Origin of the sequence: Congregibacter sp. (assembly GCF_965660375.1) — a bacterium.
Taxonomy (GTDB): Bacteria; Pseudomonadota; Gammaproteobacteria; order Pseudomonadales; family Halieaceae; genus Congregibacter.
In genome coordinates, this window is record NZ_CBFHZO010000087.1 from 1 (window position 1) to 57,230 (window position 57,230).

Sequence of the window (57,230 nt, forward strand, 5' to 3'; positions counted from 1 at the left end):
GGCTCTGCACTCTGGGCGATGCTTCGGAACATCGCATCCACCGGCGGAATAATGCGCGCCGGGAAGGGGTTGGTGCGCACCAACTCCAGCGCCTTAACGACACGGGTCACCGAAGAGGTCGGGTAGGGCATGGATCCATGACCCGGCTTGTCGATGGCTGTCAGTCGCAACCAGACTGGCACCTTCTGGGTCAGCTCAACGGAGAAAATCGTTTCGCCCTTGGCAGTGGAGCGCCCAAGACCTCCTTCATTTAGGAGCAATCCTGCACCGTCAAAAATTTCCGGGTGGTTTTTGAGCAGCCAACCCGCACCGTAAAGTCCACCGGCCTCTTCATCAGCCGTCGCTACAAACACCACGTCGCGATTGAGAGGCTTGCCTGCACGATGCAGGCTCAAAAACGTCGCCAGCTGGGTAATGCCCGTGCCCTTCATGTCGATGGCGCCACGACCCCAGATAAAGCCGTCGCGAATTTCCCCCGACAGGGGATCGGTGGTCCAGTACTTGGGATCGGCTGGGACTACATCGGTGTGCTGCAAAAGAATCAACGCGGGCTCATCGCCGCCCTCTATGCGCGCCCAGATGTTGCCGCGACCGGGCGCGCTCTCTGCCGAGTTCCAGGAGATGCCTTCGGCGTCCAGAATTTCAGAATAAAAATCGACGGCGCGGGATTCGTTTCCGGGTGGATTGATAGTGTCTATCTTCAAGAACGCCTGCAGCCAGGCTACCGCTTCGTCGTCCAGAGTCTGGGCTGCTGCGGGCAGGGTCGCAGCCATCAGCACTGCGAGAAAGGCGCGCTGAACAAAGCGAATTCCCGCTTTGAGGTACACCGTCGTGAAATTTTGCTTTGTTCGTCTACTCACCTGAATCTCCCGGCTATTGGGTGCTTAACATATAAAAGTCGAAAGTAGCCTATCACCGCAGCTTTGGCGAACCCTTTTATGACTTGGTACTTCCATACCGCGCCTGCCAGTTTCCGGAATTCTCCCTTGCACAAGCCTCTTCCGTATCGAATTGAATCTGACGCCCCCTGGGACTGATCGAAACGCCCACACTTTTAAGGCCCTCAATGACTCTGGCAGACAAACGGGCATCTTTTTGTGCCGCGCGGACAGCTTCAAGCTGCTCATCGGTTTCGAACACGCAAACGATCCGTAAGGATTCAGGAAAATTGTTGTAGTCCACAAAATGCGTTAACCATGCAAAACCCGGAATCTCCTCCAGGGCTTCATCGCAAATGCGGGTAAGCGTGTTTACCAGCCCCCGCTCAAGCTTCTTGTCAGTTTTTCTCACGACTTACGATCTTCGAGCATACGCTGCAGATTGTTTACCGTGTTGAGGTTACGTCCCGTTCCAGACACACCGAGGCAGGCGTCAATATTTGCAACAAGCTTTGATCGACCGATGCCATCGGGTGCGTGCAAATAAAAAATCCGGCCAAGGACTTCGTAGCGCTCGGACGGAGCGCGCCACTTTTCTATCTTGATCAAATCCAGTTTTGGCGCCTGTGGGCAAAAGTAGAAATGCACCGTGTTGCCCGCTACATCAGAAAAAGGACTCTGCGTTGCAGCTGCCTCGAATTCATTCTCGGTTAGGCACACGACGTCCGGACTAAAATCAAACTCCTTCTCAATGAGAGCTGCCACATTTGCCGAAGGATCACCGTCAGCATCCAGAATGATATTGCCACTTTGGATGTAGGTCTGAACACTCCCATGGCCAGCCCGCTCCAGGCAGGCTCGCAGATCTTTCATGGGGAGAACATTTTTACCACCGACATTTACGCCGCGAAGCAAAACAATGTATGTGCTCACCTGTCCTCCACCTCGCTTCCTGACAATGTTTGCTCGATGACAAGCATTAGCGAAATCCACAAACGTTATCTATCAAATAATACTACGCGAGGGGATACGCCGCCTTCCGGGAAACAAGGCGCCAGGGCGTCGGGGACTTTTGGGAATTGCGATCACCCTTCGCGGCGATACTCATCAGATAATTTTTGTACTATTGTTGGTTACGATGTGACGCCTGATGCTGGTCGAGACACTCGCTAACATGATGGTGGGTAGCCTGGTACGGAAGCATCGCCCCATGAAAAATAAACTGAAGAAAGGTGAAGCAAATGATCTATGCACAGCCCGGCGAAGTTGGCGCGATTGCGTCATTTAAAACCCGCTACGAGAACTTTATTGGTGGCGACTGGGTCGCACCGGTGGATGGCCAGTACTTTGAAAACGTATCTCCGGTGAATGGACAGGTTTTCACGGAAATTCCCCGGTCATCTGCAGCGGACATCGAATTGGCGCTGGACGCGGCCCACAAAGCGGAAGCCGCCTGGGGAGCCACCTCGGTCGCTGAACGCTCGAATATACTTCTGAAGATTGCAGACCGTATCGAGGCTAACCTCGAAGTTCTCGCCGTGTGCGAAACCTGGGATAACGGCAAGGCTGTCCGGGAAACTCTCAATGCGGATATTCCTTTGGCTGCGGACCACTTCCGCTACTTTGCAGGCTGTCTGCGCGCTCAGGAAGGCAGCATGGCTGAGATAGACGCAAAAACAGTGTCCTATCACGTACATGAGCCGCTGGGTGTTGTCGGCCAGATTATTCCCTGGAATTTCCCCATTCTCATGGCCGCATGGAAGCTGGGGCCGGCTCTGGCCGCCGGAAACTGCGTCATTCTCAAGCCTGCGGAACAGACTCCGGCCTCCATTCTGGTACTCATGGAGATGATCGCTGACCTACTGCCACCGGGAGTTCTGAATATCGTCAACGGCTACGGCGCAGAAGCGGGTCAGGCGCTGGCGACCAGCAAGCGCATCGCCAAGATTGCCTTCACCGGCTCCACTCCCGTGGGCCAGCACATCCTGCGCTGTGCGGCAGAAACGCTCATACCCAGTACCGTAGAGCTGGGCGGAAAATCACCCAACATCTATTTCAATGACGTGATGCAGCAGGAAGATGAATTTATCAGCAAAGCGGTGGAGGGCCTGGTACTGGCCTTCTTCAACCAGGGTGAGGTTTGCACCTGCCCCTCTCGGGCGTTGATTCAGGAGGATATGTACGACGACTTCATGGCGCGCGTCATAGATAGAGCCAACGCTATCAAACGGGGAAGCCCTCTTGACCCCGAGTGCATGGTCGGCGCTCAGGCGTCCAAGGAGCAGTACGACAAAATCCTCGGCTACATCGATATCGGTCGCTCCGAGGGCGCTGAGGTACTCATCGGCGGGGGCGCTGCAAAGCTAGAGGGTGATCTGGGCACGGGATACTACGTGCAACCGACGCTGCTCAAGGGCACAAATGACATGCGCGTATTTCAGGAAGAGATTTTCGGTCCCGTGGTCGGTGTCACCACCTTTAAAGATGAAGCGGAGGCGCTGGCCATTGCCAACAACACGGACTTTGGACTTGGCTCAGGCGTTTGGACACGGGACATGAACAGAGCCTACCGCATGGGCCGCGGAATAAAAGCGGGTCGTGTATGGACTAACTGCTATCACGCATATCCTGCCCATGCCGCCTTTGGGGGTTACAAAAAATCCGGCATTGGCCGGGAAACGCATAAGGTGGCGCTTGACCATTATCAGCAGACTAAAAACCTGCTGGTCAGCTACGACACGAATCCCCTCGGATTCTTTTAAAGTCTTTGACCTTGAAGGTCGCGCCCCTTCGGCCAGAGCCGACGGGGCGTCGTCAGGGACACAACGCAGAAGCAGGGGCAAAACCTTCCCGGATACACGACTGAGCAGGTTTTCTCAGCGCGAAAAGACTAAAGGACTTCCGCCAGATCACCCTTGGTCTCAAGCCAGGACTTACGGTCTCCCGCGCGCTTTTTCGCGAGCAACATATCCAGCATTTCACTGGTGCCATCGCCGGCATCGAGGCGTAGCTGCACCAGACGCCGCGTATCTGCACTCATGGTCGTTTCGCGCAGCTGCAAAGGGTTCATCTCACCCAGACCTTTAAAGCGCTGCACGTTTACTTTGCCGCGTTTTTTCTCAGCCTCGATACGATCAAGAATGCCCTGCTTTTCGGCTTCGTCCAGCGCGTAAAAAACCTCTTTACCGATATCGATGCGATACAGCGGCGGCATCGCTACGTAAACATGTCCCGCAGAAACCAGCGATCGGAAATGACGCACAAAAAGCGCGCAGATCAATGTTGCGATGTGCAGGCCATCGGAATCCGCATCGGCAAGAATGCACACCTTGCCATAGCGCAGGCCTGCGAGGTCGTCATCCGCCGGGTCGATGCCCAGCGCTATGGAAATATTGTGCACCTCTTGAGAGGCGAGAATTTCCTGGGAATCCACCTCCCAGGTATTCAGAATCTTCCCTCGCAGAGGCAGGATCGCCTGGGTTTCGCGATCGCGGGCCTGCTTGGCGCTACCGCCGGCGGAGTCACCCTCCACCAAAAACAGCTCCGTGCGAGAAGGATCCTCACCGGAACAATCGGCGAGCTTACCGGGGAGCGCAGGGCCGGCACTGACCTTTTTGCGCACCACTTTTTTAGCGCTGCGCAGGCGCCGCTGAGCCGTGTTGATGCACAGCTCTGCCAATGCCTCGGCATCGCCGGTGTGCTGGTTAAGCCAGAGGCTAAAGGCGTCTTTAGCCACACCCGATACAAAGGCAGCCGCTTCCCGGGAGCTTAAACGCTCCTTGGTCTGACCAGAGAATTGCGGATCTTCCAGCTTGGAAGAGAGCACATAGCTACAGCGCTCCCAGATATCGTCCGGTGCGAGTTTGACGCCCCGCGGCAATAATGAGCGCAGCTCACAGAACTCGCGCATGGCATCCAGCAAGCCGGTACGCAGTCCGTTGACGTGGGTGCCGCCCTGGGCCGTAGGAATAAGATTCACGTAGGACTCGGTAATCAGCTCACCGCCTTCCGGAAGCCATTGCACGGCCCAGTCCACAGCCTCGGTGGTACCACTGAAACTGCCGGTAAAAGGCTCCGTGGGCACGGTGGGGAAGCCTTCGGTGGCAGATAGCAGATAATCGGTGAGACCATCTTCATAAAACCACTCTTCTTTCTCGTTTTTCTTTTCGTCGAGAAAAGTGACCCGCAGGCCCGGGCACAACACCGCTTTTGCTCGCAGCACATGCATGAGTCGGGGCACGGAAAAGTTGATGGAGTCGAAATACTGGGGATCGGGTGTGAATCGCACCGTGGTGCCGGTGTTGCGCTTGCCACAGCTATCAATCACCTTGAGCTCCGAGGTTTTCTCACCGCCGGCGAAACTCATTTCGTGGACCTGAGCGTCGCGGCGGATGGTGACGATGAGCTCTTTTGACAGTGCATTCACCACCGAGACGCCCACGCCATGAAGTCCGCCGCTGAACTGGTAATTTTTGCTGGAGAACTTACCGCCGGCATGGAGGGTGCAAAGGATCACCTCGACTCCCGGTTTTTTTTGCTCAGGATGCATATCCACCGGCATGCCCCGGCCGTCGTCGCTGGCGGATAGCGAGCCGTCGGCATGCAGGATAACGTCTATTTGCCGGGCAAAACCCGCCAGAGCCTCATCGACACTGTTGTCGATAATCTCCTGGGCAAGATGGTTGGGACGCGTGGTGTCGGTGTACATTCCCGGTCGCTTGCGCACCGGTTCCAGGCCCGTGAGGACCTCGATAGAGTCAGAAGAATAATCGCTCACTGCGGTAATAATCGCCTGAAGAAAAAGATCGCGGCATTGTACACGGCAAGATCACAAACACCGAGGTTTGCGCTGTCAGCCGCGTAATTCAAGCGTCGCGCCCCCGCCTTAGCGTCCCGGCGGCGTGGCGCGGCGTTGTTCCCAATCGTCCACAAGCTTGGCGGCGACATTGCTGCCAACCCGCCAGAGATTCTCGACGGCGGGCAGCATACCGCCGAAGCCTTCGGTCTCCCGGGTGAGGCTTTCTACGGCGGTCATGCCCGGCGGCTGCATGGAAAAGTTGCTCGCCGTGCGCAAAAGCATGATGCGATCAAAGTCCACGCGACCACCCTTGTCGAGAAAACGCAGAGCCTCAAGAATGCCGCTGTCTTCGACGGCGGTGGTGACAAACTCACCATCACCCTCGGTCCAGTATGCGACCCAGTCGTTGGCCCATTCGTTAAGATAACTGCCGTGCCAGAAGGTGCTGGCGGAAAGACTGTCACCGCGCATGATCGTCGGTGGAGCAAGCGCCTTGGGGTAGCCTTGATATTCGGCCCGCAAAGCCTGCGCTGCCGCGTTATCGAAAAGCTCGACCCCTGCGCTCTGCTCATAGGCCCATTCCGCCAGATCCTGAGTGAGACCGGTAAAGGTGACCAGCAGACCTCTGTCGCGATCCACGCAGGCTTCATGGGTGCTGAAAGGAAGGTCGAAGCATTCATCCAGGGTGGTCGTTCAGCCCACGCTCGTGCCAGGCCTGAAACTCACCGGGGGCGTCCCCCGTATCCTGGCCGACCTCGAAGTTCACCAGGACTGCGACGCGTATCTCTATGGGTGCGTCAGCTGCGTCGGATACATCGGCGGCATGGGCGAGGGGCCCGTTCAATACACCGGCCAGAGCCCAAAACCCCAGGAGGGCGAATTGAAAACTAAAAAAGGCTGCGTTAGCCATAGTGGGGAGCCCTTTTTAACATTCAGCGAGCGTTTGGGCCTTCAGGTTTAGAGGGTGGCCGCCATCGCGGGTTACAAATAGCCGGAGGCTTCTTTGTCGACGGGAAAGATCTGCGACTCCGCGCGGGAGACATCTGTGCGGATAGTGCCGTCGGGCTCCAGTTCCAGCCAGCGGAATCCCGGAGCCTGGCTGTCGACGGCAAAATCCGTTTGCTGGGGCAGGAACTGCACGCAGGTAGACGGGGTGCACAGGAGACGGAGGTCTTCACAGCGCTGATCCAGCGCCTGATGCACATGACCCCACAGCACTCCGCGCACATGGGGGTAACGATCCAAAATCTCGAAAAAGGAGTCCGCGTCAGACACCATTTGCTCGTCCAACCAGCCACAACCCACGGGCACCGGCTGATGATGCATGCAAATCAGCGTATACAAATCCGAGTCTGCGCTTGCCGCAAGACACTCCTCAAGGCGTTGCAGTTCCCCACGGCCCAGGTGCCCGCCGACTTCACCGGGCAATTGGGAGTCGAGCATGACGATCTGCCAGGCTCCCACACGTATTTCTCCCGGGAGACGTCGGGCACCGCCAACGTCTGCCATCACTTCACGAAGATCGTGGTTACCCGGCAGCCAGAAATGCTCCGTGCTCACCTGGTCGAAATAGCCGATAAGTCGAGTGTAGGCACCGCCGGCACCGGAATCCGCAAGATCGCCAGTGCCCAGGACAAAGTCAGGGTCAGGGTACTCCCGGTTCACCAGATCGATAACAGCCTGAAGAGAGTAGTCGGTGTCCAGGCCCAGCAGCTTGCCCCCATCGTGTGCCTTCAGATGTGTATCTGTAAGTTGCACGACGCGGACGGTCTCGCTGCGCACACTCAGTTGACAAACACTGTTGGGATTATCACTCATGCAATAATTGCCCCTAGGCGTGCTCCGCCCCGGGTTTTAATAACCCGGCGACGTCAGCCTGCCCGTAATGGAGGCAGTGGGACAGCCAGTCAGCGAGAAAACTGTTTTGTTGGTTCTTTTCGTCCTGCTGATGCATGGACGGATTCGGATAGGCATAGCGACCCTGGGTTTTGCCGCTTGTTTGAAAGCGCACCACTTCGATCATTCCCGCATCGTGGTATGCCCGGACCTCCATAACCAGGGGGTTCAGCCAGCTTAATTCTGACCCCTGCGTATTATCTTTGGCGCTTTTCTGAGCAGTCTCCGGCGCATTACTGCGAAAACTCTTGAGGCAGAAAAGCGTGGTATAGCGACTGCGCTCGAGCACTTCTATGTGTACCTGGGCCCCGTCCACCGAGAAACGCTTGCTATTAGAGCTCTCATAGTCAGAAAAGAGACGCAGCAAACGCGCATAGTTCGCCTCACACAAGGCATGCAATGCGCGCAAATCGACTTTGTAGGAGCCTTTTATCACTGCCTGTCTCATTCCCCGGTAATAACGTGAGTCCCAAGGTGAATCGTAGCCCGAGTCACGGCTTTCGTCGCCGTTTGTTACAAATTTACCCCGGCTTCCTGAACCAATAGCCAAGGATTGCACGTATTTACTCCCTGTGCGTCCCATGTTGATCAGTAAAATCGATCAATTGCATCTAAAATGCGACAGGGCGCGTGTGTATCAGTGGCAATGAAATCAGTGTACCACCTAAGATTGGAACCCTGGTTAGCTTAGCTTTAGTGACTATTCAGCACTGCGAAGCAGTCGACATTACTGGTAAGATTTGCACGGCTTTATTCCGCATACCCAAGGATTTCATTATGAACGTCCCCGGCAAGGTTTTCCTCGCCTCTCTGACTCTGGCTGCGACCGTCGTCGCCTCTGCCTCTGCAAACGCCGAGTCATTGCGTGATATTTACGAACTGGCATTGGAAAACGATGCGACCCTCAAGGCGCAGCAAGCACAGTACATGGCGGGCCTGGAGGATGAAAACGCTGCGTTGTCAGTATTGTTGCCTCAGGTAACTGCGAGCGCGCGAACCCAGAATTCGGATACGGACACCACCAGCCCGGGAATTATTGGCTTCGACCCCTCGGGTGCACCCGTTATCGGTGACACCTTCGATAACACCGATATCGACACTGACACCTACCAGGTGTCTCTTCAGCAGGCCATTTTTAACCTTCCCGCGTGGTTCTCCTTCCAATCCGGGAAGGAACTCTCCAAACAGGTAGAGGCGACCTTCGCTGCGAATCAACAGAACCTGATTGTTCGCGTGGTACAGGCTTATCTTGCCGTGCTGCGGGCCCAGGACAACCTCCGGGCCTCCGTGGCCAGAGAAGAAGCCTTTGGTCGGCAGCTGGAGCAGAACCAGCAGCGTTTTGAAGTCGGTCTTATTGCCATTACCGACGTTTATGAGTCGCAGGCGGCCTACGACCTGTCACAGGTTGATCGTATCTCCGATGAGAACGCCGTCGCGGTGGCACTGGAGAATCTCAGCGTTCTCACCGGCAAGCGCCACGACACCCTGGATGTGCTGGTGGAGTCCTTTGAAGTCAACAAGCCCGAGCCCGCTGATCGCAGCGCCTGGGTGGAGTTTGCTCTGGCAAACAACTTCAACCTCAAAGCATCACAGTATGCAGAAGAAGCGGCCCGTCAGAACGCCAAGGCCCGGCGTCTGGCCCACGCGCCGACCATCAATGGTAATGCCCAGTACCTGGATTCCACTACCGACGGCACGCGTTTTCAGGATCCGGCGGGTATTTTTAACTTTCCGCCCAATTCGGAGCGGCAGCAGACGGTATGGGGCGTAGAACTCTCCATGCCCCTGTACACCGGCGGAGCCATTAGTGCCGAGCGTCGTCGCGCTGCGCAGCTGTTTAATCAGGCCCGGGAGCAGCGTATCAATCTGACCCGTCAGACAGTCACCGATGCCCGCTCGCTCCATATGACCGTCGTCAACGACGTCGCCCGCGTTGCGGCACGCAAGCAGAGCATTCTCTCGTCAAAGAGTGCCCTTGACGCCACTCAGGCGGGTTATGAGGTGGGAACACGAAATATCGTCGATGTGCTGAATGCGCAGAACACGCTGTTCGGCGCGCTTCGCGACTACGCCAACAGTCGCTATGACTACATCGTCAACACCTTGCTCCTGAAGGAGCAGGCGGGACTTCTCAGCCCCGAGGACATCATCACTCTAAATAGCTTTCTGGAAGCCGCTGCGGCACCAACCAGCTCAGGCATGGCGCCCGAGTAACTCCTCCAGGCCATCACACAGGGCGTCCAGAGCGCCCCGGTTGCTCTCTAAAACCTGAAGCCCAGCCGCACCCCGGCGGTGCGCCTCCTTGCTATCGGAGGCCAGTACTTCGAACTGGGCGAGTAGCTCCTGCTCATCGGCACAGCGCTGCAGAGCACCCGCATGCGAAAGCCGGAAGGTTATATCCTCGAAGTTGAACATCGACGGACCGCAGAGCACGGGGATACCCCAGGCCGCGGCCTCCAGGGGGTTATGACCGCCGCGGTCGATAAAACTACCGCCAATAACCGCAAGGTCAGCGACGCCAAACAGCCCCGACAGCTCCCCCAGGGAATCCAGCAGAAGCAGCTCTGTACCGTCGTCCACAGGGTCGGTCTGCGATCGACGAGCAACCTTAAAAGAGCCCTGAGTACACAGCTCGTACACAGACTGGAACCGTTCCGGGTGGCGCGGCGCAAGGAGCAACAGCGCGTTTTCATGCTGCCGGCGAAAGGCGGAAAACGTGGAGAGTGCCAACTCGTCTTCCCCCTCATGGGTACTCGCAAAGATGATCACAAAACGCTCCTCAAGAGACCACTGCTCAGAGAGCTCACGAATATGACTGCGGGTTGCGTTATTGACGGAGACATCGAATTTCACGCTACCCGTGACCTTCAAACGCCGGGGATCCAGACCCAGCTGCAAAAACCGTTCTCCGTCGGTGGTGTTTTGTACGCCCACCCAGTCGAGGGCGCTGAGCATTTCCCGCGTTAGCGGTTTCACCCTGGCATAGCCCGCGGCAGAACGCGCCGACAGTCGGGCGTTGGCAAGAAGCACATCACAGCCCGAGCGCTTTGCGTAATGGAGGAGGTTTGGCCATAGCTCCGTCTCCATGAGTACCAGCAGCTTTGGCCGGGTGCGACTCAGGAAACGCTTCACCGCGCCAGGCGTATCCCAGGGCGCATACACATGGAACACCCGATCCCCGAACAAACGCTTTACCTGGTCAGACCCCGTGGGCGTCGTGGTAGTCACCATTACCCGGTGACCCGGGTGCTCCTTCAGTATCCGCTCCACCAGGGGCCCAGCTGCGAGCGTCTCTCCCAGGGAGACAGCGTGGACCCAGATGCAGGGCCGGTCATCATCCTCTGCCGGCTTAAAAAAACCGAAACGCTCGCCCAGGCGCTGCCGGTAGGCCGGTGCCCGGCGGGAGCGAAGAAGCATGCGCAGCACGATAAACGGCTGCAGCACGATAAACAGCAGGCTGAAAGCAATACGAACCACAACGAACGCCCGAACGCAGAGAAGGTTTTGCAGCATAACGGTGAAAATCAGCGCCGACCACAGCTTGCCAGTGGCAGCGGCCATCGGTAGTGTCAGCGCCCCGGCAAACTTGAGCTAAAAACCGTGCCTGAACAACCCAAAGTATCGATGCCTATCGATATCAACAACGTAAAAGGCTTCCTCTCCCCGGCAGAGGGAGATGCTCTTTTTCAGTGTGCCCGGGAGACGCCCCCCGGGTCCGTGGCACTGGAGATAGGCAGCTACTGCGGTAAATCGACGGTCTATTTGGGACTTGGCTGTAAAGCAGCGAAAAGCACGCTTTTTGCCGTCGACCACCATCGCGGATCCGAAGAACATCAGCCCGGCGAACTGTTCCATGACCCGGAACTGGTTGATGAGACGGGCGCCTTCAGCACCCTGTCCTACTTCAGAAACACGCTACGGTCGGCCGGACTTGATGACACGGTGATTCCCGTTCTCAGCAGTTCCACCCAATTCGCCCGGGTCTGGCAGGGCCCGCTGGACCTGGTGTTTATTGACGGTGGGCACAGTCTGGATGCGGCTTTGCTGGATTACCGAAACTGGGTGGGATTAATCGCTGCCCGGGGTCGTCTGGCTATTCACGATGTCTATCCCGGGTCTGAAGCGGGAGGGCAGGCACCGATAACAATTTATCGCCTCGCCCTGGCTTCAGGGCTGTTTCGGGAAATCACGGCAGTAGACAGTCTCAGAGTGCTGGAGCGCCTTTAGGTTGCTTTGGCGCGCCGGGAAAGGGGTGCAGCACCCGTATCAAGAAGCTCAACCCGGGTGAAAATCTGGGCAGCGGCCGTATGCTGAGTCAGGGCATCGGCAGCAAGTAATACCGCGCCCGCGGTCCAGGTGGGCCGCTCGTCCGGCCACAGCAGGTCCTCTGCAAACTGATAGCCCGTCCAGTAATCACCCTCCTCGCTGCGCCACTGGTGGAGCCAGCTGTAGAGCTCCGCTGCTCGTGCCCGATCTCCGGCCGCCAACAGTGCCATAACCAGCTCACAGGATTCGGCGACGGTTACCCAGGGCTCTTCAACAACGCAGCGACAGCCCATGTCTTTCTCGACAAACTCATCCCAGCGGGAAGCCAGGCGGGCCCTGGCCGCAGCGCCGGTAACAACACCGGTGAGCACGGGATAGAACCAGTCCATGGAGTAGCGGGACTTGCTCTCCCAGGTGCGATCAAAGCGCTGGGGCCGATGACGCAGGGCTTCACCGAGCGCATTCCGGCTTTGCAAAAAGCCAGGACGCTCCTCACCGAGAGTTACGGCTATATTGTGTGCGCACTCAAGGCTTTTATAGATAGAGCTGCAGCCGGTAATCAGGGCATCCGGCCGGGGAGTACCGTCTTCATCCACGGCCCAATCAATGTCTCCATCCTCCGACTGCAACGACATCACAAAACTCATGGCGGCATCAACAACCGGCCAAAGCTCGGCAAGAAAATCACCATCTTTGCTGATGAGATAGTGGTGCCAGACACCGGTGGCGACGTAGGCGACAAAGTTGGTTTCCCGCCGCTCGCGATTGTCCGGCACGCCGTTGCGGTAGGCCGCCCACCAGCTGCCATCGCTCAGCTGCTGCTCTGCCAGCCAGCGGTAAGCCCGCTTTGCCGCCTCCCACTCACCGCCAATGGAGAGCCCCATGGCCGCTTCTACGTGATCCCAGGGGTCGGCATAGTTACCGGGTGACCAGGGAATTTCGCCATTGGACAGCTGGGCATCGCGTATCGATGCGATGGTCGGCGCGAGAAAATCCCGGGGAAACAGCCCGGTGGTGAAATAGGGGCCGCTCACTCGCTGCCCTTGCGAAAATACATGACGACGCTTTTACCGAGAACGGGATTTAATGCGCGCTCAAGCACGCGTGTGAATGCTGGTTGACTCATCATATCCCAGACCAGCAGGCGATGATATTGCCGCACCAGCCAGTTGTGCTCCCGCGATTTCCAGAACAGGCACTGCAACCACCAGTAAACACTGTGCAGCGCGTGGGCGCCGTGCTCGTAGTACACCGTAAAGCCGTGCTTCTCAATCTCGCCGCGCAATCGCAAACTGTCAAAAATGCGCAAATGCCCGCCCAATACCTGATGGTAGTCCCGGGACAACGACCAGCAGATTCGCTCGCACCAGGCGCGGGGCACGCTGGCGCAAAAGCGCCCCCCGGGTTTCAGCACGCGGGCAATCTCGGCCAGTGCGCTGCGGTAATCGGGAATATGCTCCAGCACTTCGCTGCAAATCACCGTATCAAAGCTGGCATCGGCGAAGGGGAGTTTCAGGGCGTCGCCGGCGAGGAGCAGAAATTCGGTTGAGTCCTCTGAGTCCCCGCCACTCTCATCACCAATAAACTCCTGCATCCGTCCCCGTGCCGTTGCCAGGTCGTCGAGGGACAGATCCACGCCCACCGCATCCACGCCATCGAGGGCGCAGGCCGCAATCACATGACGGCCCTCGCCACAGCCCAGATCCAGCACCCGCTGCCCGGGGCGCAGGGGAAGGTAGTTGCGATCAACGGTCTGCATCGGCAATCACCCCCCGGTAATAGCGCACCATCTGCTCACCGCAGACGCTCCAGCTGAAGGTATCCAGAATGCGCTCCCGGCCCGCGTGAGCCAGGCGTTCCCGTTGAGCAGGATCCTCAAGAAGCGCCGCTATCGCCCCCGCCAGGGCCTCGGCGTTCGCGCTGGGGACAATGACGCCCGCGTCGGCCACTATCTCCGGAAGAGCCCCGCCATCGGTAGACACCACGGGCACTCCGCAGGCCATGGCCTCTCCGGCGGGCAAACCAAAGCCCTCGTAAATCGATGGTATGACCGCCAGGGTCGCCTCGGCGTAATGACGCACCATCTCGCCAGTACTGATGCCGGAAATAAAGCGCACGCGATCGCGAAGTTTCAGGCGATCCAGCAACTGTTCGGTTTTACCACCGGGCTGAGGCCTGCCCACCACCAAAAGCTCCAGATCGGGATAATCATCAAGAAGGGACGCATAGGCTTTGAGCAGATAGCGCAGGCCCTTGAGGGGCGCGTCGGCTGAAGCGGTGGCCATGAGACGGTTGGGGCGGCGGGCTATCTCGCTGTGGGGGCGAAACACCGCGGTGTCGATGCCGTTGTACACAAGATCAATGCAGTCGACGGGCAGACCAAAATCCGTAGCGATATCCTGGCGGGACTGCTCTGACACGGTAATCACGTGACGCAGCTTACGAATGACGTTGCCCTGCATGGTGAGAAAGGAGTGCCAGCGCCGCACGAGCAGGCGCTCGTACCAGCTCCGCGCCGCGCGCAGGGCAATTCGCAGATCGTGAGTGATGGGATGATGCACCGTGGTGACCACAGAAAAGCCCTCGCTCTGCAGTTTCAGCACGCCGTAGCTCAGACTCTGGTTATCGTGGATAAGATCGTAGTGACGCCCCTCACGGTGTAGGTACTTTCTCACCCGCCGTCCAAAGGTGTAGGGCTCGGCAAAGCCCCCGGTGAGCTTGCTGCACCACTCGATCATATCGCTGAGAGACAAAAGGTGTCGCGGCCGTAAAGAACCCAGACCGTGGGTGAACAGATCCAGGCTCGGAATATGGATAAGCTGCACCCGGGGGTCGAGCTCCGGATAAGGAGGACCGGAGATAACATCCACCTTATGACCCGCTTCCACCAGCGCTTTGCTCAGGTAATGCAGATAGATGCCCTGGCCGCCGCCGTGGGGCTGGCTGCGATAACCGAGCAGGGCAATGTGCAAAGGACCCGACATGGTGCTCCGAGGGGGTGATGTTAAAAGAGAGCCGCGCATTGTATACACCGGGGGCAGCGGTACAAGCTGTGATCTCCGTCCCAGGCTGCAGGAAAGCCGGGACGCCCATGGCATAGTGACGGGACAGGATCCAAAGACGACCGATATACTAAGCCTCTTTCTTCCATGGACATAACGGAATGAGCGACAAGGCCTACAAGGGCATCATTCTTGCCGGGGGCTCGGGCACACGACTGCACCCCCTCACGAGCACTGTGAGCAAGCAACTAATGCCGGTCTATGACAAGCCAATGATCTATTACCCCCTGGCGACTCTCATGGAAGCGGGTATCCGTGACGTGCTGATTATCACGACGCCCCGGGACCAGAGAGCCTTTGCTGACCTTCTCGGGGGTGGTGAACAGTGGGGCGTCAATATCACCTATGCCGTGCAGCCCAGCCCTGACGGCCTGGCCCAGGCTTTTATCCTTGGCGCCGACTTTGTGGGCGACAGCCCCGTGAGCCTGGTGCTCGGCGACAATATTTTCTACGGGGACGGCTTTTCCAAAAGCCTGCGCCACGCCGCCGAGCGCAAAAAGGGCGCCTCGGTCTTTGCCTATTATGTCAACGACCCGGAGCGTTACGGCGTGGTGGATTTTGACGGTAAGGGTGTTGCCAGCAACATCGAGGAAAAACCCGCCAATCCCCGCTCTCACTATGCAGTTACCGGACTCTACTTTTACGACAACGATGTTGTGGATATCGCTAAAAACATCAAGCCATCTCCCCGCGGTGAACTGGAAATTACCGATGTAAACCTTGCCTATCTCAAACGCGGTGACCTTCACGTAGAAGTCATGAGTCGCGGCACCGCCTGGCTGGATACGGGGACCCATAATTCCCTCCTCGACGCCGCCAACTTTATTCGCGTCGTAGAGGAGCGTCAGGGTCTCAAAATTGCCTGCCCCGAAGAAGTGGCCTATCGCATGGGTTACATTGCCGCGGCGGACCTGCAGGCACTTGCAACACCGCTTATCAAGAGCGGCTACGGGGAATACCTCATGGGACTGCTTCGCGAGGAAGGGGCCGTGCGCAATGCAATTTGAAGCCACCCCTCTGCCCGGTGTTTACCTGCTCACGCCCAAGGTTTTCGGTGACGAGCGCGGATTCTTTGTAGAAAGCTGGAACGCCGAGGTCTTTAAGGAAGCGGGCTTTGATCTCCACTTTGTACAGGACAACCACAGCCGCTCTGCCCAGGGTATTCTCCGCGGGCTTCACTATCAGACCACCCATACCCAGGGAAAACTGGTGCGCGTCACCGCGGGCACTGTCTACGACGTTGCAGTGGATCTGCGCAGGGATTCACCCTCGCTGGGCCAGTGGTATGGCGTCACTCTGGATGCAAAAACCCAGCAGATGCTATGGGTACCGCCGGGCTTTGCCCATGGCTTTTATGTGACCTCGGAGTACGCGGACTTTCAATATAAATGTACGGATAAGTACGATCCCGGCAGTGAAGTCAGTATTGCCTGGGATGACCCTGACCTTGCCATTGACTGGCCCCTGGTGGACGGCAAAGCGCCGTCGCTATCGGGTAAAGATCAGACAGGAATGGCCTTTCGGGACGCGCCGCGACTGGCCTAAGTTGGAAGAGGCCCCCGAACCCAAGGGACTCTGTCACACCGAGCACTCAGGTCTGGACCAGGGGTCGCCACCAGGCTTCGTTAGCGAGATACCAGTCGATGGTGCGTTCAATACCGGTCTCAAAGGTCTCTGCGGGTGCATAACCCAGCTCGTTCATGATCCGGCTCGCATCGATGGCGTAGCGCCAGTCATGCCCCGCCCGGTCCGTAACAAAACGAACCAGACTGTCCGCGGACTCACCGCGGCTTTGGGGCGCGTCGGGGTAGCTTTCCCGCAGGCTCGGATCTGCAGCGAACCTCGCGTCCAGGCGTTCGCATAACAGCTTCACAATCGCGAGGTTGTTCCACTCATTGTTGCCGCCGATGTTGTAGCACTCACCTACTTCCCCTTTATTGAGCACCAGTTCGATGCCACGGCAGTGATCCTCCACGTAAAGCCAGTCACGAATATTGCTGCCATCACCGTATACCGGCAGCTCCCTTCCCCGCAGAATATTGGTCAGACACAGGGGAATCAGCTTCTCGGGAAAATGAAAGGGCCCGTAGTTGTTCGAACAGTTGCTGGTGCTGACCTGCAAACCATAGGTGTGATGATAGGCGCGCACGAGGTGGTCCGACGCGGCTTTACTGGCCGAATAGGGTGAATTTGGCTGATATTGCTGCGCCTCAAAGAATCCGGGCGCATCGGGTGCCAGGGAGCCATAGACCTCATCGGTAGACACATGATGGAAGCGGTGTGCCTTGCCGGCGCCGTCTAACCAGACGGTTCGGGCTGCCTTTAACAGGCTGTGAGTTCCGATAACATTGGTCTCAATAAACGCGTCGGGTCCGCTGATAGAGCGGTCTACGTGACTCTCCGCAGCGAAATGCACCACGGTATCCACCGTTTCATCACGCATGAGCTTTGTTACGCCGGCTTCATCGCAGATATCAGCGTGCACAAACGCAAAGTTGGCGTTGCCCTCCACCGAAGCAAGATTCGCCCGGTTACCCGCATAGGTGAGGGCATCGTAGGCGATCACGCGATCTTCCGGATGGGTGCCAAGCCAATAGTGCACAAAGTTGGCGCCAATAAACCCCGCGGCACCGGTCACCAATAGGGTCTTAGCCATAAGCTGTCTCCTTGAGCCTTGTAAGAACAGCGCGGAGTTGACTGCGCCAGTGCGTGGGTGGCAGCTCAAAATCCCGCCAACTCAAGCTTTTATCCAGCACGCTGTAGGCGGGCCGCAGCGCCGGTGTGGGGTAGTCCTCAGTGCGAATGGGCTTCACGTTCGCGACCCGCTGCAGCAGGCCCAGAGCATGCGCCTCCTCACCGATGGCCAGCGCAAAGTCGTACCAGCTGCAAACACCCGCATCGCTCCAGTGATAGGTCCCGCTCAGGGCAGGCCGCGCCGCCGCGGCCCATAAAGCCTGGGCCAGGGAGTAGGCATCAGTGGGCGTACCTACCTGGTCGGACACAACGCTGATTTCCTCACGGGAGTCGTGGAGGCGCAGCATCGTGCGCATGAAATTCTGCCCACTGTGGGAATACACCCACCCCGTGCGAACAACAAGGGCATCGGCGCCGGAATCCAACACCGATTGTTCGCCCGCCTCCTTGCTGCGGCCGTAGACGCCGAGGGGTGCGGTGGCCGCATTTGTCGGGTAGGGGGAACTACGTGTTCCGTCAAAAACAAAATCTGTGGATACGTGAAAAAGCCGGATGCCCCGTGTCGCGCAAGCCTCTGCAAGCACCCGGGGGGCCTCGGCATTGGCCGCAAAGGCCGCATCGGCGTCCTCTTCTGCACGATCCACGGCGGTGTAGGCAGCAGCATTGAGCAGGAGCTGAGGCTCCTCAGCATCCAGAGCCGCATCGACGGCAGCGGGGTTAGAAATATCGCAGTCAGCGCGACCCAGGGCCCGCAGACTTACAGCCGGCGGAACGGTCGCAGCCAGTGCAGAGCCAAGCTGACCTCCGGCACCAGTGACCACTACCTTGCATGGTGTTCCCTCAGACATGGCGCACGCCAACAACGGTAGGGAGCGTCATAACTTAGCCCCGAATATGGGCATCCAGCCAGTCACCCAGCTCACCCAGGACCTGATCCTTTTCAGGCTCGTTGAAAATCTCGTGGTAGAGCCCTGGATAGAGGCGAAGGGTTTTATCCGTGCTGCCTACACCGTCAAAGAAATGCTGAGAGCCGCTGACGGCGGCCATTACATCTCCCTCCCCATGCATGACGAGTACCGGAAGGCTAAGGTCACCGCGGCGTTTTTGTAAATTGTCCATCGCAGCGAAAAGTTCCACGAGCAGACGCGCCGTAATTTTGCCGCTGTGCACCAGGGGATCCTCCTCGTAGCGACGAACGACCTCCGCATCGCGGCTCACCTCACTGGCGTCAAGCTGCAGCGCACCCAGCTTCGGCACAATGGACGCCAGCAGCTTGTTAGTAAAAATCGCAAAGCCACTGGGGGGTTCCGGCACCTCAAAGGCGGCGCCGGAAAAAGCCGCGCCGGCAAACTGGCCCTGCCGATCCAGAAGATAGTTACCGATAATCAGGCCACCCATGCTGTGGCCAATGATGAAACAGGGAATACCGGCGTAATCCGCGGCGACCTGCTCTCGCAGTGCATCCAGCGCAGAATAAAAGTCCTCAAAGCTGTTGATGAAGCAACGATGACCCGGCGTGTGCCCGTGACCCGGATGATCCGGTGCAAAGCTTGCGATATTACGCGCCGCCAGGGCCTCCGCCACGTGCTGATAACGACCGCTGTGTTCGCCGAGGCCATGCACAATGAGAGCGACCGCCCGGGGCGACTCCACATCCCAGCGACGATAAAACACGCCACCGGCGGCACCGCTCTCAAGAGTTAGTTCCTTTGGGATCAGCGCTGCGTTATCACTCATGGTTTTTTCTCTTGTCAGTAATGAGCCGGGAACCGAGAAATCAAAAGGACGCGCGAACACGCGCCTGGCGTCAGTGCATCATGCGACGGGAGTGAGCCACTGTGCATTCTGGGGCCGATTGCCACGCACCGCATCAAAATACATGGACTGCATCTGCTCGGTGATGGGCCCCCGGCTGCCGCTGCCGATTTCCCGTCCGTCGAGCATCCGGATAGGCACGACCTCGGCCGCAGTTCCCGTGAAGAAGGCTTCATCCGCAACATACACCTCATCGCGGGTAATGCGTCGCTCGATGATTTCCAGTCCCAGTTCTTCGGCAAAGGCAAAAATCGTTGCCCGGGTTATACCGTCCAGACAGGACGTGAGCTCCGGTGTGTGGATCTTGCCCCGGCGTACGATAAAGACGTTCTCACCGCTGCCTTCCGCGACGTAACCTTCGTTGTCCAGAAGGAGCGCTTCCTCGGCACCGGAATCCAGAGCCTCGCGAAGCGCCAGCATGGAATTAATGTAGTTGCCGTTAGCCTTGGCTTTACACATGGTGATGTTCACATGATGCCGGGTATAGGAAGAGGTTCGTACCTTGATGCCGCGGGCAACGGCCTCGGGATCCATGTAGGAGGGCCATTCCCAGGCGGCGACCATGACATGGGTTTTCAGGCCGTCGGCACGCAGTCCCATGCCTTCGGAGCCATAGAAACACATGGGTCGCAGGTAGGCTTCTTCGAGGTTATTGGCTTTCACCACGGCACGCTGTGCTTCATTAAGCGTTTCACGGTCATAGGGCATACCCATGGTGAGAATCTTCGCGGAATTAAAAAGACGCTCGGTATGTTCTTTAAGCTTGAAGATGCAGGTGCCGCGATCCGGTGTTTTGTAAGCGCGCACCCCCTCAAAGACGCCTAGCCCGTAATGCAGCGTATGCGTCAGCACGTGCACCTTGGCTTCACCCCAGGGAACCATTTCCCCATCGAGCCAGATGGTGCCCTCGCGTTCCGCAAAATTCATGATGTTCTCCTGCCTACTCTTTGTTGTGATGGTCTGATCTGAAAGTGTTTTCGGCTGACCCTGGTGCTTCTTTCCCGTGCGTCTCGACCGTTCCAAAATGGGCAACATCCACAAAAATTGAATCCCAGACGAGCTGCACCGTACTCCTCTCGGTCGCAAATTGCGCTACCGGCAGTTTCGCTGGTTGCTGCTGGAGGGCCAGCTGGTGCGTCACACTGCGCAACTGAAGATAGGCCTGGATCAACGCCTGGCACTGTTCCCTCTGCAAATATCCGCTGACTGCCAGAGCCTCGAGAATCCGGACGTTGTCCGACCAGTCGGCAAGGATGGGCTCCTGCGACGCCCAGGCGAGGACGGCGTATTGCACCACAAATTCGATATCCACGATACCGCCGAAGCCCTGCTTAAGGTCCATTTCAGCGTCTTCAAGCCTGACTTTGGCGTGACCGCGCATCTTTTCGCGCATGCTGGCTACTTCCCGGGCCAGGGCACTGACATCCCGGGGATTACAGAGAATGTCCCGGCGCAACGCGTCAACCTGTTGGGCAAGCCCCCCGTCTCCCGCAACGGTTCGGGCACGGACGAGCGCCTGATGCTCCCAGGTCCAGGCCTCTTTGCGCTGATAATGTTCGAAGCCACTCAGGGTGGAAACCAGCATTCCTGAGTCTCCGGAAGGGCGCAGGCGCATATCAATCTCGTAGAGCTGCCCGAGACCCATACGGGTCTCGAGGATATGAATCATCTTCTGACCCAGACGCATGTAAAAGGTGGCGTTGTCGATGGAGCGATCGCCGTCGGTATAGCCTCCACGCCTGGCGTTGTAGATAAAGACCAGATCCAGGTCCGAGGCATAGCTCAGTTCGATGCCGCCCAGCTTGCCGTAGGCAAGAACAACAAACCCGGTTCCCGTGCCCTCCCTCGCGGGTTCACCGTAGCGAAGCGCAAGCTGTGCCCATGCCAGAGCCAGCACCTGCTCCAAACACACCTCGGCAATGAAACTGAGCTTGTCGCTGACTTTCATCAGCGGCAGGCGTCCAGACAGCTCACTCGCCGCCACGCGCAGCACCTGGGACGCCTTGAAGTAGCGCAGGGCATCCATGTGCCCTTCGAGGTCGTCAACGGTGAGGCGTGCCGTTTGCTGACGGAGCTCCGACTGCAGAGCTTCCCGCTCCGGCGCGGTGTACAGACTGGCACGATCCAGGAGCTCGTCCAGCAATGCGGGGCGGGTGGCCAGCTGCTCGGCTATCCAGGGGCTGGCGCCACACAGGGCTGCAAGGTCCGCGAGGGCCGGTGGATTCTCGATGAGCAGGAGGAGGTAGGCGCTGCGTCGCGCCACAGCGCTAACCAGTGGCAGAGACCGCTCCAGAGCCAGATCCGGGTGCTCTGATTCGGCGCAGGCCTCCACCAGCAATGGCATAAAGCGATCGAGACGTTCGCGGCCCTCGGCCTGCAGGCTTTGGATGCGCCGGGAGTCGAAGAGGGCACGGAGCGACTGGGCAAGTCCCTCGGCGTCGCTAAAGCCAAGATCCGCCAGCTGCTGTGGATCACAATCAGCACTCCACAGGTCTGCACTTTCGGGCGCGGGGGTCGAGTCCTCGTCCTCGGCGATGAGGGCGGCAAAGTGTGTTGCTACCGCGTCGCGATGCCCTGCCAGCGCCTGGGAGAAAGTGTCGTAGTCTCCAAAACCCATGCAATGGCCAAGGGCAGCCTGAGCGATGGGGTCCGCGGGCAACTCCTGTGTCTGGCGGTCTTCCCAGGCCTGGATTCCGTGCTCCACATCGCGCAGAAACAGATAAGCACCCTGAAGCTCCTGGACCACCGACTCCGGAAGGCAACCCAGGCCTGCGCACTCGGCCAGCACCGCACAGAGCTCCCGGCGCTGCAGCGTGACATCCCTTCCCCCACGGATAAGCTGAAAACACTGGGCGATAAATTCAATTTCGCGAATACCACCGCTGCCCAGCTTCACGTTCTCCTGCAAGCCCCGACGCCGCACCTCTGCGACAATCAGCTGCTTCATGGATCGCAGGCTCTCAATGGCGCTGTAGTCCACGTAGCGGCGATAAACAAAGGGCTGGAGACACTCCATAAGCGCACGGCGATGTTGCTGGCTACCAGTAACAGGCCGCGCTTTGATGAGCGCATAGCGCTCCCAGTCCCGCCCCTGCTCCTGGTAATAAGCCTCCAGTGCCGCGAAGCTCTGGACCAGAGAGCCGCTTTCGCCGTAGGGCCGCAGGCGCATGTCCACGCGAAACACAAATCCCTCGGCAGTAACCGGGTCTAGCAGCGCGATGAGGGCGCGCCCCACACGGGTAAAAAACTCCTCATTGCTCATCGAGCGACGGGCCCCCTCGGTATTGCCACTTTCGGGGTAGGTGAATATCAGGTCGATATCAGAGGACAGATTGAGTTCATGTGCGCCGAGCTTACCCATGGCCAGCACAACCAGTTCCTGATGCTCACCGCTTCGCTTGCCCCGGGGTTGCCCGTACTTTGCTTCGAGCTCCGCCGAACAAAGCTCAAGGCCCAGAGTTATGCAGGCGTCTGCCAGCCAGGACACGTCCCGGGTGGTCTCCAGGGTCGGTGCCAGACGATTGAGATCCCGCCAGATGATCCGAAGCATGTGGCGTTGCCTGAAACGTCTGAGCACCACCCCCGGATCGTCATCACTGCGGGCCAGTAATTCCGCCAATTCAGCTTCAAGAGCCCCCTGTCTTAATGGGGTCTCCAGCTGGCCCGTGGTCGCCAACTGCACGAGGAGCCAGGGTCTGCGCCTCAGGGTCTCCCCGACGTATCGGGAGCCGGCAAGTACCCTGGCCAGCTGCTGCGCAAAACCGCTGCGCTGAAGGAGTCCCTCAAGGGCAGAGCCCTCGGTGGGGCCCGAGGCCTCGAGAATGGCCGCCCATGCCCGGGTGACCGGTCCCTGGAGAGTCTCCGGTAAGTTTTCCTGCAAACTCATGAGCTTACTGACTTATGGCGGGGGCGACCCGCAGCACCTCTTCCACGGTGGTCTCACCGCGGGCAACACGGGCAGCGCCGCTGACACGGAGAGACTGCATCCCTTCACTGAAGGCGATGTTGCGAAGCCGCGCGGTATTGATATCCGTGACAATCTCCTCCTGCACCGCGGGGCTGTTCACCAGCACCTCATAGATGCCCCGCCGTCCGCGGTAGCCGGTATCGCGGCAGGTTTTGCAGCCTACGGCATCGTAGATATGCTCCGGCGCGGGAATATCAAAAGGTTGCACCAGTTGCCGCCAACCATCCTTATCCGCAGGTCTCGGGCGCTTGCAGTCGTCACAGAGGATACGCACCAGACGCTGGGACATTATGCCGCGCAAGGTAGCTTTGACCAGGTAGGCTGGAGCACCAAGCTCCAGCATGCGGGACACGGAGCTTGGAGAATCGTTGGTGTGCAGGGTTGAGAGCACGAGGTGGCCGGTTAGCGCTGCCTGAATGGCCATATTGGCGGTTTCGAGGTCCCGTATCTCGCCAATCATGATGATATCGGGATCCTGACGCATGAGCGTTCGCACCCCTGTGGAAAAATCCAGATCAATGCCGTGGTTAACCTGCATCTGGTTGAAGGCGCCCTCCACCATCTCGATGGGATCCTCAATGGTGCAGACGTTCACGGAGGATGTGGCGAGCTGGCGCAGCGTGGAGTAGAGCGTGGTGGTCTTACCCGACCCCGTGGGCCCGGTGACAAGAACAATACCGTTCCCCGTGCCGGTCATGGCATGCCATCGGGCGAGATCTTCATCAGCAAGGCCCAGTGCCTCAAAGCTTTTATGCAGCACTTCGGGGTCGAAAATACGCATGACCAGTTTTTCGCCGAAAGCTGTAGGAAGGGTCGAAAGGCGCAACTCTACCTCGGCACCTCCGGGGCTGCGGGTTTTGAGTCGCCCATCCTGGGGGCGGCGTTTTTCAGCGACATCCATGCGGCCAAGAATTTTGATGCGGCTGGTTACCGCGGCGCAGACCTGCTCGGGGAGCTCGTACACCGTATTAAGGACACCGTCGATACGGAAACGCACGTTGCCCACGTTGCGGCGGGGTTCGATGTGAATGTCACTGGCGCGCTGCTCAAACGCGTATTGCAACAACCAGTCCACGATACTGACAATGTGCTGGTCGTTGGCATCGGGCTCACGCATGGAGCCCAGCTCCAGCATCTGCTCCAGGTTACCAATGTTCCCTGAGGTGCCGCCTTTTCCCGCGGCCCGGGCGCCGCGCACAGACCCGGCCATGGTGTAAAACTCGGCGGTGTAACGCAGTAGATCCCGGGGATCGGCCAGTACACGGCGAATCTGTTTGCGCACCACCTGCTCGAGGTTTCCCTGCCAGGCGCGCTCAAAAGGCTCAGCGCTGGCAATCACCACCTCCTCGTCGGTAACCTCCACCGCGAGGATCCGGTGCCGTTCCGCAAAAGCTCGCGACATCACCTCGGAGACTTCAGCGACGTTCACCTTCAGGGGGTCAATGTCGACCACCGCCTGGCCACAACGATTGCTCAGCCAGTTAAGGAGAGCTGTCATATCGAGGGTTTGACCCGGGTTTTCCAGGTCCTGCATTTTTTGTTCGGCCAGAAAGACCAGAGGATGAATCGCGCCGGGGGAGAGGCCCTGCAAACGACGCAGATCGCCCGCAGCAATACGACCGTCCGTAAGCAGCCCTTCGAGTAAAGCCTTCAGCGTCAGCTTGCCCTCTGCAGGCTCACTGTTTTGCGGCTTAAGCATGGGAAAAACCCCTGTTTTCACGGCTATTAGCGCAGACGCATGTTATCACAGCATGGGGACGACACCCTCGACCTGGCCCACATAAAGCCCTACAGATAATAGGGTTATATTTCATAATTCGAGACAAGACAGATGGCGCAAACAGGCTCTATACTCCGCGACTTCCCGAGACTAGAGATGGCGCTTGCATGACAAGTCCTTTGGGCAAGCTATTTGGCAGGTCTCCGATCCGGCCGATCCAGGAGCATATGCAACTCGCGCAGGAGACCGTGCAGCTGCTTTGTGAGCTCCTCGCGGCGAGCGGCGACCAAGACTGGACGCGCGTTGCGGAGATTCACAGCGTGATTGACAGTACCACCGCCGACGCGCGCAAACTCCGACGGGAAATTCGCCAGCATCTCCCCCGGGGGCTGCTTCTGGCCATGCCCCGTCCAGACCTTCTTGAACTCCTGGATATCCAGAACCGCATTACGGTCTGTGTCCGTGAAATCGCCCGACCCGTGGCTTTACGGGGTATGCAGTTTCCCAAGCCGCTCCAGACTATTCTGGATAAGCACTGCAGCCTGCTTGCGGCAACTGTAGGCGAGGCGCTCACCGCAATCCGGGAACTTGATGAGCTGATTACCGAAGGCTTTGGCAAGCGGGAGCGCAAGATCATGGAGAAAATGCTGGCCTCCCTGGAGCGGCAGGTACGGCGCTGCGACGCGCAACAACAACGCCTGGTTCGCCAGCTGGGCAAAAGCGAAGACAGCTTTCCGGTCCTGGATGCGGTTTTTTATTACCAGATCGCCACAGCGCTTGCGCAATTGGCAGACGCCTGTGGAGAAGTAGGCGAGCAACTTGAACTGCTTTTGGCACGCTAGCCTGAATTAACGCAACGGATATTCGACCTTGGAAATTATTGCTGCCTACGGCCCCCAGTTCCTGGGTCTTGCCTGTATCGCCGGGTTCTTCATGGCCTGGGGCATTGGTGCCAATGATGTAGCCAATGCCATGGGGACCTCCGTCGGCTCCGGGGCGCTTACCATCCGTCAGGCGATAATGATCGCTATTATCTTCGAGTTCCTCGGCGCCTATCTCGCCGGTGGGGAGGTCACAGAAACCATTCGCAAGGGCATTATCGATCCCGGTCTCCTTGAGGGATCTCCCGAACTCTTGGTCTACGGCATGATGTCGGCGCTTTTCGCCGCCGGCACCTGGCTGCTCATTGCCAGCGTCCGGGGCTGGCCGGTCTCCACCACCCACTCTATTGTGGGTGCCATTGTGGGCTTTGCCGCGGTGGGCATCTCCGTAGAGTCCGTGAACTGGAGCCAGGTGGGCACTATTGCCATGAGCTGGGTGATTTCCCCGGTACTGGCCGGCAGCATTTCCTTCGCGCTGTTTATGAGCGTCAAAGTCCTGATTCTCGATAACGACGATCCTTTCCTGCGCGCCAAGCGGCTTATCCCGTTCTACATGTGGATCGTGGGATTCATGATCACCATGGTGACGCTGTTAAAGGGTCTGAAGCATCTCGGTCTGGAGCTGGACTTCGGTCTGGGATCAAAATTTGCCAATGCCATGCCCCTTTCTTTCGGCATCGGTCTGATTGTGGCGATGTTTGGTGCCATGCTTATGCGAAGAATCAAGTTTGAAGCCAATGAGGACAACCGCTTTGCCAGCGTGGAGCGGGTCTTTGGTGTCCTGATGATGTTCACGGCCTGCGCCATGGCCTTTGCCCATGGCTCCAACGACGTGGCGAATGCCATCGGCCCGTTGGCAGCGGTCACCAGCATCGTCCAGTCCGGGGGCGCGGTAAACGCCACCTCGGTGATGCCCGGGTGGATCCTCCTCATTGGAGCCCTGGGTATCGTGGCCGGCCTGACCACCTACGGCTGGAAGGTCATCGCCACCGTCGGCAATAAAATCACCGAGCTGACGCCCTCGCGGGGCTTTGCGGCCACGCTTGCCGCCGCGTCCACGGTGGTTTTTGCCTCGGCAACGGGCCTGCCCATTTCCACTACCCATACCCTTGTGGGCGCAGTGCTAGGAGTGGGTCTGGCACGGGGTATTGCAGCAATTGACCTGCGGGTTATCGGTTCTATTTTCCTGAGCTGGCTCATCACACTCCCTGCCGGGGCAATATTGGCTATCATCTTTTTCTTTACCCTGCGCGGTATCTTTGGCTGAGCCTCTTTCTGCTACACCTGTCTCCGCTAAACCTGGCCCCCCTACACCTCTGGCGCTCAGGCGCTGTAAGCTACCGTCATGACTGACTCACTGAATTCACCGATTGCCTGGTTTCGCAACACCGCGCCTTACATCAACAGGCACCGCGGTTCGACCTTCGTCATTGTTATTCCCGGAGCGGTACAGGAAAGAGGAGCCTTGCCCCGCATCCTCCAGGACCTTGCGCTGCTAAACAGCCTGGGTGTGCGCCTGGTGCTGGTGTTTGGCAGCCGACCGCAGATTAATCGCAGGCTCAAGGAACGCGGCATAGAAACCCGGCTGCACCGCGGCCAGCGGATCACCGATGCCGAGACCTTGCCCCATGTGCTTCAGGTCGTCGGTGCACAGCGCATTGAGCTGGAAGCCCTACTGTCACTCAGCCTGCCCAACTCCCCCATGCAGGACGCGAAGCTTCGCGCCGTATCGGGAAACTTTGTGACGGCCCAGCCCCTGGGCGTAGTTGATGGTGTCGATCATCATCTGACGGGGCGAGTGCGGCGCATTGATAGCGAGGGCATGGAATCGCTGCTGCAAAACGGCAGTCTGGTCCTGCTCTCATCTGTGGGCTATTCGCCCACGGGCGAGGCATTCAACCTGTCCCTGGGTGACGTAGCGATCAGCACCGCACGGGATCTGGCCGCCGACAAGCTCATCATTCTTGGGAGCACCTCGGGCGTGCATGACAGTGGCGGCGCACTCATCAAACAGATTGCCGTGGATCAGCAGGCGGTGGCCGACCCCGACAATGAAGAAGAGGCACGGCTGCTGCGCATCGCCTGCGATGCCTGTCGGGCCGGCGTTCCCCGAAGCCATATTGTGAGTTTTCAGGACCCGGAGGCCTTGCTGGGTGAACTTTTCACGACAGACGGCAGCGGCACCCTGGTCGCCCGCCGCCCCTATGAGCAGTCGCGCTGGGCAAGCATTCAGGATGTAGGAGGCGTACTGGATCTCATCACACCGCTGGAGGCTTCGGGCGTATTACTGAAACGCTCCCGGGACCTCCTGGAAGCGGAGATCGGACGCTTTCGCATACTCGAGCGCGACGGTCGCACCATCGCCTGTGCAGCACTTTATCCCTTTGCAGAACAACAGAGTGCCGAGCTGGCCTGCATCGTCGCCCATCCCGACTACCGCGGTGAGCAGAGAGCACGCAGGCTTTTACAGGAACTGAAAGAAGAAGCACTTTCTCAGGGACTGAAGGAAGTGTTTGTTTTAACGACCCAGACCGCGCACTGGTTTCTGGAGCAGGGCTTTGAAGAGGGTTCTCTGGACAGTTTGCCCCCCACGCGAAAGGCCCTCTATAACCTGCAGCGCAACTCCAAGGTGTTTTTCAAGACGCTCTCAACACACGTCTAGAGCATGCAGTCTTCAAGCGGAACAGGCACCAGCGGAACTGTCAGTCCTGACTTTTCGCCTGGCTGACAAGCAGTTCAAAGTCTTCAATGAAGTCAGCGATCTTCTTACGCAAACGCTCATCCTGTTTGTCGCTCCTACTGTTAACCACATCGACAATCGCCAGCTGCACAATGCTTCTGTTGTGGTCATAGAGCGCCTGAACATCGGGATCCAGGCTGTCTTCCCAAGTCCGAACAATAGTAGTCACGCGCTGTTGCCAGCCGGGCTCCCGTTCAAGCTCCCGTGCCAGCGCAGCCATCCAGGCTTCACGCTCACCGAGCCAGACCTCGTCTGAGCGCAACAGCTCATCGGCTGCGAACCGGAGCCGGTCTGATTGGGCATCATTTAACCGCCCCAGGTAATCTTCAAGGGTCTCTTCCAGATTCTCAAAAGCATCCTCGCGCATTTCCTCATCATCACGATCGAGGTATTTACGCTCGTATTTTTCCTGCTTCTTCTCCATGGCCTCCATGAATTCGCCGATTTGCTCGTCACTGAGACTCGCACCCAGTGCAAGCAGCTGTTCCAGCGCCGGATCCCGGAGTCGAAACCAGGCTTCCTCAGCTCGATCCGAATAGCTCTCCAGGGTTGCCACCGTGACCGTCGAGTCCAAATCCCGGTCAACGGTGTCCAGAAACTCCACGTAGCGCGGCAGTTCCTCCCGCCGATGCCAGTCCAGGAACGCCTCAAGCTGACCATCAAACTCCCGGGACTGGCTGCGCGTGAGGTCCACGTAGCGTCCCAAATACCAGGACAAAGCGATGTCGAGGCGGTTGTACACAAAGGTGGTGCTACTACAGGCTGTGACCAGCAACAGGCAGGCTCCCAGCAGAAGCCGGCGCAACGCAGAACGCTGTGCTTTACGTGCCACGCTTTGCCTACTCGTAGTCAAAGCCTTCGGTCGCAAAAAGCATCTCAGGATTGCGAAAGCATTTGAACTCCAGATGATTGCCCGCGGGATCGCGAACAAAGCAGGTGCGCTGCTCCCCCTGACGACCGGCAAAGCGGGTAGTGGGTGCGATGGCGTAGTCCACGCCGGCGGACTTCAGGCGACTTTGGAGGGCGTCCCAGTCATCCCAGTCCAGCACCACGCCAAAATGACTGGCCGGCACGGCTTCGCCGTCGACAGGGTTACGCGCCACCGGCGGCATCTCCTCGCTGGCTACCTTATGAACAACGAGCTGATGACCGTAAAAGTCATAGTCGATCCAGCGGGGCGAGGAACGGCCCCGAGGACAACTTAAAACGCCACCATAAAAGGTTTCGGCGGCATCCAGGTCGTCCACGGGAAGCGCCAGATGGAATGCTGTGCTTGGCATAGTACCTCCAGAATAAGAACGATTATCTAAAGTTTATGGCAGAAAGAATCATAGCGGACCTTTTGGCGAGGGGAAGCGGCAACTTGCATTTGGCCTGTGCTAATGTGCTGCGTTTGCTGACATTGGCCACAACATGCCCGCTCTAGAAGAAATCTCCCAGCGATTCGTCGATGCGGTGTGGGGTACCCCTCTCGTCGCACTGCTCCTTGGGGGCGGCATTTTCTTTCTTTTTTACTCCCGGGCGCTGCCCTATCGGCATTTCGGTCACGCCATCGGCATCATGCTGGGTCGCCATGACACCCCCGGCGAAGCAGGGGAGCTCTCCCACGGTCAGGCGCTGGCCGCCGCACTGTCCGGCACCATGGGCCTTGGCAACATAGCCGGTGTGTCTCTGGCGATCGTCGCAGGAGGCCCCGGCGCCGTTTTCTGGATGTGGATTTCGGCGCTGGTCGGCGTCGCCACCAAGTTCTTTACCTGCTCACTCGGCGTGATGTACCGCGGCGAAGACAGCATGGGCAAACTCCAGGGCGGTCCCATGTACATTATTCGGGAGGCACTGCCCAAACAGTTTTATCCCCTGGCGATTTTGTTTGCCGTAGCAGGGCTCGTGGGAACGCTGCCACTTTTCCAGGCCAACCAGCTCACGGCGCTGGTGGGAGACACGGTGTTCAGCGGCAATATGCCTGGCTGGGGTGGTCCCACCATTGGTATCTGCATTGCCTGTTTGGTGGCCGGGGTTATCTTTGGGGGGCTTCCCCGCGTTGCGAAAGTCGCGGTCGCCGTACTTCCCAGCATGGTGGTGGTCTACATGTTGATGACCTTCTACGTGATCATCAGCAACGCCGGCCAGGTGCCCGCGGTGTTTGCCAGCATTGTCACCGAAGCGTTTACACCGCAGGCGGCGGGGGGCGGATTTATCGGCACCCTCTTGATCGGCATCAGCAGGGGCGCGTTCTCTAACGAAGCGGGTGTGGGCACAGAGGTCATGGCTCACGGTGCGGCCCGCACCAACGAACCGATTCGCGAAGGCCTGGTGGCAATGCTCGGGCCAGTGATCGATACGCTGCTGGTGTGCACGTGCACGGCGCTGGTCATTCTGCTCACGGGTCAGTGGCAGGTACCGGGAGAGCTCTCCGGTATTACCCTGACTGCTAACGCCTTTGTGGGTGAGATGGGGCATTTTGGTTTGATACCCCTGGCATTTGTCACGCTGATTCTCAGCACCACCACCATGTTTACCGGCTGGTACTACGGCGCAAAATGCTTCGGGTTTTTATTCGGTGCAGAGCTTCAGCATCATTTTCGCTGGGTATTCGTAGGGACGGTGATCGTCGGGGCCAGTGTCAGCATCGACATGGTTTTTAATATTATTTCCGGCGCCTACGGGCTTATGGCCATACCCACCATGGTGAGCACGCTGGTACTTGCCCCGAGGGTAATGGCCGCAGCCCGGGAGTACTTCGCTCGTCATCCCTACTGATGCGAGCGCTTACTTACCTCCCTTCGCTACTAAAGCTGGCCGCGGTTTAGATTAAGCGGCTGCGCTGCTCATATCTGTCAGGGCGGGAGAACGGCTCAAGGCACCCAGGATAGCGAGTAGAGACGCCTGGACGATGTCGTGGCTGCGTCCCACACCGCAGCTGCGATCCCCTTCGATGTTGAGCTGGATGTAGCACACCGCTTCTGCATCGGCGCTCTGGGACAGGGCGTGTTCGCTGTACTCCACCAGCACAATGGACTTGCCTACGAAACGCTCCAGCGCATCCACAAAGGCCGCCACCACGCCGTTGCCAGTGCCCGTTAGCTGACGCGATTGCGCGCCGTCCTGAATGGTGAGTTCCAGATTATCAACGCCGTCGGCGCGACGAAGCTGATAGTCGTTAAGACGCCAGCGTGGTGCATCGGGAAGATAGGTCTCCTGGAACAAGCTGTAGATTGCCCCGGAGCCCACCTCTCCCTCGGTGTCTTCGGCGTAGGCCTGTACCGTGGCACTGAAGTCGATCTGCAACCACCGTGGCATGTCATAGCCGTGATCCGCGTGCATGACATAAGCCACACCACCCTTACCGGACTGACTGTTGATACGGATGACTTCCTGATAAGAGCGACCGATGTCAGCGGGGTCGATGGGCAGATAGGCCACTTCCCAGGGTCGGCTTTCATCGCCTTCCCGTTGCGCCAGACATTTTTTGATGGCGTCCTGATGGCTCCCGGAGAAGGCCGTGAACACCAGTTCTCCCGCGTAGGGGTGACGGGGATGCACCGGCAACTGTGTGCAGGCTTTTACCGTCTCAATAATCTCATCCATACCCGCCAGGTTCAGTTCCGGGTCCACTCCCTGGCTGTAGAGGTTCATGGCCATGGTAATGACGTCCATGTTGCCCGTGCGCTCACCGTTACCCATGAGCGTGCCCTCAATGCGGTCCGCGCCGGCCATAACTCCCAACTCGGCGGCGGCTACCGCGCAGCCCCGGTCGTTGTGAGTATGCAAAGACAGAACAATGCTGTCCCGCCGTGCGACGTGATCACCAAACCATTCGATCTGATCCGCGTAGACGTTGGGCGTACTCATCTCCACCGTCGCCGGCAGATTGATGATGCATTTCTTTTCCGGCGTGGGCTGCCAGACGCTGGTGACTGCGTCGCACACCTCTACCGCGTAATCCAGCTCCGTACCGGTGAAACTCTCCGGGGAGTATTCAAAGGTCCAGTCGGTATCCGGATAGCGACTCGCATAGTCTTTTACCAGGCGGGCACCGTTTTCGGCGATAGCTTTGATGCCCTCACGATCCAGGCCAAAAACCTGCTCACGCTGCACCGTAGAGGTGGAGTTGTACACGTGAACGATCGCCCGGGGTACGCCCTCAAGGGACTCAAAGGTCCGGGCAATCAATTCTTCACGGGCCTGGGTAAGTACCTGAATGGTGACATCGTCAGGAATACGGTTGTTCTCAATGAGATTGCGCACAAAAGCGAAGTCGTGGCCCGAGGCCGACGGGAAGCCAACCTCAATCTCTTTGAAGCCCAGCTTTACCAGAAGCTCCCACATACGCAGCTTCTGATCCGCCGTCATGGGCTCTATAAGCGCCTGGTTGCCATCGCGGAGATCGACGCTACACCAGCCTGGTGCGCGGCGAATCTGGCGATCGGGCCAGCGACGGGACGTCATGGGGACCGGGGCAAAGGCGGGGTATCGGCGGTGATCAAAGCGATTCATGTTCAATTCCAAACTGATTTGAAGCTGGGGCCGGTATTTTACCAGCGCCGGGCGGGTAACCGCCCACGCTGTGCCGACCGAAGGGCCAAGGGCCTGAAAAGTGTTGCAACCACAGGAACCCAGGGTAATGAGTGAGGTGGAGGCTGGCGACGTTGCCCGGCAGGCGTACCTTGTGAGTGTTGCCGACGCTGACAGAGAGATAGCTCGAAAGCGGCGGGGCAACGCGTGTACCAGAGCGCAAAGTATAAGCGGGATCGCGTAGAGAATTGCTGCAAAATACAGCGCCAAAAGGCACCTTTATAGGGATTATCTCTTTTTATTTATAAATATGTAGGTAATATCTTCTATTATTTGCTTTTATTTGGAGGCCTTGCCTTGCCTACTCCCGAACTCGACCGCCTGGATCGACGCATTCTCCAGCACCTCCAGGCCGATGCACGCATCAGCAACCTGGACCTGGCCGCAGCCATAGGCCTGTCGCCAACTCCCTGTGCCCGACGCGTCAAACGCCTGGAGGAATCGGGGCTCATACGAGGCCATGTCACCCTTCTTGATCAGCAGCAGCTGGGCCTGACCCTGACCGCATTTATCAGTATCAGCATGGACCGCCATACGCCGGACCGCTTCGATGCCTTTGAAGAAGCCGTCAGCGACTATCCTGAGGTGGTGGAATGTAATGTGGTGACGGGCCAGAACTCGGACTACCTGGTGCAGGCAGTGGTGCCCGATATGATCTATTACGAACGTTTTTTGCTGGGCAAGCTAACGCGGATTCCCGGTGTGACCGGCGTACACTCAAGCTTTGTTCTGCGCCGGGTGGTGCAGCGCACGGCATTACCCCTTGCGCACACGGCTCGGGAGGCTTAGCGCTAGTTCAGCGCGCGCGGGGACCCGCGAAAAACCAAATCACAACACCAAGGACGGGCAATCCAAAAAAACCGCTAACTTCAATACCCACTTGATTCACTCCTTTTTAAATTGATAAACGCTGTCGAGAGCGATCTCGGCCCCTACTAACAAACAATCAAGCGCCTGCAATGGTCTAATTATGACATGCGTCCAAGGGGTCTTAAGGCGCGACCGCAGTCTTGGGCTCAATCATCAAGTAAGTCGATTCACGATCCCCTACATTCAGCGCCTCATGCCAGGGGATGCCCTCAGGATTCGAAAACATATAAGCGTCGGGAATTTCCATTGTGCGCGTGCCATCGGCGTCCGTTATCGCCATGGTTCCACCGCTAATGACGTAACCGACATGCGGAGGGTGATAATGACGTTCATGGCCCACACCGGGAGGAAAGCTGCAGCGTAAAACCCGGAGACTGGCATCTTCGTGCAACTTCTCGCAAACAGGGTCTCCGTTCCAGCCCGCTGCGAGGGGATCAGGGAGGTCCTCTGCACTGGCACTAACGCAAGAGACCACAAATCCTAGCGCGAGCATCACGTATTGCCGCATGGTTTTAGTCTCCTGAGATTGCTATTACGGTCCATTGTACCCATTGAAGTCAGCTACCAAACTCAGTCGCTTTACTGTCTGAACTTAGCGACGCAAATTTGTGTATGTGGTTTCACCAACCTAGACTGCCCCCATGACTAAACTCTCAGTACTCGACCTTGCGAACATCGGCGAGGGCTTTACTCCCGCAGACGCCCTTGCCAATGCCCTCGACCTGGCACAGCACGCCGAGGCAGCGGGCTATCGTCGTTTTTGGCTTGCAGAGCACCACAACTTTGACGGCATTGCCAGCGCCGCCACCGCGGTGTGCATTGGCCACGTCGCCGCCGGCACCAGCACTATCCGCGTAGGTGCAGGCGGCGTGATGCTGCCCAATCACTCACCGCTGGTAATTGCTGAACAGTTCGGCACCCTGGCGACACTGTATCCCGACCGCATCGACCTCGGACTGGGCCGCGCGCCGGGTACCGACCAGCACACCATGCGCGCAATGCGTCGCAGTGCGGACATATCGGATCAGTTTCCTCAGGACGTGATGGAGTTACAGGCCTTACTAGGCCCACCGCAGGAAGGCCAGACCCTGCATGCCATTCCCGGCGAAAACACCAACGTTCCGCTGTGGATCCTCGGGTCCAGCCTCTTTGGCGCGCAGCTTGCCGCCATGCTGGGACTGCCCTATGCCTTTGCATCGCATTTCGCACCGCAGGCGCTGCACCAGGCGATAAAGATCTACCGCGAGCGCTTCGAGCCGTCAGCACAGCTTACCAAGCCCCACGTGATGGTCAGCTGCAACGCCATTGTTGCTGACACCGAGGCAGAAGCGAAACGACTGTTCACCTCATCACAGCAGACCTTCACTCGCATGGTTCGCGGCGGTCGAGGCAAGCTGCCACCGCCTATCGACGATATAGAGACCTACTGGTCGGCTGCGGAAAAAGCACAGGTATCGTCAATGCTCGCCTGCTCCTTTTATGGGTCCCACGAGACGATTCGCAAAAAAATCCAACCGTTGATCGACGACACGAGCGCTGACGAACTCATGGTCTCGGCGGCAGTGTGGGATCACAAGGCTCGGGTGCGTTCCTTCGAGCTGCTTGCTCATGCGATGGGTCAAGGGGCCGAAGAAACGGTGCTTAAGTCAGCGTGACGAGCCGGCTAAAGGCCATGATGGAATTTCGCCGCAACCCAGATCCTGATACTCCCGGGTGACAAACTGTTCACTTAGGCCATTGTTATCTAAAAACAGATCCACGTAGAGCGCACAGCGCAAGCGGTCCGAAAGAGCGCCCTCTTTCGCAAGGCGCTGCTTTACTTCCTCTACCGTCACGGTAATGGTCTGGGAGCGCACGCCCCCATCTTCCGCGGCATCCAACAGCATCAGGTTGGGCTGCTCACTACTCCAGGACGGCCAGGCAGGCTGCGCCGAGCTGCGACCGCTGCCCGGCCGGCCGTTGTAGGCAAAACCCGCCCAGTAATCACGCATGGCGAGTCCCAGGTCTTCGCGCTGCGCAAGATTGCCTGCATAAAAAATTCCAGGCACCACGCGACTGATTAGCGGGCCAAACAAAAAATCCAGCTCCAGGGCATGGGTCGCCCCAAGAAGCTCCGGCAGATTCACAAGCCAGTTTTTTTGCATACTGTCCCAGTCAAAACGATAGGCATAAATAGGAGCATCCGGACTGCTTTCGCTAATGAGCGACAGCGGCAGGTCCACGCCCGTCGCCTTCCAGGCATCGCTGTGATATCGGTTAAGCAACTCATAACGAGCGGGGTCGTCTACGGTGGGAATAACGCCCAATAAATTGGAAGTATGGTTACCGGAAAGGGCAAGGAACAGCTTCATCTCATCCCGGTTTCCACCGATCATCAGTGGCATCCGGTTCCAGCGCTGGGGATTGCTGAGTACCTCTGTGAGGGGATCCTCAGGCAAAACGACGCCGTCACGAAACAGTGCCGGTGCGCGGTACATACCCGCGGATGTATAGAGCGGTGCCAGGACTTGATCGATCCTGAGGCGCCGGAAATACGTGGCCAGCTCAGCCGCAGACATTTGATCCAGAAGTACCGTCTCATTCGATTCATCCTCGTCCTGCAGCCAGGCACGAGCTAAAGCGTGGGAACCATTGGGGTGACCGGGCTGAGGATCATCCGGGGGATTTTCGGCGCGGGTGCGGGTGAAAGTCCCGGGGAATCCACTTTGAATAATGGCCCCCTGAAAGAGATCCTTGGCCATGGGGGAGGCCAGCAGGCCAAAGATATTGCGACCGCCGGCGGATTCGCCAAAGACTGTGACTCGCGATGGGTCGCCACCGAAGTTTTCGATATTGTTTTTTACCCAGGTAAGCGCCGCAATCATATCCAGCAACGCGAAGTTCCCCGACGCGTCCTCAGCCGTAGCACCTTCGCGCAGCGCCGCGTGACTGAACCAACCGAGAGGCCCCAGGCGGTAATTCAGGGTAACCATCACCACCCCCTGCTCCTGAACAAATCCAGAGGACTCGTAGGGAACCGCTGAACCGATGGTGTTGCCACCGCCGTGAATAAAGACCATCACCGGTAAGGCGGCATTCTCGCCAATACCTCCCGGGACAAATACGTTGAGTGAAAGGCAGTCCTCGCTGCCGATGAGGGTGCCCGGGTCTGCGGTGGATGCTGACAAACGACTGGCAAACTGCGGACATACATCGCCAAAGGCAAGGGTCTCGCGAGGGCGTGCCCAGGACTGTACGGGCGCCGGAGCGCGCCAGCGACGCTCACCGACCGGTGCCGCGGCATAGGGTATACCCAGCCACACCTGCGCTCCCGGCTCGCTGATTCCGCCCAGTACCGGCCCGGATCCTGTATCCCTGAGCGTGCTGTCATCTGCTACTACGGTAAGCGGGCCATCTCCCCTTTCCTGCCGGCCCATAAACAGCCCGGCCACTATAAGCAGCAAACCTGTAATCAGTACTAACCAACGCATGTGCTGGCCCCCCTTTTCGCTACTTTACCGCTAGCGGGCCCGGCGTAGAACAGTTGCACAGCAAATGCGGCACGCGCAGTGGAGAAGAGACCGGCCGCGGTGGTGTACCATTGCGCGCCCATGGCCAACACCTCTCACAGTCTTAGCCTTGCTCCTGACTCCAAGGCAACGCTGATGTTTCTCGCAGCGCTTGTCGCCCTGGGCCCGCTCAGCGTTGATATGTATCTTCCAGCGATGCCTGCCATGCAAAAGGCATTCGATACCGACATCGTGCACATGCACTTTACCCTCAGCGCCTACCTCTGGGGATTTGCGCTGTTTCACCTCGCCTGCGGCCCCCTGGCAGATCGCTTTGGACGCAAGCCGGTGCTTATTGCGGGCACAGGACTATTTGTTTTGGCTTCCGCTGGCTGCGCGCTGGCAGACAGCGTGGAGGAACTCACCACCTATCGCTTTGTACAGGGAATCGGCGCCTGTGTGGGTCCTACCCTGGCCCGCACGATTACACGAGATGTTTTTGGGCCAAAAGGTGCTGCCAGGGCATTGTCACTGATCGCCATGCTCATGGCCCTTGCCCCTGCAATAGCCCCGGGGCTTGGGGGGCTTATGCTGCGATATGTGGATTGGCCTGCAGTGTTTGTTTTCCTGGGTGTTTATGGCGCGGTTGTATTGCTCATCATCGGCCTTCGCATTCCTGAAACTCTGCCAGAACCCCAGAGCCTGCGCCCGGGGAATATTGCTGCCAACTACCTGATCCTATTGAGAGACCCGGTGTTTTTGCCTATCGCTGCGGCCAGCGCACTGGTGTACGCAGGTCTCATGGCCTATCTCGCCTGTTCAGGTTTTGTCTTTATCGACATGTTGGGTGTGCCCGTAGAGTATTTCGGCTTAATCTTTCTGAGCTCGGTATTCGGCTACATGGGCGGCAGTGCGGTGAGCGCGCGTCTTGCCGCCCGATACGCGACGTCTGAGTTATTGCTGGGCGGCGGTTTGCTCGCCACTGTCTCCGTGCTGTGCATGCTCCCCCTGCATCTGCTGGCAACAACATCCATACTGGCGCTCATCATTCCCATGAGCTTCTACGCTGCGGCCCTGGGCCTGGTGCTGCCTCAGGCCATGGCCATGGCCATGGAACACTTCCCTAAAATCGCTGCTACCAATTCATCGCTCTTCGGTTTTCTGCAAATGGGTCTGTCTGCAGTGATCACGGGAGCGGTGGGCAGCGTATTAGTGTCATCACCACTGCCAATGATTGTCACCATGGCAGTGACGCAGATGCTCGCGCTGCTTTTAATCCTTTACGGCAGAGCGCAAAGCAAAAAGCATTACCCCATTCACCATTTATCCACGGAGCCCGACGCACCATGAAAATTGGCATTATCAGTGGCAGTCACCGCAACGACTCACAGAGTGAAAAGATCGCTCGCTATGCAATGGGCAAACTTGAGAAGCAGGGCCTCTGCGACGAGACCTATCTCTTCTCCCTGGCAGACAATCCCCTGCCATTCTGGGATGAGGGGCTTTGGAATGGCGATCCAAAATGGGAAGAGGCTATTGGAGAGCTCCGCGACGAGCTCAAGAGCTGCGATGGCTTTATTGTGGTCACGCCCGAGTGGCACGGCATGGTGCCCTCAGGCCTGAAGAACCTTTTTCTGATGTTTCCCGGCTCCGGCGAGCTGGCTCATAAGCCCGCTCTGATCGTTGCGGTTTCCGGCGGCGCGGGAGGTGGGGCTTATCCCGTTGCCGAGCTGCGTATGAGCAGCTACAAAAACAGCCGCATCTGCTATTTGCCCGAACATCTCATCGTGCGTAATGCCGGCAAGGTGTTTAACGAAGACAGCGCTGAAAATGATGACGAGCAACATGACTACCTGGATGCGCGGCTCAACTACTGTCTCGAGATGCTCGGCGAGTACACAAAAGCCTTTCAGCAAATCAGGGCCAGCGGCAAGACATCACTGGAGCAGTACACCAACGGCATGTGATGAGACTGCGGAAGTTGCGCCAAGCGCAAAAACGCCCCGCCACGGAAAGCGGCGGGGCGTACTCTCATTCAGGTAATCAGGACCCGGAACTTGCCATCTGCAGGGCGCGTTCTTTCTCGATGAGAAAATCAGCGATCTTGAGCATGTTTGCCTGACCGCCGGCCTTTCGCGTGCTGATGCGATACTTACCCGCCACCATCAATTCAGGCGTACCGGTGATTTTCGCGGCGCGGGCCCGCGCGTTTGCCTGTCGGGCCTGGCTTCCCACGCCGAAAGAGTTATAGGCCTTTGAAAAGTCTTCACGGGACACACCATTTGCGGCAAACAGGTCAGCGAGCTCATCTTCGTCGGCCAAACGCTTGCGATCGACATTGATCGCCTGAAACAGCGGCATGTGCATCTTGTCCAACACACCCAGCGCTTCTGCTGCGTAAAACGCCTTTGCGTGGATTTCCATGAGGCCATTCCACATCGCCGGAGAGCCTTTTACGACAACATCATCCGCCAATCCTTTTTTCCATTGAGACAGCTGAGGCTCGAAGTTGTAGCAATGGCCACAGCCGTACCAGAAAAACTCCGTAACCTCGATCTTGTCAGAACTACCGCGGATAGCCGGAGAAATGACATCGTAATGTTCCCCCGCCACATAGTTGTCGTCTTGTGCCTGGGCTGACAGAGTCGCCAGCTGCATGGCAAGCATCGCAACGGCAGCAAAGCAAATACGCTTGAACATAATGTTCTCCAGAATTGTCTTGGGATTGAATATTGGGACAGGCATCCTAACGAAAAGTTCGCCTTTTGGGCACAGCCCGGGATCCTGCCTCTGGTTCACAGCAACGCCACTATCAACGAAAAACGGCCCGCAGTGCGGGCCGTCCAGACGTCTATTGCGCGGACTCGCCTGCGTTAGTTAAGCCCGGACACGTATGCCGCGACCGCTTCAATTTCCATATCGGAAAGGCCAAAGGCGTTGCTGCGCATGATCTTGGTATCTCCGCCGGTTACCCGTCCCGCGGGATCCTCGTAACCTTTACGGTACGCCTTGAGTTGAGTAGCCACATAATCGGCATGCTGCCCACCCAGCGCCGGGAAGCCCGCGGGTGCGTTACCGGCACCTCGCGCGCCATGACATGCAATACACGCCGCCACGTTACGCTCTGCAACGCCAGCTCGGTAAACCTTTTCACCCAAAGCAACGAGCTCCGGATCGGCTTTCTCGACACCACGGGGCTGACTGTCAAAGTATGCGGCAATGTCCGCAAGATCCTGATCAGACATGTTGTCGACCTGGCCGGCCATCTGGGCTACCGGACGTACACCATCGCGAATGTACTGCGTTTGCTTCAGCAAGTACTTTTCGCCCAGTCCGGCAAGCTTGGGAAACATGGCGACCGCACTGTTTCCGTCAGCGCCATGACAGGCACCACAGGCCACGGCTTTTTGCTCGCCGGCGACCGGGTCACCCTTGAGAATTTCAGCGGCCTGAACAGTCACTGTGCTTACGGCTGCGCCAAAAATGAACGCTCTAAGAACAAGCAGCTTTTTCATAATTTCAGAATCCCTACTCTCTATTACCGACTGCTTATTCAGCCGGTGCAGACATGTACTTGATCAGTTCCATGTACTCGTCGTCAGAACAGTCAAAGCACATACCCATGGGAGGCATTGCATTGAGACCGTTCTTTACGGACGCCATCAGTGCATCCATGCCTTTGGCCAGACGAGGCTCCCAGGCCGATGCATCACCTGTTTTTGGGGCCCCGGCTACACCGGCAGCGTGGCAGACGGAGCAGCTTTTACCGTACTTTTCCATATTCGGCTCTGCCTGAGCAGCCATAGACAATACCGCTACCGCAGCGGCCAGGATGACTTTCTTCACGGTACACACCTCCCAGTGGTCAAAGTTGGCGTTCCTCGCGCGGCCTCAACATCGGGTCAAGAGCCGGATCAAATTAGTGCGAGAGACGCCCCATAATTCATGCCCCTCTTTACAAAGGGCGCGCTATTATACTCAAGATGGATACCCCAACAAATCATCACGAAGAGCCTCTTGCCGAAGCCCCCCCCGGTAAACCGGCGTATCGCAAGGCATCATTCCTCACCAGTGCCGCCAAAGTAAGCCAGTGTCCTGAGGATGCTGGCTGGGAAGTGGCCTTCGCGGGACGCTCAAACGCCGGTAAAAGCAGTGCCATAAACAGCCTGACGCAAAACCATAAGCTCGCGCGCACCTCCAAAACACCGGGTCGGACTCAGCTCATCAACTTTTTTACCGTCGGCGAGCAGCAACGCATTGTCGACCTGCCAGGCTACGGATATGCCAAAGTACCGCAAAAACTCAAGCAGGACTGGACCAGGCAGATGGAAGCCTACCTTCAGGAGCGGCAGAGCCTGCGGGGTCTTATCCTGCTATCTGACTGCCGCCACCCCCTGCAGCCCTTCGACCAGCAAATGCTGAGCTGGGCCGCGGAAGCCGATATGCCCGTCCACATGCTCCTCACCAAGTGTGACAAGCTGTCCAAAGGCGCAGGGAAGCAGACCCTTCTCAAAGTCAGGAACAACGTCGCCCATCTCGGTGAGCTGGTCACCTGCCAGCTGTTTTCGGCGCTGAAACACCAGGGACACGGGGAGCTTATCGCTACGCTCGATAAGTGGCTCACGGATACCTCGGTGTATGAAGACGATCCTGACGACGAAGTCGAAGCTTCCTAGACCGACCCGAATGCTCTCCTACGTAAACGTTCCGCGAACCATCGTGTGGTGGCGTTCACTTCCCGAAAAGACTTGGGTGATCGGTGCGTGAACGCCACCACACGCTGATTCGCTGGCGTTGTGCCCAGCGAGCAAGCGCGGGAGTGTTTCGCGAAGCGTAGAAGCGACAGCAGCGAGCGGGGCACTGCCGCGATTGCTCGCGGTTTGTCTCGCACGCAGTGAGCGAGCGCGTGGCCGTGGCGCGAAGCGTAAAAGCGCAAGCAGCGAGCGACGCGGCCACGTGATCGCTCACGACCTGTAAATGACGGGCTGTCTGGAATTGCGGGCAAAAAAAGGCCCGGTTGCAAAACGAGGAGAAAAGCAACCGGGCAGTCAGGGTCTCAAGGGGTTTGAACACTGGAAACCATGCTAACCAGCGTTCCGAAACAATGCACTTCACTTCATTGTCACGATAAGTTTGAGGGCGGTCAGAGGAAGAAGTTCCAAAGCGAGTGAAAAAAATTTAATGGGCTTCATCCCAGTTGGCACCGCGGCCCACTTCGACGAGTAGAGGGACCGCGAGTTCTGCGGCTGCTGACATTTGCTTGCACAACTCATCACAGACCGGATCGAGCTGGCCCTCTGCAACCTCTAGCACCAATTCGTCGTGAACTTGCATGATCATCCGTGCATCGACGCTATCGTCGGCGATCCACTGATCAACGGTGATCATGGCTCTTTTAATGATATCTGCCGCCGTGCCCTGCATGGGCGCATTGATGGCGGTTCTTTCCGCCGCCTGCTGGCGGTTTTTGTTGCGCACGTTGATTTCCGGCAGATACAGACGTCGGCCGAAGAGTGTTTCTACGTAGCCCTGCTCGTGGGCAAGCGCTCGGGTATTATCCATATACTCCCGCACACCTGGATAGCGCTCGAAATACACGTCGATATAACGCTGGGCCTCGCCGCGATCCAGGCGTAACTGCCGGGCAAGACCGAAAGCTGACATGCCGTAAATCAAGCCAAAATTAATTGCCTTGGCTTTCCGTCGCTGCTCACTGGACACCGCGTCCAGCGACACGCCAAAGACCTCCGCGGCAGTAGCACTGTGGACGTCCAGGTTTTCCCTGAATGCCTCAAGGAGACCTGCGTCTTTGGACAGATGAGCCATGATACGCAGCTCAATCTGCGAATAATCTGCCGCCACCACACGGTAACCCTCAGCGGCAATAAACGCCTGACGAATACGCCGGCCTTCTTCAGTGCGAATGGGTATGTTTTGTAAGTTGGGATCTGAAGACGACAGACGTCCCGTGGCTGTCACAGCCTGATGATAGGAGGTGTGAATCCGCCCGGTGCGTGGATTTATCATGCCCGGCAGCTTGTCCGTGTAGGTGGACTTGAGCTTGGACAGACCCCGGTGCTCGATAAGCAACTTGGGCAGGGGGTAGTCCAGCGCCAATTCCTGCAGCACCTCCTCGGCGGTGGAAGGCGCCCCCTTGGGTGTCTTTTTGATGACGGGAAGCTCCAGCTTCTCAAAAAGTATCTGACCCAACTGCTTGGGCGACCCGAGATTAAATACCTGGCCAGCCAGATTGTGGGCCTCTTCTTCCAGTGCCTGAAGGCGCCCTCCCAACTCACGGCTCTGCTCCCACAAACGCTCCTCATCCAGCAGCGCGCCGGTTCGCTCCATGCGCGAGAGCACTGGCACCAGGGGCAGTTCAATGTCAGAGAAAACGCTCACCAGGCCCGCAGATTCCTGCAGTTTGGGCCAGAGGGTTTCGTGAAGCGCGAGAGTGACCTCGGCATCTTCCGCAGCATAGGGCGCCGCCTGGTCGATGCCCACCTGATCGAAGGTGATCTGCTTCGCTCCCTTGCCCGCCACCTCTTCAAAATGGGTGGTACTGCGACCGAGGTACTTTAGCGCAAGGCTGTCCATATCGTGACGCGTACCCGTGGAGTCCAGCACGTAGGACTCGAGCATGGTGTCAAAGGCAATGCCCTGCATGTTGATATCGTAGCGCGCCAACACACTGGCGTCGTACTTCAGGTTCTGGCCGAGCTTGGGTTTTGCAGGGTCTTCCAGCAGGGGTTTTAATGCCGCCAGAATCGCAGCACGATCAAGTTGCGCCGGCGCACCGGGATAGCTGTGAGCGAGGGGCACATAGGCCGCCTCTCCGCGCTCCACGGCAAAGGAGAGTCCGACGATATCTGCTTCCATGTAGTTGAGGCTGGTTGTTTCAGTATCGAAGGCAAAGAGCGGAGCCTTTGACAAGCGCGCCAGCCAATCATCAAACGTTGCCTGGTCCAATACGGTTACATAGTTTTGTTCGCGGGTATCGGTCTCCAGCGCTACGTCACTGTCACCAGACGCGGCGGTCTCAAGCTCATCGATCCAGCCTTTAAATTCAAGTTCGCGATACAACTCCAGCAGCGCAGTGTTGTCCGGCGCACCATTTTCAAGATCTGCATAAACCAGCGGGAGCTCCAAATCAGTAGCAATCGTCGCGAGCTTGTAAGACAGATAGGCGTTGTCCCGCTCTTTCTCCAGCTTGGCTGCCATGGTTTTGGCGCCACGAAAAGCCAGGGTTTGCACTTCATCGAGAGCGTCGTAAATCTGGTCCAGACCGCCGAGACCCTGGAGCAGACCGAGGGCAGTTTTTTCTCCCACACCGGGCACACCGGGAATGTTGTCCACCTTGTCACCCATGAGCGCGAGAAGATCGATAATCAGCTCCGGGGGAATGCCGAATTTGTCCACCACGCCCTGGGGATCCATAAGCGTGTCATTCATGGTGTTCACCAGCGTGACCCGGTCGTTGACCAGCTGGGCCATGTCCTTGTCGCCGGTGGAGACAATCACCGGACAGCCAGCCTCACTCGCTTCCCTGGCGAGAGTCCCGATAACGTCATCCGCCTCGACACCCGGCTCACAGAGAAGGGGCAAACCCATGCCCCGCACAATGGCGTGGATGGGTTCAATCTGCTCCCGAAGGTCATCGGGCATGGGCGGCCGATTAGCCTTGTACTGAGGATAGATATCATCGCGGAAGGTTTTGCCCTTTGCGTCAAAGACCACAGCAATGGTGCTCTGCGGGTAGTCTTTTTGCAGGCGGCGAATCATATTGATAACGCCTTTGACCGCGCCGGTAGCCGCGCCTTTGGAGTTCGTAAGGGGCGGGAGGGCGTGATAGGCACGATAGAGGTAAGAGGACCCGTCAACCAGGATCAAAGGCTTCTTGTCGCTCATATCGTTTTCAGGCTCCTGTCAGCCTACCGCTCTGTCAACGGTCCCAGATGTAGCGCGCCGCGCGATAGGTGACTTTCATTTTTGCAAGATCCAGCGGGGCTTTAAAAAAGCCATGATAATGCCCGCGGGGGTTTATCAGGACTACGTTTGCGCTGTGGTCAACCTGATAGTCCTCACCCTGGCCGGGCACTTTTCGGAAAGGCGTGTTAAGTGCGGTAGCAAAACGGAACAGATCCAGGAACTCGCCGGTGACACCCCTGAAGTCCTCGTTGAAATAGGGCACATAACTCGCCAGCTTCTCGACGGTATCGCGACCCGGGTCCACACTGATCATGACCACCTTGGTATCTTTGGCTTCCGTACCTTCAAGCTGACCCACAAACTGGTCAAGAAACGCCATGGTGGTGGGACAGACATCCGGACAGTTGGTAAAACCAAAAAACACCAGGGTCCACTGATCCTCCAGAGCAGCGGGAGTAAAAGGCTGCCCTCGGTGGTCTGTCAGGGCAAAGTCACCGAAATCCCGCGGCGGGTCCATGAGATAAAGCCCGTTGGCCTGGAGCTCGCCGTCAGACATTAGGCGCGGCTGGCCGATGCGGTGAATAAAGCCCGCAACAACAATGAGCATAAACACGAGTACCGCCGCGATGGTCATCACAACCCCCCGACGCTGACTCTGTTCCCGGGTAGTCGTCATACGGGGTAGGCCGGCAGTGGAACAAGATAATGATCAAGCAGCATAATCAGAAACAGCAACATGAGATAGGTGATGGAATATTTAAAGGCATAGATCGGGGCCTTTGGGTTTTTTTCCCGCCAGATTTCTATGGACCAGTAAAAAAACCGCAGCCCAAGAACCACCGCACCGGCCAGATACAGCCAACTACTCAAACGCGTAACGAAAGGCATAAGCGTGATCAGAAACATCAGAATGGTATAGAGCATGATGTGCAGCTGCGTAAACCGCACACCGTGGGTAACCGGAAGCATGGGTATGTCCACCAGCGCATACTCTTCACGGCGGTGAATCGCCAGGGCCCAGAAGTGGGGTGGCGTCCAGGCAAAAATAATCAGCACCAGTAATAGTGCGTGGCCATGCACCTCACCGGTGACCGCAGTCCATCCAAGGAGTGGCGGCGCAGCGCCCGCGAGACCGCCAATCACAATATTCTGCGGTGTCGCCCGCTTCAAAAACAGCGTGTAGATAAATGCATATCCCACCAGGGACGCAAAGGTCAGCCAGGCCGTGAGGGCATTAATCCAGATGAGGAGAATAGCCATACCGGCAACGCCAAGAGCCAGAGCAAAAATAATGGCGTTGCGGTTGCTCACACGCCCCTTGGCAAGAGGCCTGTTTCGGGTGCGCGCCATGCGCTGATCAATCCTCTGGTCAACCACATGATTAACCGCAGCCGCAGCTGCCGCGCACAGAGCGATACCCAGATTGCCCAGTATGAGTACGTCCAGTGGAACCCACCCCGGCACGGCCATACACATGCCGATCACCGATGTGAGAATCAATAATGCCACCACTCCGGGCTTGGTTAGCTCCTTGTAGTCCCGCCAGGTGGCGCGGGAGTCGGAAGCATCGCTGGAAACACTCATGGACTCAGCCATTGGAATTCTTCATCAGGAATTTGAGATCGGAAATAACATCCTTGTAGCTCACGGACTGGTCGTAACGCATCATCACCCAGCCTGCAGGGTCCATGACGTACCAGCTGTCCGGGTACTCGGCGTATTCCGGGAACATTGTCGAGAACCCATCGGTTCCGGCATGCCAAAGACTCATACCGCGCTGCTCTCTGTCGACATAGGTCGCAAAATTATCGGGGAGCGGGCGCTGGTCACTCAAGGCCTCGACGTTAAGTGTCACGTCGTCCAGGGCAGCATCGGTAACCATGAGGCGTTGTGCACGGCCCATCTCTTTTCCCAGTGCCATGTGAATCTGTCGCACCTCATACAGGCGCTGCTCGCAGGCCGAGTTACAAATCCCTCCGCGCTGGGGTATCACCAACGACCACTTAGCCGAGGTACCGGTAGCGAAGGGTTCACCATCGGCGTCATACCAACCCGCTTCCGTTGCCTGGCGGGGTGGTTGCACGAGCTGACCTCGATTAGCGGTACCCAGGGCCCCCACCAGATCGAGCTGACCGTTGGCCACGAAGTACCACATCCAGCTTGCCGCAAGGATAACGATCACGGGGATACCCGCGATGAGCAGCAAGGTCATACGGCCGCTGCCCGGCTCAGGTACAGCCGATACCGCATTTTGATTGTTTGGGCGGTCCACGAACTTATTACTCCTCTTTTTCTTTCGGTGGGTCAGCCGGGCGGTCTGTCTGGCCGCTGGACCGCCCGAGACTCAGAATATTACTGCTGCGAAGTAGGAAGAACACCGCCAAAGCGGCCGCCATGGTAAACCATTGAAGTGCATAACCCTGGTGTTTTTCCGGGGATACGTTTACCACCGGCCAATCGCGGCGAAAGCCCGTGGGCTCCCGGGGCTCAAGGCGCAACTCCGTCGCAAGGAGATTTTCGCCAATCTCCTTGCGCAGCAATTCTCGCAATGCAGGTGATGAAACGGTCTGCACGAGCAAAGGCCATTCCAGCGATGGAAACTGCTCTGCCGCAAGAAGGTAGGGATCCCCCGGCGGTACGTAGGCAGAGGCGGTCAGGACAATATCACCCGCAGGCACCGCTACCTCAGGAACGCTGCGACGGGAAGAATCTCCCGGCACCCAACCACGGTTTAATAAAACATACTGGCCACTGGACCGGTCAAAAAACAGACCGAAGGCATCATGCCCATAGCGACCATCACGAATCTGATTGTCCAGCAGTACCACCGCGTCCGCCAGATAATGTCCCTCCAGGCGCACCTTGCGATAGGCCCGCTCCGCAGTAGGCATGGATCTTAGCTCTGCCACAGTCACCGCGGCCGCCTGGGCCCGATCTCTCTCGCGCAGCGCAATGTCAGATTTTTCCTGCGCCCGATCCAACTGCCAGAATCCGAGAGCAATAAGCCCGGGAAACAACAGCAGGGTCATTAGCGTTGTGCGCCATTCCAGATCGAGCTTCAACGCGGACAAGATAAACCCCCGGGTAAAACCGTTAACGGCGACGCTTCGCTATACTGTGAGTTTGGTTTTAACAAGGTGCCCGCTGTGCTGAAATTTCTGATCGTGCTTTTCATGGTGATGCTGGTGGGCAGCCTCGTCAGTGGTGCGTACTTCCTGATGATTGATCAGGGGGACAAAACAAAACGCCGCACACTCAATTCACTGGGTGTACGGCTCGGGCTGGCGATAGGTTTAATGAGCTTGATTATCTTTGGTGTTGCGACGGGGCAGCTCGGTCATCGCAATCCCTGGGACAGCGGCCCCCAAGGAGCCGCTTCATCAGTTCCGGCTACGGATCAGTAGCTCACTTACAGGATGTAGACGAAGAGGAACAGGAAGACCCAGACCACGTCTACGAAGTGCCAATACCAGCTCGACGCCTCAAAACCAAAATGATCCGCCGCAGTAAAGTGCCCGCCACGCAATGATCGGATTAGCTGAATTGCCAGCATGGTCATACCCATGAACACATGAAACCCGTGGAACCCGGTGAGCATGAAGAAGGTGGATCCGTAGATACCTGAGTTCAGAGTCAGGCCGAAGTGCGCATAAGCTTCGTAGTATTCTGCAATTTGCAGAATCACGAACAACACACCCAGCGCTACGGTGGCGCCTAACCACAGATTGAATTTCTTCTTGTCATTGTTCAGCAGGCCGGTGTGGGCGATATGCACGGTGACCGAAGAAGAGAGCAGGATGAGGGTGTTCCACAGCGGCAACCAGGCATACCAGTGATGAGCTTCAGCAAAGGACATGCTCTGCTTCGCGCTGGCAAAAGATCCATTGTTTGCGATGAGCTGATCCGCCGCGCCACCGACCGCTTCCTGCGGCGTCTGCATCATGGGCCAGCTGAACTGAAAGCCTTCCCAGAGCAGATAGTTCATGCGTCCACCTTCACCCTCTGCGGCCAGCCAGGGACCTGCGAGATTGCGAACATAAAACAGCACGCCAAAGAACGCAGCAAAGAACATCACTTCTGAAAAGATGAACCAGTACATGCCCAGCACGTAGGACTTCTTGAGCTGGCCACTGGCCATGCCCGCAATATTTTCGCGGATCGTGGTGCGAAACCACACAAACAAGGTCGCCGCGAAGACAAAAAGACCACTGTAAAGAATGGCAGGGGAAGCCTCGCCAGCCTCACCAAAGGTCAATTGATTGATGAAGTTGGCAGCACCAAAAACACTGAGCACAAGGCCGATAGTCGCCATGACAGCGAGCGAGCTTTTCTCTGGTACGTAATACTTCTCGTATTCTGTGGAGGTCTGGCTTGTCATTGAATTTTTTCTCCAGTTAAACCGCCGGTCCCCCTGACCGACAGCCGTTAGCGTGCAGCGACGGCGCCCTGCGCCATATCTGTCACATCAAACAAGGTATAGGACAATGTGATTGTCTTGATATCCCGCGGCAGCTCGCGATCGATAATAAACTGCAGCGGCATCTCTGCCGAGCTGCGTCCGTCCAGCGGCTGCTGGTTAAAGCAAAAGCATTCGGTCTTGTGAAAATATTCGGCAGCGCGCGAAGGTGAAACACTTGGGATTGCCTGGGCAACCATCGCCTGGGGCAATGGATTGCGCGCAAGAAACACCGTGTCATTGGATGCACCGGGATTAACGCGCATCATGGTGTCGGAGGGTCGAAACTCCCAGGGCATGCCATCATTGTTCGTAGCTACGAACTGAATGGTAATCTCCCGGCTCTCGTCCACACCCGCCTGCACAGCGGTATACACCTCACCCGAGGTCTTGCCGTTGATGCCAAGAGCATCACAAAGCACGTTGTACAGGGGCACCATCACCACAAACACGAAGGCAAACATCGCTACCGCGACCGCCACCAGCTTGATGACGGTATCGATAGACGGATTGTTGCTCACGCGGATCATAGTGCTCTATGGCTGCTCAAATCTCTTCCCGGGTGCCAAACGATTACGAGTGCGCGTGCTCAGGGTTGATCGTCGGCGGCACCTCAAAGGTGTGGTAGGGCGCTGGCGTAGCCACCGTCCATTCCAGTCCTTCTGCACCGTCCCAGACCTTCTCGTCGCTCACAGGCTTGCCCGCTACGATGGTCGCAACCACGTTGTAGAGGAAGAGAATCTGCGAGCCGCCGTAAATGAACGCGCCGATCGAGGACATCATGTTGAAGTCCGCAAACTGCAAGGCGTAATCCGGAATACGGCGGGGCATTCCTGCCAGTCCCACAAAGTGCTGGGGGAAGAAGGTGATGTTGAAGCCAATAAACGAAATCCAGAAGTGGGTTTTACCCATGGCTTCGTTGTACATCTTGCCGCACCACTTGGGGAGCCAGTAGTACACAGCTGCCGACATGGAGAACACCGCACCGGCAACCATCACGTAGTGAAAGTGGGCAACCACGAAGTAGCTATCGTGATACTGGAAGTCGGCGGGCGCGATGGACAGCATAAGACCGGTGAAACCACCAATGGTGAAAAGCACGAGGAAGCCCAGGCAGAACAGCATGGGTGTCTCAAAGGACAGGGCGCCGCGCCACATGGTGCTGACCCAGTTGAACACCTTCACCCCGGTGGGCACCGCAATCAGCATCGTTGCATACATGAAGAACAGCTCACCGGCTACCGGCATACCCACGGTATACATGTGGTGGGCCCAGACGATGAACGACAGGAATGCAATGGCTGCGGTGGCATAGACCATGGAGTCGTAACCGAACAGCGGCTTGCGGCTGAAGGCGGGGATGATCTGAGACACCACACCAAAGGCCGGCAGAATGATGATGTACACCTCAGGGTGACCAAAGAACCAGAAGATGTGCTGGAACAGGACGGGGTCACCACCACCGGCCGCTGAGAAGAAGCTGGTACCAAAGTGGATATCCATGAGCATCATGGTCACCGCTCCGGCGAGTACCGGCATAACCGCTACCAGCAGGAAAGCAGTAATCAACCAGGTCCATACGAACAGCGGCATCTTCATGTAGCTCATGCCCGGTGCGCGCATGTTCATTACGGTCGCGATGATGTTGATCGAGCCCATGATGGAGGACAGACCAAGGATGTGAATCGCAAAGATAAAGAAGGTGACCGAAGGAGCAGCGTAGGTCGTTGAGAGGGGTGCGTAAAAAGTCCAGCCGAAGGCAGGGGCTCCGCCTTCCATGAACAGCGTAGAGGCGAGCATCAGGAACGCTGGAGGAAGAATCCAGAAGCTCCAGTTGTTCATACGCGGCAACGCCATATCCGGCGCGCCGATCATCATGGGAATCAACCAGTTGGCCAGACCCACAAAGGAAGGCATGATCGCCCCGAACACCATAACGAGTCCGTGAAGTGTGGTCATCTGATTAAAAAACGCGGGCTCCACAAGCTGCATACCGGGCTGGAAAAGCTCGGCGCGAATAATCATCGCGAAAGCGCCACCCAGAATGAACATTGCGAAGGAAAACCACAGGTACATCGTGCCGATGTCCTTGTGGTTGGTAGTAAACAGCCAGCGGCTGATGCCTTTAGCGGGTCCGTGTGCCATCGTTAATACTCCCCTCAACCCTTCTTGTAATTAAATACATCGATGGGCTGAACCATGTCGCCCATGTTGTTGCCGAATGCGTTGCGCTGGTAGGTAATCACTGCCGCCATCTCGACATCATTGATCTGCCCACCAAAAGCCTGCATAGCCGATCCGGCCACACCGTTGATACCAATATTCAGGTGCTGGCCAAGCTCGCCGGTCGCTACCGCAGACCCGGCAATGGCATTACCGACGCCACCTTCACCATTGGCACCGTGGCAAGCGAGACAGGCGCGGTCATAGACTTCCTTACCTCGGGCCATCAACTCGTCCATGGTGAAAGTCTGGGCCATGAGCTCACGGACCTGTGCCGCTTCTTCCTGCTTGCCGCCCAGCCAGTCGGCGTACTCTTCCTGACTGACCACTTTGACAACAATGGGCATAAAACCGTGGTCCTTGCCGCAGAGCTCGGCACACTGGCCTCGATAAATGCCTTCTTCCTCAGCCATCGTCCAGGTTTCGTTGATAAATCCGGGTACCGCGTCTTTTTTCACGGCCAGTTCGGGAACCCACCAGGCATGGATAACGTCGTTGGCAGTGACCAGGAAGCGCACTTTGGTATTCACGGGGATGACGACGGGCTCATCCACTTCCAACAGGTAGTTCTCGTTTTTCTCCGCTGAGTTGTAAATCTCCGACTGGGGTGTCTGCAGATTACTAAAGAAGGTGACGTTTTCGCCATCTTCATTCAGGTACTCGTATTTCCACTTCCACTGATATCCGGTAACAAGGATATCCATCTCCGCGTCTTCGAAATCGTAGATGTCGAGGAGTGTGGATGTTGCAGGCACTGCCATGCCTATAAGGATGAGGAAGGGAACCACTGTCCAGGCGATCTCAACCTTGGTGCTCTCATGAAACTGCGCGGGTACCACACCCCGGGATTTCCGATGGTAAATAATGGAGTAGAACATCACGGCAAAAACGGCAACGCCGATGATGACGCAAATCCATAGGATGATCATGTGAAGGTCAAAGATTGACTGACCTACCGCAGTGACTCCCGGACTCATGTTTACTGAGCTGGTGTCATTACCTGCGCCCTGTGCAGCGCCTGCAAACAGTGCCATTGCCGTGAAAATCGCAGCGGTTAGCTTGTGAAGAGCAGCTGTACCCTGGTTTTTGACTAACGGTGCCAGTGCTCGGTTGATTGTTCCCTGCATTACCGGGTCTCCATCGAACTATCTTTTATCGTCGCGCCCCGACAGCAGTTTGCCACTGCTCCTGGGACTCCAAAACTTGTTTCCAGCGAATCCGGGTTCACTTCGCTGGCACACCTTCAAAACCCAGAAGCCCATCCAAAGTTTGTAAAGGAGGCGCGCCTAGGCACAGGTCCCACGCGAAATATCGCGCAGAGACAACTTCGGTGTGTTTTTTTTCGCCAGCTGTAAACCGTGTTTCCCCCGGGCTTACATCACTGACGGCGACAGGCTTTTTAATGTTGTAATAGTTGCGACACGAACGCCGCTTCCCCCTGAGGCGAGGCGATTATAGCGAAAGCCAATCCATAAACCTACTAACGCGCTGATTTACAAGCAATTTAATCAAAGGCCGAGGGACACAGTTCTGCAACGGGAAAAACCCCAAGATGTAGCGATTGATACTGGCCTGGATGCCAAGATATGGGCCATAGCCTGGCCTGCGATCATTGCAAACGTTTCCATTCCCTTGCTGGGCCTTGTCGATGCGAGTCTCCTTGGACACCTGGACAGCCCTCTACACCTGGCCGCGGTTGCGGTCGGAAGCGCCGTTTTATCCTTTCTTTACTGGGGGTTCAGTTTCCTGCGTATGGGAACCACCGGTGAGGTAGCGCGGGCAAACGGTGCAAAAGACCCCCAGCGGGCGCTATTGGTATTGGCTCGCTCGAGCCTCATCGCCCTGGCTATCGCAGGCTTACTACTGCTATTGCAGGTCCCCCTGTTAGAGCTGGGCTTCACCATCATGGGTACCGGAAGGGAGATTCGGGAAACCGCCCATCACTACGCTTCCCTGCGGCTTCTCAGCGCTCCAGCGGTTTTGCTGACTTACACGGCATTCGGCTGGTTTATCGGCCATCAGGATACCCGGTGGCCCATGCGAATCCTGATCATCACCAACCTGAGCAACATCGCTCTCGATGCGTTTTTCATTCTGGGGCTGGGACTGGCCAGTACCGGTGCGGCAATCGCGACAGTGATCGCAGAATACCTGGGGCTTCTGATTGTGGTGGTGGGGCTGAGAAAGCAGCTGGCGTTGCTGTTGACCCGCGCTCTGTGGACCCAACTCCGTGTTCCCGGCCCCTACCGGCGGCTGTTGCGCAGTAATCTCAATCTTTTCTTTCGGACCCTGAGCCTGCTTTTTGCCTTTGCCTTCTTCACTGCGGCGGGGGAGAACCTGGGCCCACAGGTGGTTGCTGCCAATGCCGTGATGATGCAGTTTCTCCTTTTTGCTGCTTTTGCCATGGACGGCTTTGCCTACGCCGCGGAGGGGTTGGCAGGGGAGGCCTTAGGTGGTGGCGATCTGGCGAGATTCTTCCGGGTAAGCAGGCGCTGCGCCTGGTGGACGATGGTCTCAGCGCTGCTTATCAGCGCCCTAATCCTGATTGGGAAGCCCTGGTTATTTCCCATGCTCACAAGCCTGCCCAAGGTGCTGGCCATTATGAATGCCCACGGACTCTGGCTGGTGGCCCTTCCCCTGTTGGCAGCACCCAGTTACCTGCTCGATGGCTTGTTTATTGGTGCCGGCGCGACGCGAGCTATGATGTTAGGCATGCTCTTCAGCGCATTTCTGATCTATTTACCCTGCTGGTACGCAACAGCAGGTCTTGAAAATCACGGCCTTTGGTTATCCTTTGCGGCATTCAATGCCAGCCGTGGCGCCACGCTGGCACTGAGCTTCTGGTACTTTACCCATCATCATCGCTGGCTGGAGGGGCGGCCGGGTCCAGCAGTCTGACGACCTCTGCGGCTGTCTCTACCCGTCTTGCCGATGGCCGATTGACGCGGGTTTTAACTTCTTCCGGCGCGGCTTCCGCGGGACGCCCCTCGCGAAAACCGCAGGCGACGCATTCCCTTTCATCACTCTCAAGATCAACGACAATCTTGTCCATTTCAGCACAGCGGGGGCAGACAGCGCCCGCTATAAAGCGTCTTTGCGTTTGAAAACCACTCATCTATTTTCCCTAGCGTTAAAAAGCAGACCCGCTTACAAAGCGGTGGGCCTGTCGCCCCGTTTGACGCGACAATTTTGACACCCCAATAATGGGCATCTTTTATCACCCTCTCGCACCACCGCTTTTGACCAACAAAAAAGGAGGCACCGGCGACGATGCTCAAGCATTACACCAAGACAAGTCTGCGCAGCTTTGGAGGTCATACGCCGAAGCTGGGCAATCGGGTTCTTATTGATCCCAGCGCCGTGGTGTCAGGGGATGTTCTCCTCGGAGATGATGTGTCAGTTTGGCCCGGAACCATCATTCGCGGCGATATGCACTCCATACGTGTCGGCGCACGAACCAGTGTCCAGGACGGCAGCGTGCTGCATATTACCCACGCCAGCGATTTCAACCCCGCGGGTTGGCCCCTCACCATTGGCGAGGAAGTGACTATCGGACATAACGCGACGCTTCATGGCTGCACTCTCGGCAACCGAATCCTAGTAGGCATGGGCGCGGTGGTAATGGATGGCGCGGTCGTTGAAGACAACGTGGTCATCGCTGCCGGCGCCCTCGTCACGCCCAAAAAGCGCCTCGAGAGTGGTTACCTCTACGCCGGATCACCGGCCAAACAGGTGCGCAAACTCACTGACAGTGAAGTGGCATTCTTCAGCTACAGCGCAGGTAACTACGTGCGCCTGAAAGATCAGCACATCGATGAACTCGATCTGTTATTTGGCGATAGCGACTAGTTAAAGCCGCTGTTGATTCTCGCCACTGTTGAGCCAGATTACTTCAGGCCGCGGCGGCCAACACGCCCCGGAGCTGTTGAATCACCGGCTGGGTTTCCGGACGGCAGCGGTGCCACACATAAAAAGCCTCGGCTGCCTGCTCTACCAGCATGCCCAGTCCATCACTCACCGCCCAGGCGGCATTTTGCGCAGCCCAGCGCATAAATGCGGTGGGCTCAGCACCGTATAGCAAGTCGTAGCAGCAGGAACGCTCCCCGAGGATACCCGACGGCAGCGCCGGGAACTCGCCGCTGAGCCCGGCGCTGTTCGCGTTGATAACCAGATCATACTGCTGCGCAGCCAAATCATCGTAGCCACCGGCAGAGATGTTCCCCAAAACGCCAAACTCCGACGCCAGGGTTTCTGCACGCTCCACCGTACGATTAACAATATGCACTGAGGCGGGTAGTTCACGCATAAGGGGCTCAAGGACCCCGCGAACCGCGCCTCCGGCGCCAACAATAAGAACCCGCTGACCCTGCATGCGCCAGCCTAAATTGGCCACCATATCCCGCACCAGACCTACGCCGTCCGTGGTATCACCGTGCAACACGCCCTCATCATCCCGCCACAAGGTATTCACTGCGGTTGCCCGCGCTGCGCGGGCTGTGAGCTCCGTCGCCATGGCGGCTGCCTGCTCTTTAAAAGGCACCGTGATATTGAGACCACTGCCTCCGGCATCAAAGAACGCAGAAACGGCTCGCTGGAAATCATTCAGTTCAACACGCAAGGCGCGATACTCCAGCTTCACATCGCACTGGCGGGCAAACGCCGCGTGAATCATCGGCGAACGACTGTGTTTGATAGGATTGCCAAACACCGCAAATCGCATATTGTCACTCATGAGCCGGCACCGATTTTGCCGCTGCTGAGCCAGTCCCGTCCCGTGAGAAAATAGTCCGTGAGCCGGGCCTCCTCGGTGCCGGGCTCAGGCTTGAAGGCATACTCCCAGCGCACCAAGGGTGGCAGCGACATCAGTATCGCTTCGGTGCGCCCATTGGATTGCAGGCCAAACAGCGTGCCGCGATCAAAAACAAGATTGAACTCCACGTAGCGGCCCCGGCGGTACAGTTGGAACTGTCGCTCG

At 57.6% G+C, this 57,230-nt stretch carries 55 protein-coding genes (1 of these 55 running past the window's edge); 17 read left to right on the forward strand and 38 right to left on the reverse strand.

Annotation, left to right across the window (positions count from 1 at the left end; genetic code table 11):
• From ACTG3T_RS07840 to ACTG3T_RS07850, 3 genes are all read right to left on the reverse strand, one after another.
• The coding region (locus tag ACTG3T_RS07840) for a M20/M25/M40 family metallo-hydrolase (protein ID WP_439101709.1) at positions 1–860 on the reverse strand (860 nt) is incomplete at its 3' end.
• A gap of 76 nt (positions 861–936) precedes the next feature.
• Positions 937–1,290, reverse strand: a complete 354-nt coding sequence (locus ACTG3T_RS07845; protein ID WP_439101710.1) for a hypothetical protein — start codon at positions 1,288–1,290, stop codon at positions 937–939.
• The gene (locus ACTG3T_RS07850; protein ID WP_439101711.1) at positions 1,287–1,811 is read right to left on the reverse strand and encodes a DUF1697 domain-containing protein; all 525 of its coding nucleotides are present in this window, start codon (positions 1,809–1,811) and stop codon (positions 1,287–1,289) included. The genes ACTG3T_RS07845 and ACTG3T_RS07850 overlap by 4 nt, the downstream gene beginning before the upstream one ends.
• Positions 1,812–2,119: 308 nt before the next feature.
• On the opposite strand from ACTG3T_RS07850, the gene exaC reads away from it, so the two are divergent.
• On the forward strand, positions 2,120–3,640 hold the full coding sequence (gene exaC, locus ACTG3T_RS07855) for an acetaldehyde dehydrogenase ExaC (protein ID WP_439101712.1): 1,521 nt from the start codon (positions 2,120–2,122) through the stop codon (positions 3,638–3,640).
• A 128-nt stretch (positions 3,641–3,768) separates the two neighbouring features.
• Here exaC and parE read toward each other — a convergent pair whose 3' ends face one another.
• The 5 genes from parE to ACTG3T_RS07880 form a co-directional block, all read right to left on the reverse strand.
• Positions 3,769–5,655 carry a DNA topoisomerase IV subunit B gene (gene parE, locus ACTG3T_RS07860; protein ID WP_439101713.1) on the reverse strand — a complete coding sequence of 629 codons (1,887 nt, stop codon included), beginning with the start codon at positions 5,653–5,655 and terminating at the stop codon, positions 3,769–3,771.
• A 108-nt stretch (positions 5,656–5,763) separates the two neighbouring features.
• Positions 5,764–6,315, reverse strand: coding sequence for a hypothetical protein (locus tag ACTG3T_RS07865; RefSeq protein WP_439101714.1), 552 nt, complete (start codon positions 6,313–6,315; stop codon positions 5,764–5,766).
• A 37-nt stretch (positions 6,316–6,352) separates the two neighbouring features.
• Positions 6,353–6,586 carry a hypothetical protein gene (locus tag ACTG3T_RS07870; protein WP_439101715.1) on the reverse strand — a complete coding sequence of 78 codons (234 nt, stop codon included), beginning with the start codon at positions 6,584–6,586 and terminating at the stop codon, positions 6,353–6,355.
• A 71-nt stretch (positions 6,587–6,657) separates the two neighbouring features.
• On the reverse strand, positions 6,658–7,494 hold the full coding sequence (gene cpdA / locus ACTG3T_RS07875; RefSeq protein WP_439101716.1) for a 3',5'-cyclic-AMP phosphodiesterase: 837 nt from the start codon (positions 7,492–7,494) through the stop codon (positions 6,658–6,660).
• Positions 7,495–7,507: 13 nt separating this feature from the next.
• On the reverse strand, positions 7,508–8,008 hold the full coding sequence (locus ACTG3T_RS07880) for a DUF1249 domain-containing protein (protein WP_439101717.1): 501 nt from the start codon (positions 8,006–8,008) through the stop codon (positions 7,508–7,510).
• A 341-nt stretch (positions 8,009–8,349) separates the two neighbouring features.
• Between ACTG3T_RS07880 and ACTG3T_RS07885 the strand changes: the two genes are divergently transcribed.
• Positions 8,350–9,786 (forward strand): TolC family outer membrane protein, encoded by a 1,437-nt coding sequence (locus ACTG3T_RS07885; protein ID WP_439101718.1) that lies wholly within the window; start codon positions 8,350–8,352, stop codon positions 9,784–9,786.
• On the opposite strand, the gene waaA is transcribed toward ACTG3T_RS07885, so the two are convergent.
• Positions 9,766–11,133 (reverse strand): lipid IV(A) 3-deoxy-D-manno-octulosonic acid transferase, encoded by a 1,368-nt coding sequence (gene waaA / locus ACTG3T_RS07890; protein ID WP_439101719.1) that lies wholly within the window; start codon positions 11,131–11,133, stop codon positions 9,766–9,768. The genes ACTG3T_RS07885 and waaA overlap by 21 nt on opposite strands.
• Before the next feature lie 39 nt (positions 11,134–11,172).
• On the opposite strand from waaA, the gene ACTG3T_RS07895 reads away from it, so the two are divergent.
• Positions 11,173–11,799 (forward strand): class I SAM-dependent methyltransferase, encoded by a 627-nt coding sequence (locus ACTG3T_RS07895; RefSeq protein ID WP_439101720.1) that lies wholly within the window; start codon positions 11,173–11,175, stop codon positions 11,797–11,799.
• On the opposite strand, the gene ACTG3T_RS07900 is transcribed toward ACTG3T_RS07895, so the two are convergent.
• From ACTG3T_RS07900 to ACTG3T_RS07910, 3 genes are read right to left on the reverse strand one after another with little or no spacing between them, the layout of a single operon-like run.
• Complete coding sequence (locus ACTG3T_RS07900; RefSeq protein ID WP_439101721.1) at positions 11,796–12,872, reverse strand: prenyltransferase; 1,077 nt, start codon at positions 12,870–12,872, stop codon at positions 11,796–11,798. The two genes, ACTG3T_RS07895 and ACTG3T_RS07900, sit on opposite strands and share 4 nt — an antisense overlap.
• Positions 12,869–13,597: a methyltransferase domain-containing protein gene (locus tag ACTG3T_RS07905; protein WP_439101722.1), complete on the reverse strand. Its 729-nt coding sequence runs from the start codon at positions 13,595–13,597 to the stop codon at positions 12,869–12,871. The genes ACTG3T_RS07900 and ACTG3T_RS07905 overlap by 4 nt, the downstream gene beginning before the upstream one ends.
• Positions 13,584–14,822 carry a glycosyltransferase family 4 protein gene (locus tag ACTG3T_RS07910; RefSeq protein WP_439101723.1) on the reverse strand — a complete coding sequence of 413 codons (1,239 nt, stop codon included), beginning with the start codon at positions 14,820–14,822 and terminating at the stop codon, positions 13,584–13,586. The genes ACTG3T_RS07905 and ACTG3T_RS07910 overlap by 14 nt, the downstream gene beginning before the upstream one ends.
• Positions 14,823–15,001: 179 nt before the next feature.
• Between ACTG3T_RS07910 and rfbA the strand changes: the two genes are divergently transcribed.
• Both rfbA and rfbC read left to right on the forward strand, forming a co-directional pair.
• On the forward strand, positions 15,002–15,907 hold the full coding sequence (gene rfbA / locus ACTG3T_RS07915; RefSeq protein ID WP_439101724.1) for a glucose-1-phosphate thymidylyltransferase RfbA: 906 nt from the start codon (positions 15,002–15,004) through the stop codon (positions 15,905–15,907).
• A complete protein-coding gene (rfbC, locus tag ACTG3T_RS07920) occupies positions 15,897–16,445 on the forward strand; it encodes a dTDP-4-dehydrorhamnose 3,5-epimerase (protein ID WP_439101725.1) in 549 nt (182 codons plus the stop codon). The genes rfbA and rfbC overlap by 11 nt, the downstream gene beginning before the upstream one ends.
• A gap of 46 nt (positions 16,446–16,491) precedes the next feature.
• On the opposite strand, the gene rfbB is transcribed toward rfbC, so the two are convergent.
• From rfbB to ACTG3T_RS07950, 6 genes are all read right to left on the reverse strand, one after another.
• Complete coding sequence (rfbB, locus tag ACTG3T_RS07925; RefSeq protein ID WP_439101726.1) at positions 16,492–17,556, reverse strand: dTDP-glucose 4,6-dehydratase; 1,065 nt, start codon at positions 17,554–17,556, stop codon at positions 16,492–16,494.
• Positions 17,549–18,442: a dTDP-4-dehydrorhamnose reductase gene (gene rfbD, locus ACTG3T_RS07930; protein WP_439101727.1), complete on the reverse strand. Its 894-nt coding sequence runs from the start codon at positions 18,440–18,442 to the stop codon at positions 17,549–17,551. Before rfbD ends, rfbB begins: the two co-directional genes overlap by 8 nt.
• Before the next feature lie 34 nt (positions 18,443–18,476).
• Complete coding sequence (locus ACTG3T_RS07935) at positions 18,477–19,331, reverse strand: alpha/beta hydrolase (RefSeq protein ID WP_439101728.1); 855 nt, start codon at positions 19,329–19,331, stop codon at positions 18,477–18,479.
• Between the two features lie 78 nt (positions 19,332–19,409).
• On the reverse strand, positions 19,410–20,336 hold the full coding sequence (locus ACTG3T_RS07940) for a branched-chain amino acid transaminase (protein WP_439101729.1): 927 nt from the start codon (positions 20,334–20,336) through the stop codon (positions 19,410–19,412).
• 13 nt (positions 20,337–20,349) lie between these two features.
• Complete coding sequence (glnE, locus tag ACTG3T_RS07945) at positions 20,350–23,295, reverse strand: bifunctional [glutamate--ammonia ligase]-adenylyl-L-tyrosine phosphorylase/[glutamate--ammonia-ligase] adenylyltransferase (RefSeq protein ID WP_439101730.1); 2,946 nt, start codon at positions 23,293–23,295, stop codon at positions 20,350–20,352.
• A 4-nt stretch (positions 23,296–23,299) separates the two neighbouring features.
• Positions 23,300–25,075, reverse strand: coding sequence for a GspE/PulE family protein (locus tag ACTG3T_RS07950; RefSeq protein WP_439101731.1), 1,776 nt, complete (start codon positions 25,073–25,075; stop codon positions 23,300–23,302).
• Positions 25,076–25,263: 188 nt separating this feature from the next.
• On the opposite strand from ACTG3T_RS07950, the gene ACTG3T_RS07955 reads away from it, so the two are divergent.
• The 3 genes from ACTG3T_RS07955 (at position 25,264) to argA (ending at position 28,639) form a co-directional block, all read left to right on the forward strand.
• Positions 25,264–25,938, forward strand: a complete 675-nt coding sequence (locus tag ACTG3T_RS07955) for a DUF47 family protein (RefSeq protein ID WP_439101732.1) — start codon at positions 25,264–25,266, stop codon at positions 25,936–25,938.
• 28 nt (positions 25,939–25,966) lie between these two features.
• A complete protein-coding gene (locus tag ACTG3T_RS07960; protein WP_439101733.1) occupies positions 25,967–27,244 on the forward strand; it encodes an inorganic phosphate transporter in 1,278 nt (425 codons plus the stop codon).
• A gap of 78 nt (positions 27,245–27,322) precedes the next feature.
• Complete coding sequence (gene argA, locus ACTG3T_RS07965; protein ID WP_439101734.1) at positions 27,323–28,639, forward strand: amino-acid N-acetyltransferase; 1,317 nt, start codon at positions 27,323–27,325, stop codon at positions 28,637–28,639.
• A gap of 40 nt (positions 28,640–28,679) precedes the next feature.
• Here the strand turns inward: argA and ACTG3T_RS07970 are convergent, their stop codons facing one another.
• Positions 28,680–29,549: a DUF6279 family lipoprotein gene (locus ACTG3T_RS07970; protein WP_439101735.1), complete on the reverse strand. Its 870-nt coding sequence runs from the start codon at positions 29,547–29,549 to the stop codon at positions 28,680–28,682.
• Between the two features lie 7 nt (positions 29,550–29,556).
• The gene (locus ACTG3T_RS07975) at positions 29,557–29,997 is read right to left on the reverse strand and encodes a VOC family protein (protein ID WP_439101736.1); all 441 of its coding nucleotides are present in this window, start codon (positions 29,995–29,997) and stop codon (positions 29,557–29,559) included.
• Positions 29,998–30,130: 133 nt separating this feature from the next.
• Here ACTG3T_RS07975 and ACTG3T_RS07980 point away from each other — a divergent pair, with 133 nt between their 5' ends.
• Complete coding sequence (locus ACTG3T_RS07980; RefSeq protein ID WP_439101737.1) at positions 30,131–31,477, forward strand: alanine/glycine:cation symporter family protein; 1,347 nt, start codon at positions 30,131–30,133, stop codon at positions 31,475–31,477.
• 51 nt (positions 31,478–31,528) lie between these two features.
• On the opposite strand, the gene leuA is transcribed toward ACTG3T_RS07980, so the two are convergent.
• A complete protein-coding gene (gene leuA / locus ACTG3T_RS07985) occupies positions 31,529–33,214 on the reverse strand; it encodes a 2-isopropylmalate synthase (protein ID WP_439101738.1) in 1,686 nt (561 codons plus the stop codon).
• Between the two features lie 375 nt (positions 33,215–33,589).
• On the opposite strand from leuA, the gene ACTG3T_RS07990 reads away from it, so the two are divergent.
• The gene (locus ACTG3T_RS07990; protein ID WP_439101739.1) at positions 33,590–34,081 is read left to right on the forward strand and encodes an Lrp/AsnC family transcriptional regulator; all 492 of its coding nucleotides are present in this window, start codon (positions 33,590–33,592) and stop codon (positions 34,079–34,081) included.
• 202 nt (positions 34,082–34,283) lie between these two features.
• Here the strand turns inward: ACTG3T_RS07990 and ACTG3T_RS07995 are convergent, their stop codons facing one another.
• Positions 34,284–34,670, reverse strand: a complete 387-nt coding sequence (locus ACTG3T_RS07995) for a hypothetical protein (protein ID WP_439101740.1) — start codon at positions 34,668–34,670, stop codon at positions 34,284–34,286.
• Positions 34,671–34,803: 133 nt separating this feature from the next.
• On the opposite strand from ACTG3T_RS07995, the gene ACTG3T_RS08000 reads away from it, so the two are divergent.
• Positions 34,804–35,817 (forward strand): LLM class flavin-dependent oxidoreductase, encoded by a 1,014-nt coding sequence (locus ACTG3T_RS08000; protein WP_439101741.1) that lies wholly within the window; start codon positions 34,804–34,806, stop codon positions 35,815–35,817.
• Here the strand turns inward: ACTG3T_RS08000 and ACTG3T_RS08005 are convergent.
• Positions 35,809–37,632, reverse strand: a complete 1,824-nt coding sequence (locus ACTG3T_RS08005; RefSeq protein ID WP_439101742.1) for a carboxylesterase/lipase family protein — start codon at positions 37,630–37,632, stop codon at positions 35,809–35,811. The genes ACTG3T_RS08000 and ACTG3T_RS08005 overlap by 9 nt on opposite strands.
• A gap of 78 nt (positions 37,633–37,710) precedes the next feature.
• Here ACTG3T_RS08005 and ACTG3T_RS08010 point away from each other — a divergent pair, with 78 nt between their 5' ends.
• A complete protein-coding gene (locus ACTG3T_RS08010; RefSeq protein WP_439101743.1) occupies positions 37,711–39,000 on the forward strand; it encodes a multidrug effflux MFS transporter in 1,290 nt (429 codons plus the stop codon).
• On the forward strand, positions 38,997–39,617 hold the full coding sequence (locus ACTG3T_RS08015; protein ID WP_439101744.1) for an NADPH-dependent FMN reductase: 621 nt from the start codon (positions 38,997–38,999) through the stop codon (positions 39,615–39,617). Before ACTG3T_RS08010 ends, ACTG3T_RS08015 begins: the two co-directional genes overlap by 4 nt.
• A gap of 76 nt (positions 39,618–39,693) precedes the next feature.
• Here the strand turns inward: ACTG3T_RS08015 and ACTG3T_RS08020 are convergent, their stop codons facing one another.
• The 3 genes from ACTG3T_RS08020 to ACTG3T_RS08030 all read right to left on the reverse strand — a co-directional run bounded on the left by ACTG3T_RS08020 (position 39,694) and on the right by ACTG3T_RS08030 (position 41,496).
• A complete protein-coding gene (locus ACTG3T_RS08020; RefSeq protein WP_439101745.1) occupies positions 39,694–40,350 on the reverse strand; it encodes a thiol:disulfide interchange protein DsbA/DsbL in 657 nt (218 codons plus the stop codon).
• 173 nt (positions 40,351–40,523) lie between these two features.
• The gene (locus ACTG3T_RS08025; RefSeq protein ID WP_439101746.1) at positions 40,524–41,165 is read right to left on the reverse strand and encodes a c-type cytochrome; all 642 of its coding nucleotides are present in this window, start codon (positions 41,163–41,165) and stop codon (positions 40,524–40,526) included.
• A gap of 34 nt (positions 41,166–41,199) precedes the next feature.
• Positions 41,200–41,496 (reverse strand): c-type cytochrome, encoded by a 297-nt coding sequence (locus tag ACTG3T_RS08030; RefSeq protein WP_439101747.1) that lies wholly within the window; start codon positions 41,494–41,496, stop codon positions 41,200–41,202.
• A 137-nt stretch (positions 41,497–41,633) separates the two neighbouring features.
• Here ACTG3T_RS08030 and yihA point away from each other — a divergent pair, with 137 nt between their 5' ends.
• Positions 41,634–42,326: a ribosome biogenesis GTP-binding protein YihA/YsxC gene (gene yihA / locus ACTG3T_RS08035; protein WP_439101748.1), complete on the forward strand. Its 693-nt coding sequence runs from the start codon at positions 41,634–41,636 to the stop codon at positions 42,324–42,326.
• Positions 42,327–42,828: 502 nt separating this feature from the next.
• Here the strand turns inward: yihA and polA are convergent.
• The 5 genes from polA to ACTG3T_RS08060 are packed head-to-tail and all read right to left on the reverse strand — an operon-like array spanning position 42,829 to position 48,647.
• Entirely contained in the window at positions 42,829–45,555 is a 2,727-nt protein-coding gene (gene polA / locus ACTG3T_RS08040) for a DNA polymerase I (RefSeq protein WP_439101749.1), read from the reverse strand.
• Between the two features lie 34 nt (positions 45,556–45,589).
• Positions 45,590–46,252, reverse strand: a complete 663-nt coding sequence (locus tag ACTG3T_RS08045) for an SCO family protein (RefSeq protein WP_439101750.1) — start codon at positions 46,250–46,252, stop codon at positions 45,590–45,592.
• A complete protein-coding gene (cyoE, locus tag ACTG3T_RS08050; protein ID WP_439101751.1) occupies positions 46,249–47,172 on the reverse strand; it encodes a heme o synthase in 924 nt (307 codons plus the stop codon). The genes ACTG3T_RS08045 and cyoE overlap by 4 nt, the downstream gene beginning before the upstream one ends.
• Positions 47,165–47,848, reverse strand: coding sequence for a hypothetical protein (locus ACTG3T_RS08055; protein ID WP_439101752.1), 684 nt, complete (start codon positions 47,846–47,848; stop codon positions 47,165–47,167). Before ACTG3T_RS08055 ends, cyoE begins: the two co-directional genes overlap by 8 nt.
• Before the next feature lie 7 nt (positions 47,849–47,855).
• Entirely contained in the window at positions 47,856–48,647 is a 792-nt protein-coding gene (locus ACTG3T_RS08060) for an SURF1 family protein (protein WP_439101753.1), read from the reverse strand.
• 75 nt (positions 48,648–48,722) lie between these two features.
• Between ACTG3T_RS08060 and ACTG3T_RS08065 the strand changes: the two genes are divergently transcribed.
• The gene (locus ACTG3T_RS08065) at positions 48,723–48,980 is read left to right on the forward strand and encodes a DUF2909 domain-containing protein (protein ID WP_439101754.1); all 258 of its coding nucleotides are present in this window, start codon (positions 48,723–48,725) and stop codon (positions 48,978–48,980) included.
• Between the two features lie 5 nt (positions 48,981–48,985).
• Here ACTG3T_RS08065 and ACTG3T_RS08070 read toward each other — a convergent pair whose 3' ends face one another.
• Genes ACTG3T_RS08070 through coxB form a run of 4 tightly spaced genes read right to left on the reverse strand, consistent with a single transcriptional unit; the run spans position 48,986 to position 53,289 of the window.
• Positions 48,986–49,954: a cytochrome c oxidase subunit 3 gene (locus tag ACTG3T_RS08070; RefSeq protein WP_439101755.1), complete on the reverse strand. Its 969-nt coding sequence runs from the start codon at positions 49,952–49,954 to the stop codon at positions 48,986–48,988.
• A gap of 47 nt (positions 49,955–50,001) precedes the next feature.
• A complete protein-coding gene (locus tag ACTG3T_RS08075; RefSeq protein WP_439101756.1) occupies positions 50,002–50,562 on the reverse strand; it encodes a cytochrome c oxidase assembly protein in 561 nt (186 codons plus the stop codon).
• Positions 50,563–50,605: 43 nt separating this feature from the next.
• A complete protein-coding gene (gene ctaD, locus ACTG3T_RS08080) occupies positions 50,606–52,177 on the reverse strand; it encodes a cytochrome c oxidase subunit I (RefSeq protein ID WP_439101757.1) in 1,572 nt (523 codons plus the stop codon).
• A 14-nt stretch (positions 52,178–52,191) separates the two neighbouring features.
• The gene (gene coxB, locus ACTG3T_RS08085; protein ID WP_439101779.1) at positions 52,192–53,289 is read right to left on the reverse strand and encodes a cytochrome c oxidase subunit II; all 1,098 of its coding nucleotides are present in this window, start codon (positions 53,287–53,289) and stop codon (positions 52,192–52,194) included.
• A gap of 577 nt (positions 53,290–53,866) precedes the next feature.
• On the opposite strand from coxB, the gene ACTG3T_RS08090 reads away from it, so the two are divergent.
• On the forward strand, positions 53,867–55,153 hold the full coding sequence (locus ACTG3T_RS08090) for an MATE family efflux transporter (protein WP_439101780.1): 1,287 nt from the start codon (positions 53,867–53,869) through the stop codon (positions 55,151–55,153).
• On the opposite strand, the gene ACTG3T_RS08095 is transcribed toward ACTG3T_RS08090, so the two are convergent.
• Complete coding sequence (locus ACTG3T_RS08095) at positions 55,104–55,370, reverse strand: YheV family putative metal-binding protein (protein ID WP_439101758.1); 267 nt, start codon at positions 55,368–55,370, stop codon at positions 55,104–55,106. The genes ACTG3T_RS08090 and ACTG3T_RS08095 overlap by 50 nt on opposite strands.
• A 155-nt stretch (positions 55,371–55,525) precedes the next feature.
• Here ACTG3T_RS08095 and ACTG3T_RS08100 point away from each other — a divergent pair, with 155 nt between their 5' ends.
• Positions 55,526–56,104: a gamma carbonic anhydrase family protein gene (locus tag ACTG3T_RS08100; RefSeq protein WP_439101759.1), complete on the forward strand. Its 579-nt coding sequence runs from the start codon at positions 55,526–55,528 to the stop codon at positions 56,102–56,104.
• Positions 56,105–56,147: 43 nt separating this feature from the next.
• Here ACTG3T_RS08100 and aroE read toward each other — a convergent pair whose 3' ends face one another.
• Positions 56,148–56,987 carry a shikimate dehydrogenase gene (gene aroE, locus ACTG3T_RS08105; protein ID WP_439101760.1) on the reverse strand — a complete coding sequence of 280 codons (840 nt, stop codon included), beginning with the start codon at positions 56,985–56,987 and terminating at the stop codon, positions 56,148–56,150.
• Positions 56,984–57,230, reverse strand: partial view of an oxygen-dependent coproporphyrinogen oxidase gene (gene hemF, locus ACTG3T_RS08110; protein WP_439101761.1) — the end only. 686 nt of this gene lie beyond the right edge of the window; 247 of the gene's 933 nt are visible here — the last part of the coding sequence; the start codon falls outside the window, past its right edge; it ends in the stop codon at positions 56,984–56,986. The genes aroE and hemF overlap by 4 nt, the downstream gene beginning before the upstream one ends.

Excerpts from the sequence above, each read along its gene's own strand:
- exaC (WP_439101712.1), top strand. The coding sequence starts at position 2,120 with ATGATCTATGCACAGCCCGGCGAAGTTGGCGCGATTGCGTCATTTAAA.
- ACTG3T_RS07870 (WP_439101715.1), bottom strand. The coding sequence starts at position 6,586 with ATGGCTAACGCAGCCTTTTTTAGTTTTCAATTCGCCCTCCTGGGGTTT.
- cpdA (WP_439101716.1), bottom strand. The coding sequence starts at position 7,494 with ATGAGTGATAATCCCAACAGTGTTTGTCAACTGAGTGTGCGCAGCGAG.
- ACTG3T_RS07885 (WP_439101718.1), top strand. The coding sequence starts at position 8,350 with ATGAACGTCCCCGGCAAGGTTTTCCTCGCCTCTCTGACTCTGGCTGCG.
- waaA (WP_439101719.1), bottom strand. The coding sequence starts at position 11,133 with ATGGCCGCTGCCACTGGCAAGCTGTGGTCGGCGCTGATTTTCACCGTT.
- ACTG3T_RS07905 (WP_439101722.1), bottom strand. The coding sequence starts at position 13,597 with ATGCAGACCGTTGATCGCAACTACCTTCCCCTGCGCCCCGGGCAGCGG.
- ACTG3T_RS07910 (WP_439101723.1), bottom strand. The coding sequence starts at position 14,822 with ATGTCGGGTCCTTTGCACATTGCCCTGCTCGGTTATCGCAGCCAGCCC.
- rfbA (WP_439101724.1), top strand. The coding sequence starts at position 15,002 with ATGAGCGACAAGGCCTACAAGGGCATCATTCTTGCCGGGGGCTCGGGC.
- rfbC (WP_439101725.1), top strand. The coding sequence starts at position 15,897 with ATGCAATTTGAAGCCACCCCTCTGCCCGGTGTTTACCTGCTCACGCCC.
- rfbB (WP_439101726.1), bottom strand. The coding sequence starts at position 17,556 with ATGGCTAAGACCCTATTGGTGACCGGTGCCGCGGGGTTTATTGGCGCC.
- rfbD (WP_439101727.1), bottom strand. The coding sequence starts at position 18,442 with ATGTCTGAGGGAACACCATGCAAGGTAGTGGTCACTGGTGCCGGAGGT.
- ACTG3T_RS07935 (WP_439101728.1), bottom strand. The coding sequence starts at position 19,331 with ATGAGTGATAACGCAGCGCTGATCCCAAAGGAACTAACTCTTGAGAGC.
- ACTG3T_RS07940 (WP_439101729.1), bottom strand. The coding sequence starts at position 20,336 with ATGAATTTTGCGGAACGCGAGGGCACCATCTGGCTCGATGGGGAAATG.
- glnE (WP_439101730.1), bottom strand. The coding sequence starts at position 23,295 with ATGAGTTTGCAGGAAAACTTACCGGAGACTCTCCAGGGACCGGTCACC.
- ACTG3T_RS07950 (WP_439101731.1), bottom strand. The coding sequence starts at position 25,075 with ATGCTTAAGCCGCAAAACAGTGAGCCTGCAGAGGGCAAGCTGACGCTG.
- ACTG3T_RS07955 (WP_439101732.1), top strand. The coding sequence starts at position 25,264 with ATGACAAGTCCTTTGGGCAAGCTATTTGGCAGGTCTCCGATCCGGCCG.
- argA (WP_439101734.1), top strand. The coding sequence starts at position 27,323 with ATGACTGACTCACTGAATTCACCGATTGCCTGGTTTCGCAACACCGCG.
- ACTG3T_RS07975 (WP_439101736.1), bottom strand. The coding sequence starts at position 29,997 with ATGCCAAGCACAGCATTCCATCTGGCGCTTCCCGTGGACGACCTGGAT.
- ACTG3T_RS07980 (WP_439101737.1), top strand. The coding sequence starts at position 30,131 with ATGCCCGCTCTAGAAGAAATCTCCCAGCGATTCGTCGATGCGGTGTGG.
- leuA (WP_439101738.1), bottom strand. The coding sequence starts at position 33,214 with ATGAATCGCTTTGATCACCGCCGATACCCCGCCTTTGCCCCGGTCCCC.
- ACTG3T_RS07995 (WP_439101740.1), bottom strand. The coding sequence starts at position 34,670 with ATGCGGCAATACGTGATGCTCGCGCTAGGATTTGTGGTCTCTTGCGTT.
- ACTG3T_RS08000 (WP_439101741.1), top strand. The coding sequence starts at position 34,804 with ATGACTAAACTCTCAGTACTCGACCTTGCGAACATCGGCGAGGGCTTT.
- ACTG3T_RS08005 (WP_439101742.1), bottom strand. The coding sequence starts at position 37,632 with ATGCGTTGGTTAGTACTGATTACAGGTTTGCTGCTTATAGTGGCCGGG.
- ACTG3T_RS08015 (WP_439101744.1), top strand. The coding sequence starts at position 38,997 with ATGAAAATTGGCATTATCAGTGGCAGTCACCGCAACGACTCACAGAGT.
- ACTG3T_RS08020 (WP_439101745.1), bottom strand. The coding sequence starts at position 40,350 with ATGTTCAAGCGTATTTGCTTTGCTGCCGTTGCGATGCTTGCCATGCAG.
- ACTG3T_RS08025 (WP_439101746.1), bottom strand. The coding sequence starts at position 41,165 with ATGAAAAAGCTGCTTGTTCTTAGAGCGTTCATTTTTGGCGCAGCCGTA.
- yihA (WP_439101748.1), top strand. The coding sequence starts at position 41,634 with ATGGATACCCCAACAAATCATCACGAAGAGCCTCTTGCCGAAGCCCCC.
- polA (WP_439101749.1), bottom strand. The coding sequence starts at position 45,555 with ATGAGCGACAAGAAGCCTTTGATCCTGGTTGACGGGTCCTCTTACCTC.
- ACTG3T_RS08045 (WP_439101750.1), bottom strand. The coding sequence starts at position 46,252 with ATGACGACTACCCGGGAACAGAGTCAGCGTCGGGGGGTTGTGATGACC.
- cyoE (WP_439101751.1), bottom strand. The coding sequence starts at position 47,172 with ATGGCTGAGTCCATGAGTGTTTCCAGCGATGCTTCCGACTCCCGCGCC.
- ACTG3T_RS08070 (WP_439101755.1), bottom strand. The coding sequence starts at position 49,954 with ATGACAAGCCAGACCTCCACAGAATACGAGAAGTATTACGTACCAGAG.
- ACTG3T_RS08075 (WP_439101756.1), bottom strand. The coding sequence starts at position 50,562 with ATGATCCGCGTGAGCAACAATCCGTCTATCGATACCGTCATCAAGCTG.
- ctaD (WP_439101757.1), bottom strand. The coding sequence starts at position 52,177 with ATGGCACACGGACCCGCTAAAGGCATCAGCCGCTGGCTGTTTACTACC.
- coxB (WP_439101779.1), bottom strand. The coding sequence starts at position 53,289 with ATGGCACTGTTTGCAGGCGCTGCACAGGGCGCAGGTAATGACACCAGC.
- ACTG3T_RS08095 (WP_439101758.1), bottom strand. The coding sequence starts at position 55,370 with ATGAGTGGTTTTCAAACGCAAAGACGCTTTATAGCGGGCGCTGTCTGC.
- ACTG3T_RS08100 (WP_439101759.1), top strand. The coding sequence starts at position 55,526 with ATGCTCAAGCATTACACCAAGACAAGTCTGCGCAGCTTTGGAGGTCAT.
- aroE (WP_439101760.1), bottom strand. The coding sequence starts at position 56,987 with ATGAGTGACAATATGCGATTTGCGGTGTTTGGCAATCCTATCAAACAC.